At 63.2% G+C, this 55,760-nt stretch carries 55 protein-coding genes (1 of these 55 running past the window's edge); 23 read left to right on the top strand and 32 right to left on the bottom strand.

The features are described 5' to 3' along the window. The 3 genes from AC2FMM_RS15345 to AC2FMM_RS15335 all read right to left on the bottom strand — a co-directional run. Nucleotides 1–293: the 5' end (the start) of an MFS transporter gene (locus tag AC2FMM_RS15345; protein WP_496797023.1), read on the bottom strand. 1,234 nt of this gene lie to the left of the window's left edge; 293 of the gene's 1,527 nt are visible here — the first part of the coding sequence; its start codon is at nt 291–293; its stop codon lies beyond the left edge, outside the window. 104 nt (nt 294–397) lie between these two features. Next, nucleotides 398–751 carry a hypothetical protein gene (locus tag AC2FMM_RS15340; RefSeq protein ID WP_496797022.1) on the bottom strand — a complete coding sequence of 118 codons (354 nt, stop codon included), beginning with the start codon at nt 749–751 and terminating at the stop codon, nt 398–400. Nucleotides 752–762: 11 nt separating this feature from the next. Continuing rightward, nucleotides 763–1,524 (bottom strand): DUF6478 family protein, encoded by a 762-nt coding sequence (locus AC2FMM_RS15335; protein ID WP_496797029.1) that lies wholly within the window; start codon nt 1,522–1,524, stop codon nt 763–765. A 222-nt stretch (nt 1,525–1,746) separates the two neighbouring features. Between AC2FMM_RS15335 and AC2FMM_RS15330 the strand changes: the two genes are divergently transcribed. Genes AC2FMM_RS15330 through AC2FMM_RS15315 form a run of 4 tightly spaced genes read left to right on the top strand, consistent with a single transcriptional unit; the run spans nt 1,747 to nt 8,000 of the window. Further along, nucleotides 1,747–4,827 carry a cyclic nucleotide-binding domain-containing protein gene (locus AC2FMM_RS15330; protein ID WP_496742552.1) on the top strand — a complete coding sequence of 1,027 codons (3,081 nt, stop codon included), beginning with the start codon at nt 1,747–1,749 and terminating at the stop codon, nt 4,825–4,827. Continuing rightward, nucleotides 4,824–5,726: a CPBP family intramembrane glutamic endopeptidase gene (locus AC2FMM_RS15325; RefSeq protein WP_496797021.1), complete on the top strand. Its 903-nt coding sequence runs from the start codon at nt 4,824–4,826 to the stop codon at nt 5,724–5,726. The genes AC2FMM_RS15330 and AC2FMM_RS15325 overlap by 4 nt, the downstream gene beginning before the upstream one ends. Nucleotides 5,727–5,784: 58 nt before the next feature. Further along, nucleotides 5,785–6,729, top strand: a complete 945-nt coding sequence (accD, locus tag AC2FMM_RS15320; RefSeq protein WP_496711961.1) for an acetyl-CoA carboxylase, carboxyltransferase subunit beta — start codon at nt 5,785–5,787, stop codon at nt 6,727–6,729. Continuing rightward, nucleotides 6,726–8,000, top strand: a complete 1,275-nt coding sequence (locus AC2FMM_RS15315) for a bifunctional folylpolyglutamate synthase/dihydrofolate synthase (RefSeq protein WP_496797020.1) — start codon at nt 6,726–6,728, stop codon at nt 7,998–8,000. The genes accD and AC2FMM_RS15315 overlap by 4 nt, the downstream gene beginning before the upstream one ends. 64 nt (nt 8,001–8,064) lie before the next feature. Here AC2FMM_RS15315 and zapE read toward each other — a convergent pair whose 3' ends face one another. Next, nucleotides 8,065–9,123 carry a cell division protein ZapE gene (gene zapE, locus AC2FMM_RS15310; protein WP_496797019.1) on the bottom strand — a complete coding sequence of 353 codons (1,059 nt, stop codon included), beginning with the start codon at nt 9,121–9,123 and terminating at the stop codon, nt 8,065–8,067. A 145-nt stretch (nt 9,124–9,268) separates the two neighbouring features. On the opposite strand from zapE, the gene AC2FMM_RS15305 reads away from it, so the two are divergent. Further along, nucleotides 9,269–10,510 (top strand): MFS transporter, encoded by a 1,242-nt coding sequence (locus tag AC2FMM_RS15305; protein WP_496797018.1) that lies wholly within the window; start codon nt 9,269–9,271, stop codon nt 10,508–10,510. A gap of 2 nt (nt 10,511–10,512) precedes the next feature. Here AC2FMM_RS15305 and AC2FMM_RS15300 read toward each other — a convergent pair whose 3' ends face one another. From AC2FMM_RS15300 to mbfA, 6 genes are all read right to left on the bottom strand, one after another. Then, complete coding sequence (locus AC2FMM_RS15300) at nt 10,513–11,133, bottom strand: HAD family hydrolase (protein ID WP_496797017.1); 621 nt, start codon at nt 11,131–11,133, stop codon at nt 10,513–10,515. Nucleotides 11,134–11,206: 73 nt separating this feature from the next. Beyond that, nucleotides 11,207–11,662, bottom strand: coding sequence for a YaiI/YqxD family protein (locus AC2FMM_RS15295; RefSeq protein ID WP_496797016.1), 456 nt, complete (start codon nt 11,660–11,662; stop codon nt 11,207–11,209). Continuing rightward, nucleotides 11,659–13,128: a Si-specific NAD(P)(+) transhydrogenase gene (sthA, locus tag AC2FMM_RS15290; RefSeq protein ID WP_496684038.1), complete on the bottom strand. Its 1,470-nt coding sequence runs from the start codon at nt 13,126–13,128 to the stop codon at nt 11,659–11,661. The genes AC2FMM_RS15295 and sthA overlap by 4 nt, the downstream gene beginning before the upstream one ends. A 3-nt stretch (nt 13,129–13,131) precedes the next feature. Continuing rightward, complete coding sequence (gene fghA / locus AC2FMM_RS15285; RefSeq protein ID WP_496797015.1) at nt 13,132–13,965, bottom strand: S-formylglutathione hydrolase; 834 nt, start codon at nt 13,963–13,965, stop codon at nt 13,132–13,134. A gap of 97 nt (nt 13,966–14,062) precedes the next feature. Continuing rightward, the gene (locus AC2FMM_RS15280) at nt 14,063–14,992 is read right to left on the bottom strand and encodes an AEC family transporter (RefSeq protein ID WP_496797014.1); all 930 of its coding nucleotides are present in this window, start codon (nt 14,990–14,992) and stop codon (nt 14,063–14,065) included. Between the two features lie 43 nt (nt 14,993–15,035). Continuing rightward, nucleotides 15,036–16,010: an iron exporter MbfA gene (gene mbfA, locus AC2FMM_RS15275; RefSeq protein ID WP_496711967.1), complete on the bottom strand. Its 975-nt coding sequence runs from the start codon at nt 16,008–16,010 to the stop codon at nt 15,036–15,038. A gap of 127 nt (nt 16,011–16,137) precedes the next feature. Between mbfA and AC2FMM_RS15270 the strand changes: the two genes are divergently transcribed. Continuing rightward, complete coding sequence (locus AC2FMM_RS15270; protein WP_490362398.1) at nt 16,138–16,755, top strand: TetR/AcrR family transcriptional regulator C-terminal domain-containing protein; 618 nt, start codon at nt 16,138–16,140, stop codon at nt 16,753–16,755. Nucleotides 16,756–16,764: 9 nt separating this feature from the next. Here AC2FMM_RS15270 and AC2FMM_RS15265 read toward each other — a convergent pair whose 3' ends face one another. The 12 genes from AC2FMM_RS15265 to AC2FMM_RS15210 all read right to left on the bottom strand — a co-directional run bounded on the left by AC2FMM_RS15265 (nt 16,765) and on the right by AC2FMM_RS15210 (nt 26,592). Further along, nucleotides 16,765–17,604 (bottom strand): EamA family transporter, encoded by an 840-nt coding sequence (locus tag AC2FMM_RS15265; protein ID WP_496684220.1) that lies wholly within the window; start codon nt 17,602–17,604, stop codon nt 16,765–16,767. A 175-nt stretch (nt 17,605–17,779) separates the two neighbouring features. Beyond that, nucleotides 17,780–18,415 (bottom strand): urease accessory protein UreG, encoded by a 636-nt coding sequence (gene ureG, locus AC2FMM_RS15260; protein ID WP_496684218.1) that lies wholly within the window; start codon nt 18,413–18,415, stop codon nt 17,780–17,782. Continuing rightward, entirely contained in the window at nt 18,412–19,065 is a 654-nt protein-coding gene (locus AC2FMM_RS15255; RefSeq protein ID WP_496797013.1) for an urease accessory protein UreF, read from the bottom strand. The genes ureG and AC2FMM_RS15255 overlap by 4 nt, the downstream gene beginning before the upstream one ends. Continuing rightward, complete coding sequence (locus AC2FMM_RS15250) at nt 19,049–19,495, bottom strand: urease accessory protein UreE (RefSeq protein ID WP_496684212.1); 447 nt, start codon at nt 19,493–19,495, stop codon at nt 19,049–19,051. Before AC2FMM_RS15250 ends, AC2FMM_RS15255 begins: the two co-directional genes overlap by 17 nt. A gap of 15 nt (nt 19,496–19,510) precedes the next feature. Then, nucleotides 19,511–21,220 (bottom strand): urease subunit alpha, encoded by a 1,710-nt coding sequence (ureC, locus tag AC2FMM_RS15245; protein WP_496711971.1) that lies wholly within the window; start codon nt 21,218–21,220, stop codon nt 19,511–19,513. After that, entirely contained in the window at nt 21,220–21,525 is a 306-nt protein-coding gene (locus tag AC2FMM_RS15240; RefSeq protein WP_170341542.1) for an urease subunit beta, read from the bottom strand. The genes ureC and AC2FMM_RS15240 overlap by 1 nt, the downstream gene beginning before the upstream one ends. Further along, nucleotides 21,522–21,680: a hypothetical protein gene (locus AC2FMM_RS15235; protein WP_496685513.1), complete on the bottom strand. Its 159-nt coding sequence runs from the start codon at nt 21,678–21,680 to the stop codon at nt 21,522–21,524. The genes AC2FMM_RS15240 and AC2FMM_RS15235 overlap by 4 nt, the downstream gene beginning before the upstream one ends. A gap of 11 nt (nt 21,681–21,691) precedes the next feature. Next, the gene (locus AC2FMM_RS15230) at nt 21,692–21,994 is read right to left on the bottom strand and encodes an urease subunit gamma (RefSeq protein ID WP_496684206.1); all 303 of its coding nucleotides are present in this window, start codon (nt 21,992–21,994) and stop codon (nt 21,692–21,694) included. 1 nt (nt 21,995) lies between these two features. After that, nucleotides 21,996–22,763 (bottom strand): urease accessory protein UreD, encoded by a 768-nt coding sequence (locus tag AC2FMM_RS15225; RefSeq protein WP_496797012.1) that lies wholly within the window; start codon nt 22,761–22,763, stop codon nt 21,996–21,998. Between the two features lie 311 nt (nt 22,764–23,074). Further along, nucleotides 23,075–25,054: a bifunctional 2',3'-cyclic-nucleotide 2'-phosphodiesterase/3'-nucleotidase gene (locus AC2FMM_RS15220; RefSeq protein ID WP_496797011.1), complete on the bottom strand. Its 1,980-nt coding sequence runs from the start codon at nt 25,052–25,054 to the stop codon at nt 23,075–23,077. Between the two features lie 223 nt (nt 25,055–25,277). Continuing rightward, nucleotides 25,278–25,997 (bottom strand): glutathione S-transferase family protein, encoded by a 720-nt coding sequence (locus AC2FMM_RS15215; protein WP_496711975.1) that lies wholly within the window; start codon nt 25,995–25,997, stop codon nt 25,278–25,280. Then, complete coding sequence (locus AC2FMM_RS15210; RefSeq protein ID WP_496742542.1) at nt 25,984–26,592, bottom strand: NAD(P)H-dependent oxidoreductase; 609 nt, start codon at nt 26,590–26,592, stop codon at nt 25,984–25,986. The genes AC2FMM_RS15215 and AC2FMM_RS15210 overlap by 14 nt, the downstream gene beginning before the upstream one ends. Before the next feature lie 125 nt (nt 26,593–26,717). Between AC2FMM_RS15210 and AC2FMM_RS15205 the strand changes: the two genes are divergently transcribed. Further along, a complete protein-coding gene (locus AC2FMM_RS15205) occupies nt 26,718–27,083 on the top strand; it encodes a winged helix-turn-helix transcriptional regulator (RefSeq protein ID WP_496685524.1) in 366 nt (121 codons plus the stop codon). Nucleotides 27,084–27,089: 6 nt separating this feature from the next. Here AC2FMM_RS15205 and AC2FMM_RS15200 read toward each other — a convergent pair whose 3' ends face one another. Continuing rightward, nucleotides 27,090–27,920 carry an IclR family transcriptional regulator gene (locus tag AC2FMM_RS15200; protein ID WP_496685526.1) on the bottom strand — a complete coding sequence of 277 codons (831 nt, stop codon included), beginning with the start codon at nt 27,918–27,920 and terminating at the stop codon, nt 27,090–27,092. A 245-nt stretch (nt 27,921–28,165) separates the two neighbouring features. On the opposite strand from AC2FMM_RS15200, the gene AC2FMM_RS15195 reads away from it, so the two are divergent. From AC2FMM_RS15195 to AC2FMM_RS15170, 6 genes are all read left to right on the top strand, one after another. Beyond that, nucleotides 28,166–29,260, top strand: coding sequence for a TRAP transporter substrate-binding protein (locus AC2FMM_RS15195; protein WP_496797010.1), 1,095 nt, complete (start codon nt 28,166–28,168; stop codon nt 29,258–29,260). 82 nt (nt 29,261–29,342) lie between these two features. Continuing rightward, entirely contained in the window at nt 29,343–29,951 is a 609-nt protein-coding gene (locus AC2FMM_RS15190; protein ID WP_496685530.1) for a TRAP transporter small permease subunit, read from the top strand. Continuing rightward, nucleotides 29,944–31,308, top strand: a complete 1,365-nt coding sequence (locus tag AC2FMM_RS15185) for a TRAP transporter large permease (protein ID WP_496684519.1) — start codon at nt 29,944–29,946, stop codon at nt 31,306–31,308. The genes AC2FMM_RS15190 and AC2FMM_RS15185 overlap by 8 nt, the downstream gene beginning before the upstream one ends. Continuing rightward, on the top strand, nt 31,305–32,660 hold the full coding sequence (locus AC2FMM_RS15180) for an amidase (protein ID WP_496742539.1): 1,356 nt from the start codon (nt 31,305–31,307) through the stop codon (nt 32,658–32,660). The genes AC2FMM_RS15185 and AC2FMM_RS15180 overlap by 4 nt, the downstream gene beginning before the upstream one ends. A gap of 4 nt (nt 32,661–32,664) precedes the next feature. Next, on the top strand, nt 32,665–32,859 hold the full coding sequence (locus AC2FMM_RS15175; protein WP_496685534.1) for a hypothetical protein: 195 nt from the start codon (nt 32,665–32,667) through the stop codon (nt 32,857–32,859). A gap of 4 nt (nt 32,860–32,863) precedes the next feature. Next, nucleotides 32,864–33,826: a 2-hydroxyacid dehydrogenase gene (locus AC2FMM_RS15170; RefSeq protein WP_496797009.1), complete on the top strand. Its 963-nt coding sequence runs from the start codon at nt 32,864–32,866 to the stop codon at nt 33,824–33,826. A gap of 83 nt (nt 33,827–33,909) precedes the next feature. Here the strand turns inward: AC2FMM_RS15170 and AC2FMM_RS15165 are convergent, their stop codons facing one another. Beyond that, complete coding sequence (locus AC2FMM_RS15165; RefSeq protein ID WP_496797008.1) at nt 33,910–34,914, bottom strand: LacI family DNA-binding transcriptional regulator; 1,005 nt, start codon at nt 34,912–34,914, stop codon at nt 33,910–33,912. Between the two features lie 246 nt (nt 34,915–35,160). Between AC2FMM_RS15165 and AC2FMM_RS15160 the strand changes: the two genes are divergently transcribed. From AC2FMM_RS15160 to AC2FMM_RS15135, 6 genes are all read left to right on the top strand, one after another. Then, nucleotides 35,161–36,429 carry an ABC transporter substrate-binding protein gene (locus AC2FMM_RS15160; protein ID WP_496797007.1) on the top strand — a complete coding sequence of 423 codons (1,269 nt, stop codon included), beginning with the start codon at nt 35,161–35,163 and terminating at the stop codon, nt 36,427–36,429. Between the two features lie 101 nt (nt 36,430–36,530). Then, nucleotides 36,531–37,376, top strand: coding sequence for a carbohydrate ABC transporter permease (locus AC2FMM_RS15155; protein ID WP_496797006.1), 846 nt, complete (start codon nt 36,531–36,533; stop codon nt 37,374–37,376). Then, the gene (locus AC2FMM_RS15150) at nt 37,373–38,212 is read left to right on the top strand and encodes a carbohydrate ABC transporter permease (protein ID WP_093963322.1); all 840 of its coding nucleotides are present in this window, start codon (nt 37,373–37,375) and stop codon (nt 38,210–38,212) included. Before AC2FMM_RS15155 ends, AC2FMM_RS15150 begins: the two co-directional genes overlap by 4 nt. A gap of 21 nt (nt 38,213–38,233) precedes the next feature. Beyond that, nucleotides 38,234–39,274 (top strand): ABC transporter ATP-binding protein, encoded by a 1,041-nt coding sequence (locus AC2FMM_RS15145; protein WP_496797005.1) that lies wholly within the window; start codon nt 38,234–38,236, stop codon nt 39,272–39,274. A 10-nt stretch (nt 39,275–39,284) separates the two neighbouring features. Further along, nucleotides 39,285–40,562 (top strand): amylo-alpha-1,6-glucosidase, encoded by a 1,278-nt coding sequence (locus AC2FMM_RS15140; protein WP_496797004.1) that lies wholly within the window; start codon nt 39,285–39,287, stop codon nt 40,560–40,562. A 44-nt stretch (nt 40,563–40,606) separates the two neighbouring features. Further along, nucleotides 40,607–41,029 carry a GNAT family N-acetyltransferase gene (locus AC2FMM_RS15135; RefSeq protein ID WP_496797003.1) on the top strand — a complete coding sequence of 141 codons (423 nt, stop codon included), beginning with the start codon at nt 40,607–40,609 and terminating at the stop codon, nt 41,027–41,029. Nucleotides 41,030–41,046: 17 nt separating this feature from the next. Here the strand turns inward: AC2FMM_RS15135 and AC2FMM_RS15130 are convergent, their stop codons facing one another. The 4 genes from AC2FMM_RS15130 to AC2FMM_RS15115 are packed head-to-tail and all read right to left on the bottom strand — an operon-like array spanning nt 41,047 to nt 45,207. After that, nucleotides 41,047–42,030 (bottom strand): glycosyltransferase family 4 protein, encoded by a 984-nt coding sequence (locus AC2FMM_RS15130; protein WP_496797002.1) that lies wholly within the window; start codon nt 42,028–42,030, stop codon nt 41,047–41,049. A gap of 14 nt (nt 42,031–42,044) precedes the next feature. Beyond that, nucleotides 42,045–43,031: a glycosyltransferase family 2 protein gene (locus tag AC2FMM_RS15125; RefSeq protein WP_480727647.1), complete on the bottom strand. Its 987-nt coding sequence runs from the start codon at nt 43,029–43,031 to the stop codon at nt 42,045–42,047. A gap of 20 nt (nt 43,032–43,051) precedes the next feature. After that, on the bottom strand, nt 43,052–43,972 hold the full coding sequence (locus AC2FMM_RS15120) for a glycosyltransferase family 2 protein (RefSeq protein WP_496797001.1): 921 nt from the start codon (nt 43,970–43,972) through the stop codon (nt 43,052–43,054). After that, a complete protein-coding gene (locus AC2FMM_RS15115) occupies nt 43,969–45,207 on the bottom strand; it encodes an oligosaccharide flippase family protein (protein WP_496797000.1) in 1,239 nt (412 codons plus the stop codon). The genes AC2FMM_RS15120 and AC2FMM_RS15115 overlap by 4 nt, the downstream gene beginning before the upstream one ends. A gap of 195 nt (nt 45,208–45,402) precedes the next feature. On the opposite strand from AC2FMM_RS15115, the gene AC2FMM_RS15110 reads away from it, so the two are divergent. Beyond that, a complete protein-coding gene (locus tag AC2FMM_RS15110) occupies nt 45,403–46,632 on the top strand; it encodes a polysaccharide biosynthesis/export family protein (protein ID WP_496685556.1) in 1,230 nt (409 codons plus the stop codon). On the opposite strand, the gene AC2FMM_RS15105 is transcribed toward AC2FMM_RS15110, so the two are convergent. The 4 genes from AC2FMM_RS15105 to AC2FMM_RS15090 form a co-directional block, all read right to left on the bottom strand. Continuing rightward, nucleotides 46,622–49,075, bottom strand: coding sequence for a hybrid sensor histidine kinase/response regulator (locus AC2FMM_RS15105; RefSeq protein ID WP_496796999.1), 2,454 nt, complete (start codon nt 49,073–49,075; stop codon nt 46,622–46,624). The two genes, AC2FMM_RS15110 and AC2FMM_RS15105, sit on opposite strands and share 11 nt — an antisense overlap. A gap of 166 nt (nt 49,076–49,241) precedes the next feature. Beyond that, nucleotides 49,242–49,742: a putative pterin-binding protein gene (locus AC2FMM_RS15100; protein WP_496796998.1), complete on the bottom strand. Its 501-nt coding sequence runs from the start codon at nt 49,740–49,742 to the stop codon at nt 49,242–49,244. A 100-nt stretch (nt 49,743–49,842) separates the two neighbouring features. Next, complete coding sequence (locus AC2FMM_RS15095; protein ID WP_496796997.1) at nt 49,843–50,730, bottom strand: UTP--glucose-1-phosphate uridylyltransferase; 888 nt, start codon at nt 50,728–50,730, stop codon at nt 49,843–49,845. A gap of 21 nt (nt 50,731–50,751) precedes the next feature. Then, entirely contained in the window at nt 50,752–52,125 is a 1,374-nt protein-coding gene (locus tag AC2FMM_RS15090; protein ID WP_496796996.1) for a WecB/TagA/CpsF family glycosyltransferase, read from the bottom strand. 253 nt (nt 52,126–52,378) lie between these two features. Here AC2FMM_RS15090 and AC2FMM_RS15085 point away from each other — a divergent pair, with 253 nt between their 5' ends. The 3 genes from AC2FMM_RS15085 to AC2FMM_RS15075 form a co-directional block, all read left to right on the top strand. Next, a complete protein-coding gene (locus AC2FMM_RS15085) occupies nt 52,379–52,993 on the top strand; it encodes a response regulator transcription factor (protein ID WP_496742524.1) in 615 nt (204 codons plus the stop codon). Between the two features lie 115 nt (nt 52,994–53,108). Next, complete coding sequence (locus AC2FMM_RS15080; protein ID WP_496796995.1) at nt 53,109–54,590, top strand: GumC family protein; 1,482 nt, start codon at nt 53,109–53,111, stop codon at nt 54,588–54,590. After that, nucleotides 54,587–55,760, top strand: a 1,174-nt coding sequence (locus tag AC2FMM_RS15075; protein ID WP_496796994.1) for an O-antigen ligase domain-containing protein, incomplete at its 3' end; no start/stop codon positions are given. The genes AC2FMM_RS15080 and AC2FMM_RS15075, both read left to right, overlap by 4 nt.

The raw sequence follows: 55,760 nt of genomic DNA, 5'->3' as shown, positions 1-55,760 counted from the left end.
AGAAAATCCAGGTTCGGTGCGACGAGGCACAGAATCGACGAAAACAGAAACACCGACAGACCGATCAGCATGACCTTGCGGTGGCCGTACAGGTCTCCCAGCCGCCCGCCCGCGACCATGGTCATGGCAAAGAACAGGGCATAGATGTTCAGAACCCATTGGGTGCTGGTGATGTCGGCGTCGAAGGAATTCTCGATCGCGGGCACCAGCATCAGAGCACCGGTGAAGTCGATCCCGATGCCGAAGGCGGTCACCATCAACGCGATGACCTTGATGATGCTGTCGCGTTCCATGACGCATCCCGGCCGTTTCGAATGCCCCATCAAGCCACAGATCCCGTCAAATTGACAGGTCGCAGTTGGAGTCGGCCCGTGCGGCCCGGCGGATCGGGGTGGCGCTACCCCTGGTTCATTCTGCGCACGACGCGTTTCAGCATGTCCAGCTCGGCCCGCAGCAGTTCAAGCTCGGTCCGGATGTCGCCCGAGGCCGGCGCCCCAGATATCACCGAAAAGTCGCCCAGTTTCGACTGGCGCTCGCAATCCCAGATGGTGACGCAATGCACCCCGTCCGACAGCAGGGCCGGCGGTACGGGAACCCGTAGCATCCAGCCCGCGTCGTTCGGAGTGATCTCGACGCCCGGCAGCGCCTCGCCCAGATACCGGGCCTCGACCCGGGGTTCCGATGCGGCGGTCAGTTGCCCCTCCCAGAGGGCGTTTTCGAACCGGATCGGTACAAGCTTTGCATGGGTCATGTCGGTGTCCTTCAGAGATCTGCGCGATGATAGCGGCACAGGGTCAGGTCGCGAATGACCACCTGGTTCATGGCCGGCCCGTCAAGGATCAGATCCAACCAGATTTTCTGGACCCGACGTTCGTTCAGTTCCAGGTGGGCCAGGTCGAAATCCACCGTCGAAACCTCGGACCCGGGCGGCAGTTCCCGAAGGACCTGTTCGGTGTTTGGGCCGTGCTGGATATTCAGACGCGCGAACATCTGCGCCTGCCGCTCCTGTTCCGACTGGACGCTGGCGCGGAACATGTGCTGGCGGCTGAGGGCAGTCCGGGCTTCGGACGGCAATTCGACGGACACTGATAGGAACGAACCGCGGAAATCGAACACATCCAGAGCCAGACCGAACGGGGCCAGATCGCGATCGTCGCTGTTGCGCACCTGCTGCATGCCGATCTCGGCCTGCGGGCAATCGTGGAAGATGGTCGTCTGTTCATCCAGCCGCTCCTGCCGCGCGACCGGACAGACGCCCCGTCCGGGCATCGGCCCGCGCCACAAGTCGGGTCGCCACGACCAGTCTGTGCCCAGCGGTTTGGGGAATTGTCGTGAACCGATCCGGGGCCGCATCAGGCGGCTGTCAGCCTCATGAATCAGGCGATTGAGCTCGAACCGCAGCAGGCGCGCCTGATCGCGCTGCAGGCGCAGTTGCGGCAGGCTGGCCGTGCCGGCGGTCGCGGCCGCCCGGCGCCATCGGTCCAGCACCTTTCGGTTGAAATAGCGTGTCAGAAGCTTGCGCATGAGCTCTTGCATCGAGAAACGCCACCTCTTTAGTCGATTTGCCGGGGCAGGATAAACCCGCCTTCGTGCGGGGTGCGGCAAAATTCGCGGTGACGCGGGGTGGGCGGAACAATTTTTCGGGTGTTCTTGAAATGGCTCCGGCCAAAGCTTACCGTCAGGCACCCGGCCGCAGTGGAACCTTTGCAACGGGCCGCAGTCCAAAACTTCAAGACAAGGCCGGGCATGGAACCCACCCTCTTTGCATTTATTTGGAAGCATTCGAAGAAACAGCAGTTCATCCTTCTGTTTCTGACCGTGATTTCCTTCCCATTCCTTTACGCCTCACTCGAGCTGCCCAAGCGGATCATCAACGACGCAATTGGTGCCACGGGCAACACGGTGACGTTTTTCGGCGTGACGGTGACGCAAGTTCAGTACCTTATGATCCTGTGCCTTGCGTTTCTGGGAACGGTGATCGCCGGCGGCATCATGAAGATGCGGATCAACACGATGAAGGGCATCGTGGCCGAACGCATGTTGCGCCGCCTAAGGTTCACCCTGATCCGGCGGATGCTGAAGTTTCCGAAACCCTATTTCTCTTCGACCAGCCAGGGCGAGCTGGTGTCGATGATCACCGCCGAGGCCGAGCCGCTGGGCGGGCTGATGGGCGATGCCATCGCCCAGCCGGTCTTCCAGTTCGGCCAGATGATGACCATCGTGACCTTCCTGTTCATGCAGAGCGTGTGGTTCGGGCTGGCCGCGATTGCGCTCATTCCGTTGCAGGCCTGGCTGATCCCGCGCCTGCAGCGCCAGATCAACTTGTTGAACAAGGAGCGCATCCAGGAAATCCGGCACCTGAGCACCGAGATCGGCGAGACCGCAGCCGGTATCAGCGATCTGCGGGTGAATGGCGGCTGGCGGTATCGGCTGGCCCAGTTCAGCCATCGGCTGGGAACCCTGTTCGAGATTCGCGTGAAGATCTACAACAAGAAGTTCTTCATGAAATTCCTCAACAACTTGATCACCCAGATCACACCCTTCCTGTTCTATTCGATCGGCGGGTATCTGGCGATCACCGGCAAGGTCACGGTGGGGGCGCTGGTTGCGGCACTGGGCGCCTACAAGGACCTCAGCGGCCCCTGGCGCGATCTTCTGACCTATTACAACCAGGTTCAGGACATGTCGCTGCGCTGGCAGGTCGTGACCGAACGCTTCAACCCCGACAACATGATCCCCGAGGAGCTGTTCGAAGGTGAACCCGACGCCATCCCGCATCTGCATGGCGACATCGAACTGAAGAACGTCACCGTGCGGGACGAGGACGGAAAGATCGTTCTGGAAGATATCGATCTGACCATTCCCAGCAAGGCGCGTGTGGCGATCAAGGCCTCGCACGAATCTGAGCGGCGCGCCCTGGCCGAGCTGCTCACGCGTGAGGTCTTGCCCGCCCAGGGCGAGGTCACCCTGTCGGGACACAAGCTGGACGAGCTGCACCAGGCCGTGATCGCCGCCCGGATCGGATACGCGCATTCGCGGCCCTACCTGTTCAGCGGGACCTTGGGCGACAACCTGCTGATGCCCCTGCGCACGCATCCCCAGTACGAAACCGAGGATGGCAAAGTGCCATCGCGCTTCGCGATCGAAGCGGCCCGGTCGGGCAATCTGCCCGATTCACTGTCCGATGACTGGGTTGATCCCAGCCTGGCGGGTCTGGACAGCGTTGAAGACATCCGGGATTGGTGGTTCCAATTGGTCGAGGCGATGGGGATCGACGAATTCATGCTGCGCCGCACGCTGCGGTCGCAGTTCGACCCCCGGCAGCATCCGGCCCTAGCCGACGAAATTGTCCGGCTGCGGCCCAAGGTCGCCGAACGGCTTAGGGAAAAGGGGCTGGACAAATATATCTTTCGGTTCGACCCAGACCAGTTCAACCCGGCGGTTCCGCTGGGGGGAAACCTGTTGTTTGCGTCGCCTCTGAATGACATTTCCGCAGACCTACTGGCCGGGGATGCCCGGTTTCTGGAAATGCTTCGGGCGCATGAGCTGGATCGCGATGCGCTGAGCATCGCCAGCGCCGTTCTGGACACGCTGAACCAGACCTTCGGCCGCGAAGGCGCCGATCATCCTCTGTTCCTGCGCCTGGGGCTGTCCAAGGACCTGTATCACCGGCTGCTCGACATCGAGGAGCGCCGCCGCAGCCAGGGCGAAGACAGCCTGTCGGAGGGCGAGAAGGCCTTGCTGTTGACGGTGCCGTTCATGTTGACGGCCGAACAGATCGGGCCGAGCTTTCCCGAGGAATACAAGGACAAGATCCTGAAGATCCGCAAGACCCACGCCGACAGCCTGCACCAGTCGTTCGACGGGCTGTTCGTCAAGGTCGGGCCGGATGTCTACGTCCCGCGCCTGACGGTGATGGAAAATGCCATCTACGGCCGCGTGTCGCTGACCGCGGGTAGTCACGACCGGGACATCGAGGACGTGGTCGCCGAGGTGTTGAACGAGGCCGGGCTACGACGGCGGCTGGCGGCCATCATCTATGATCTGTCCACCGGTCTGGGCGGGGCCAACTTGCCGACGGTGTTCCAGGAAAGGGCGGCCTTTTCCCGCGCCGCGATCAAGCGGCCGGATATTCTGATCCTGGATAAGGTGCTGGCCAGTCACGATTCCGAAAGCCGGCATCAGACCCGCATGAAACTGCGGCAGTTGTTGCCCGATTCGATCATGATCTTTATGGAGGATCATTTTTCCCACCCCGAGGCCTATGACCTGTATCTCGAGATCAAGGACGGGCGCATTGACGGGGTTTCTCGGGCGGCCCTGCCGGTCGAGGAAGGCGCTTCGGATGACTTCACCCGCAAGCTGAAGGTGATTGCCGCCACCGAACTGTTCTCACGACTGGATGGCCGCAACCAGCGGCTCTTGGCCTTTTCGGCAAAATGGTACGACGCGGCGGCCGGGCAGGTCATCTTCTCGCGCGGGCAGACGCCCGATGCGGCCTATCTGTGCGTGTCCGGCCAGGCCAGCCTGGAATGGTCGATGCCCGACGGCGAAAAGCGCCGCATCTCGACCGTCGAGCCCGGACGCCTGATCGGAGATCTGTCGATCATTACCGGCGCGCCCCGGCAACTGGATCTTGTCGCCCTGACCGATTGTTCGTTCCTGCGCATCGGCGCCGAGGAACTGAGGGCCGTCATCGAAAGCGATCCCACGGTTGCGGTCAGCCTGCTGGAAACGGTTGCGGGCTATCTGACCTCGGTATCCGAACGGTTCCTGGCGGCGAATATCGAGCTTCCCCCCGAGGTCGAAACCGGGGCTGGCGGATGACCGAGCCCGGCGAAGTGACACGCGCCTATGCGGCACACGAGGCGCTGGTCGCCCCGGTGCGCGCTCATGCGGCCTTGTGGCGGCTGTTCGGCGGGGTGGCCCTGGTCGTCGCGACCGTCGTCGCGTTGAACCTGGTGCTGTTCGCCGCCGTGGTCGGCCTGGCCCCGCCAGACCAGGTGTCCGGGTTCCAAAGCGGCGCGTCGCCGATGGCGGTGTTGATCCTGCTGTTCAGTTTCGGCTTTGTCACGCTGGCCGTGGCGCTTGCCGTCCGCCAGTTCCAGAATCGCAGCCTGTGGTCCGTCATCGGGCCCCGGCGCAAGGCGGTGGCGCAGTTCTGGCGCGTTCTGGGCGCGCTGCTCGTCCTGGGGGTCGTGCTGTTGCTGCTGCCACCCTATGGCATGGGCGTTTCGTTCGAACCCAACCTGCCGGTCGGTCTGTGGCTGGGTCTGCTGCCGCTGTCTCTGGCCGCAGTCCTGATCCAGACCAGCGCCGAGGAGATTCTGTTCCGCGGCTACCTGCAACAGTCATTGGCGGCACGGTTTCGTTCACCCGTGATCTGGATTGGCGTTCCCGCGGTTCTGTTCGCGGCCGGCCACTATGCGCCCAATACCGCCGGCGAAAACGCGGCGCTGGTTGCGGTCTGGGCCTGCGTGTTCGGTGTGCTCAGCGCCGATCTGACCGCCCGCGCCGGAACCTTGGGGCCGGCCATCGCCCTGCATTTCGCCAACAATGTCACGGCATTGCTGATCGTGTCCCTGCCCGACAGCCTTGGGGGGCTGGCGTTGTTTCACCTGCCGTTCGACATGTCCGATACCGGGTTTCTCCGGCAATGGCTGTTTGTCGACTTCGGCGTGATGATCGTCGGGTGGCTGACGGCTCGACTTGCGCTCAGGCGCTGATTGCATTTCCTTCCGTAGCGTCTTATTTGACTGCAACCCGCATCAGCAAGGTTCCGACATGAACTGGATCACGAACTACGTCCGCCCCCGGATCAACTCGATTTTCTCCCGCCGTGAGGTGCCCGAGAATCTCTGGCACAAATGCGACGAGTGCGGAACGATGCTGTTCCACCGCGAACTGGCGGACAACCAGAATGTCTGTACCCAGTGTGGACACCATATGCTGATCACCCCGCGCGAACGGTTCAAGCATCTGTTCGACGGTGGCATTTTCTCCGAGGTCGCGGTGCCCGCGCCCAAGGATGACCCGCTGCAGTTCCGCGATCAGAAGAAATACCCCGACCGCATGAAGGCGGCGCAGAAAAAGACCGGCGAGAAAGAAGCGATGCTGGTCGCCACCGGCGAGATCGGCCGCACCCCCATCGTGGCCGCGGCGCAGGATTTCTCGTTCATGGGCGGGTCGATGGGAATGTATGTCGGCAACGCCATCATCGCTGCCGCGCAAGAGGCGGTAAAGCTCAAGCGCCCGCTGATCCTGTTTTCCGCCGCCGGCGGCGCCCGGATGCAGGAGGGCATCCTCAGCCTGATGCAGATGCCGCGCACCACGGTTGCGGTAGAGATGCTGAAAGAAGCCGACCTGCCCTACATCGTGGTTCTGACCCATCCCACCACCGGCGGCGTGACGGCCTCCTACGCGATGCTGGGTGACGTGCATATTGCTGAGCCGAACGCGTTGATCTGTTTCGCCGGCCCCCGCGTGATCGAGCAGACGATCCGCGAGAAATTGCCCGAAGGCTTCCAGCGCGCCGAATACCTGCTGGATCACGGCATGCTGGACCGCGTCACCAAACGGACCGAGCTGCGGGACGAGCTGATCACGATCACCCGGATGCTGATGGGGCTTCCCCCGGCGGTCAAAGGCGATCTGCCCGCCCCGAAAGAGGGCGCAACCGAACAGCCCGATGCGCAGGCCAAGCCTGCCGAAAACAAGCCCAAGAAATGACCGCGCCCACATCCGACGTCATCCTCGACCGGATGATGGCGCTGCACCCCAAGATCATCGACCTGACCCTGGACCGCGTCTGGCGTCTGCTCGAAGCCTTGGGCAACCCGCAGGACAGGCTGCCCCCGGTGATCCACATCGCCGGCACCAACGGCAAGGGCTCGACCCAGGCGATGATCCGCGCCGGGCTGGAAGGGGCCGGGCTGACGGCCCATGCCTATACCTCGCCGCACTTGGCGCGCTTTCACGAGCGCATCCGCTTGGCGGGCGAGCTGATCTCGGAGCCCGACCTGACCGCCGTTCTGGATGAGTGCTACACCGCGAATGGCGGCGAGAACATCACCTATTTCGAGATCACCACCTGCGCAGCCCTGATGGCGTTTTCCCGCGTACCCGCCGACTACACGCTGCTCGAAGTCGGGCTTGGCGGACGGCTCGACGCCACCAACGTGATCGAAAAACCCGCCGTCACGGTAATCACCCCAGTCTCGATCGACCACGAACAGTTCCTGGGCAACACGCTGGCCAAGATCGCCGCCGAAAAGGCCGGCATCATCAAACGTGGCGTGCACTGCATCGTCGGCCCGCAGCCGGACGAAGCGATGGAGGTCATCGAGGCCACCGCCGCCCGCCTCGGCGCACCGCTTCTGGCTTACGGACAGCACTGGCACGCTCACGAGGAACGTGGCCGCCTGATCTATCAGGACGAAACCGGCCTGCGCGACCTGCCGCTGCCGAACCTGCTGGGCGCCCACCAGATCCAGAACGCCGGCGCCGCACTGGCGGTCCTGCGCCACCTCGACCTGGGCGACGAGGCCTACGAGGCAGCGGTCACCCGGGCCGAATGGCCGGCCCGGATGCAGCGCCTGAAGACCGGCCCGCTGGTCGAACAGGCGCCCCGGGCCGAACTCTGGCTAGACGGCGGCCATAACGCCGCCGCCGGGCAAGCGCTGGCGGATGTCCTGGCCAAACTGCCGCCGCGCCCGACGCACCTGATCTGCGGCATGCTCAACACCAAGGACGTAACCGGCTACCTCGCGCCTCTGGCCGAAAGGGCAAGCTCCCTGACGGCCGTGTCCATCCCTGGTGAAGCCAACACGCTCCCTGCCGCGGAAACCGCCGCCGCCGCGACTGCCGTGAACCTGCCCGCCACCACCACCGACAGCGTGGCCGAGGCGCTGGCCGCGATCACCGCCCGCGATCCACAGGCCCGGGTCTTGATCTGCGGCTCGCTCTATCTCGCGGGGAACATCCTGCGCGAAAACGGCTAAGGCTTCATCTGGCTGAAAATATCCCGGGGGAGTCGCGGCCCTGCCGCGACGGGGGCAGCGCCCCCTATTTCCCCCAATCCTTGTCTTGCATTTCCCGCAGACGCGAAGCCGTGCGCTCGAACTCGAACGTTCCCTCGCCCTCGACGTATAGCATCTCGGGCTCCGCCGCCGCGGAACAGACCAACCGCACTTTCGCCTCGTACAGCGCGTCGATCAAGGTCACGAACCGCTTGGCTTCGTTGAAATTGTTGCGCGACAGGCGTGGGATGTCCTCAAGCACCAGCACCTTGACCGCCTCGGCGACTGCCAGGTAATCCCCCGGCCCCAGCATCCGACCGCACAGATCATAGAACGAGGCGCGTGCCACACCATTGCGAAACGCGGGCAACACCACCTCGCGCCCCTTGACGTGCAGGGTCAATGGTTCGGCCGGTCCACCTGACAGGTCGGCCCATACGGCCCGGATCTTCTCCCGCGCCTCGGGTCCGATGGGTGTGAAATAGACCGGCGAGCCTTCGAGCCGGTTTTGCCGGTAATCCGTGGGCGACGTCAGCTCCCACACTTCGAGCTGCTGCTTGATGTGGTGTATGAAAGGCAGGAACAGCTGCCGGTTCAGGCCATCCTTGTACAGATCGTCGGGATGACGGTTCGAGGTGGTCACAACGACGACGCCCCCCGCATGTAGCAGGTCGAACAGCCGCCCGACGATCATCGCGTCGGTGATGTCGGTGATCTGCATCTCGTCAAAGGCCAGCAGACGCACGGATTTCACGACTGAGGCCGCCACCGGCGCCAGCGCATCCTGCACGCCGGTTTCGCGCGCCTGGTGCATGCCGGCGTGGATTTCCTGCATGAAGGCATGGAAATGGACGCGCCGGGCCGGAACATCGCCCAGCGTTTCGACGAACATGTCCATCAACATGGACTTGCCGCGCCCCACCCCGCCCCACAGGTACAAGCCCTTGGGCGCCGGCAGTGCCTTGCGGAACAGCCCGCGTTTCACCGGCGCGGCCAGTGCTGCCCGGATACGCTCGAACTGAGGCAGAACGGCCTCTTGCGCGTCGTCGCGGTTCAGGGTGCCATCGGCAACGCGGGCCTCGTACAACGAGATCATGTCGGTCATGGCCCGAGCCATAGCGCCCGCCCGCGCCGTTGAAAAGAAGGCATCATCCGGCACGCATCAATTTTGGTTAATCGTGACCGCAAAACTCCTGAATTGACGAGCGAGCCCAAGCGGATACTGTCGGCGGGCTGAACCCGGAGGCCCCATGACCCCAACCGCCCGTCTGCTAAACCCGGTGCTGATCGTCGGATGCGTGATCATCACGGTCAGCTTTGCCGTGCGCGCTTCGTTCGGCGTGTTCCAGATTCCGATCGCCGAGGAGTTCGGCTGGCTGCGCACCGATTTCTCGCTGGCCATCGCGATCCAGAACCTGGCCTGGGGCATCGGCCAGCCGATTTTTGCCGCCATCGCAGAGAAGATGGGCGATCGGCGGGCGATCATTCTTGGTGCGCTGACCTATGCGGCGGGGATGGTCCTGTCGGCCTGGTCCGTCACGCCCTTCGGGCATCAACTCTATGCCTGGCTGGTGGGCTTCGGTATCGCGGGCACAGGCTTTGGCGTCGTGCTGGCGGTGGTCGGGCGGGCCTCGACGGACCAGAACCGCTCGATGTCGCTGGCGATCGTGACCGCGGCGGGCAGCTTCGGGCAGGTGATCGGCGCGCCCACGGCTGAATGGATGCTGACCTTCCTGCCCTGGCAGCAGGTGTTCATCATCTTTGCCATTACCATTCTGGCCCTTGTGCTGACGCTGCCTTTCATGCGCGCGCCCGCGCAGGTCAGCAAGGCCGAATTGGAAGAAAGCATGGGCCAGATCCTGGGCCGTGCCTTCCGCGACCCGTCCTATGCGCTGATATTCCTGGGTTTTTTCAGCTGCGGGTATCAGCTGGCCTTCATCACCGCGCATTTCCCGGCCTTTGTGACCGAGATGTGCGGCCCGATCCAGCCCGGTGGCGTGCTGCATTCGATGGGTATCACCACCACCTCGGCGCTGGGGGCGGTGGCGATCTCGCTGGTCGGGTTGGCCAATATCGGGGGCACCCTGTTGGCCGGGTGGGCGGGTAACCACTTCCCCAAGAAATACCTGCTGGCTGCGATCTATTCGGCGCGTACCGTCGCGGCCGCTGCTTTCATCCTGCTGCCGATCACGCCCATGTCGGTGATCGTGTTCTCGATCGTGATGGGCTCGCTTTGGCTGGCGACGGTGCCGCTGACATCGGGGCTGGTGGCGCATCTTTACGGCCTGCGTTACATGGGCACGCTTTACGGCGTGGTGTTCCTCAGCCATCAGATCGGAGGCTTCCTGGGCGTGTGGCTGGGCGGACGGATGTATGACATCTACGGCGATTATACTGTCGTCTGGTGGATCGGGGTGGCCGTCGGCGCCTTCAGCGCGATCGTGCACCTGCCGATACGCGAGAACCGCCCCGCGCAGCCCGTGGCCGCCTAGGATCAGGCGGCCTCGTCCGGGGTCAGCAGACCTTCGGCCACCAGCCTTTCGGCCCAGCCCTGCGGGCCGTTGAAATGGTGGGTCTGCCAACCACGGCCACGGGCGGTTTCGATGTTGTCGATCCGGTCGTCCGTGAACAGCAGCGTCTCGGGCGGCAGGCCGCAATCCTGTTCGACCATCTGGTAGATCGGGACATGCGGTTTCACCATCTTCATCCGCCCCGAGACATAGTGCCGGTCGAACTCGTTCAGGAACGGATAGACGGTGGTGGCATAGTCGAAATTCTGCACCCCGAAATTGGTCAGCGCAAAGACCGGCACGCCTTTGGCCCGCAGCGCGCGCTGCAGCCGGACCGAATGCGGGATCTCGGGCGCGGCCAGTTCGATCCAGTTGTCGTGCCACATGCGGATCTCGTCGCGCCATTCGGGGTATTTCTCGGCCCAGGCATAGATCGTTTCTGTGAAATGATGCCCCTGATCGACCAGGTCGTTCATCCCGTGCAGGTCGACGGCCGAGAACATCTCGCGGCGCCGGTCCTCGCCGATCACGCGGTCATAATACCGCTCGGGCTGCCATTCGATCAGAACGTTGCCGATGTCAAAAACGACCGCTTCTACGGGCATGAAATTTCCTGTTTGCTTGTGTTGCGCTTTCGGCCGACTGAACCAACCCGCCGGGCGGGATGCAAGGCCAAACTCAGCCGCGCAGGGCGACGCGCATCTCGCGCTCGAGCGCGTCCAGAAACCGCGACCGGTCGGCCTTGGAAAACGGTTTGCCACCGCCCCCGGCGCCCAGCGGATTGGCGGCGCGCAGATCCGCCATCAGATCGCGCATCGCCAGTTGCTGGCCGATATTGGCGGCGGTGAAGGCTTCGCCATTGGGGCGCAGCACCCGCGCGCCGGCCTCGACGCATCTGGCGGCCAACGGGATGTCCGAGGTGATGACGATGTCGCCCGCGCCGCACCGCTCGGCGATCCACTTGTCGGCCTCGTCCGCGCCTTGCGCCACGGTGACGATCTGAACCATCGGGTTGGCCGACGGGCGCAGCCCGCCATTCGCGACCACGACCATCGGCACCTTGTGCCGCGTGGCGACGCGCTCGGCCTCGGCCTTCACCGGGCAGGCGTCGCCATCGACATACAGGGTCGTCACGCCTGCTTGGCCTTTTTGGGCGCCAACTTTGCTGGTTCGGGCGTGTCCGATTTGCGGACCTTGAACTCGTCCGGGATCGGCATCCGGTTGAAGGCGTCGAGCCCGGCGATCTTGTAGGCCTCGGCCAGGGTCGGATAGTTGAAGGTGTTCTGCACGAAATAGTCCACCGTGCCCTTCAGGTTCAGCACCGCTTGGGCGATGTGGATCAGCTCGGTCGCGCCCTCGCCGACGATCTGCACGCCCAGCACCCGGCGGGTTTTCAGCGAGAACAGCATCTTCAGCATCCCGTGCTCGAGCCCCATGATATGCCCGCGCGAGGTTTCGCGGAATCGGGCCACGCCCACCTCATAGGGAATGCCGCGTTCCTGCAGCTCTTCCTCGGACATGCCGCAGGTCGAGATTTCGGGCACCGAGTAGATGCCATAGGGGAACCACGGGCTTTCGGGCAGGGTGGGGGTGTCCAGCGCGTGGCAGGCGGCCACGCGGCCCTGCTGCATCGAGGTCGAGGCCAGCGAGGGATGGCCGATCACGTCACCGGTGGCATAGATATGCGGTACCGAGGTCTGATAGGTCTTACGGTCGACCGAAATGCGGTTGCGGTGGTCGGTCTCGATTCCAACCGCTTCGAGGTTCAGCGCTGAGGTGTTGCCCATGCGGCCCGCCGCAAACAGCAGCATCTCGGCCCGGACATGGCGGCCATTGGCCATGGTGACCTCGACATGCTTGCCGGCGTCCTCGATCTTCTCCACGGCCGAGCCCAGGCGCAGGTCCACCCCGTTTTCGCGGATCTGGTGGGTGAATTCTTGGATGAGGGTCTTGTCGATGAAATCCAGGAAAGTCTCGCGCGGTTCGATCAACGTCACCCGCACGTCGAGCGCCGAGAACATCGTGGCATATTCCACCCCGATCACGCCTGCGCCGATCACGCAGAGCGAGCGCGGGATCTCGGCCATTTCCAGGAACTCGTCGCCATCAACGATGGTCTTGCCGTTGAAGGGCACGTAATCGGGGCGATAGGTCTTGGTGCCGGTGGCGATCAGGAATTTCGCGGCCGTCAGGCGGGTGGTGTCGCCCGCATCGGCGGTGACCTCGATCTCGTGCGGGCCGACAAAACGGGCCACGCCGTCCATGGTTTCAACGTGGTTGCGGTTGAACTGGTGTTCCAGCACGTCAACCTCGTAGTCCAACGTCATGTGCAGCCGGGCCTTGAGGTCCTCGGCGCGGATCTGGTCCTTGACCCGGTACGAACGGCCGTAAAAGCTGCGCTCGCGCCAGCCAGACAGGTTCAGTACCGTTTCGCGGAGTGTCTTCGACGGGATCGTGCCCGTGTGAACCGACACGCCGCCCAAACGGTCACGACGGTCAACCACCAGAACCTTGCGTTTCAGCTTGCCCGCCTGAATCGCCGCCGCGCGGCCCGATGGGCCCGAGCCGATGATGATCAGATCATAGTCGTATTCGCTCATCCCTTAGTCTCCGTACAGGGCTTCGGCGTGGAAGGTGACGTGGTCCTCCATGAAGGTGGACACGAAAAAGTAGGAATGATCATAGCCCGGCTGCAGCCGGACCGTCGCCTGTTGACGGCGTTCGGCGATGGCTTGGGCCAGGGCCTCGGGGCGCAGCAGGTCGATGAACTGGTCGTGGGTGCCGGTGTCGATCAGGATTGGGCCGTCAAAGCCCTTTTCCTTCATCATCAGCGTCGCGTCATGTTTGGCCCAGGCGGCCGGGTCGTCGCCCAGATAGGCGCTCAACTGCTTGCGGCCCCAATCGCTGGCCGTGGGGTTCGAGATCGGCGCGAAGACCGAGACCGACCGAAACCGGCCCGGCAGGTTCATCGCTAGCGTCAGCGCGCCGTGGCCGCCCATGGAATGTCCGGTGATGGCCTGGCGGTCGCCGTCTATGGCGAAGTTTTCGACCAGCAGCGTGGGCAACTCTTCGGCCACATAGTCCCACATGTTGAAATGCGGGGCCCAGGGGGTCTGGGTGGCGTTCACATAGAACCCGGCACCCTGGCCCAGATCGTAATCCTCGTGGTCGGCGACCCCCTCGCCGCGCGGCGAGGTGTCGGGGAAGACCAGTGCGATGCCCTGTTCTGCGGCCCAGCCCTGCGCGCCCGCCTTGACCATCGCGTTTTCATGGGTGCAGGTCAGTCCCGACAGATACCACAAGACTGGAACCGGGCCGTCCTTGGCCTCGGCCGGTAGGAACAGGCCAAAAGTCATGTCGCACTGGCACGCCGCTGAAGCGTGGCGGTACACACCCTGCACGCCACCGAAACAGGCGTTTACGGAAAGGGTTTCCATCTGGCATCATCCTTACGTTGGCTTTGCGCCATGGCTAACGGGCAAGGGACGCCGCGTAAAGTGCAGCGGGCCGGGAACGCGGCTTTTTTGTCCTGCTTCAGGGGGTCCCGACCCAGGCGATCACCAAGGGAATGGTCAAAATGCTGACCAGGGTCGACAAGAAGATTGCCGCCGAGGCCCGGTGCGGCGCCACCCCGTAGTGCGCTGCCAGCATGTAGACGTTCCCGGCCACGGGCAGGGCGGCAGCGGAAATGGCCACGGCGGCGGCAAAAGGATCGGTCGGCAGCAGCCACAGCAGCACCACGGCCACACAGGCCGGATGCACGGCCAGTTTGCAAAAGCTGAGCCATAACGCGATCTGAACCCGCTCGGCCGATTTGGTGGCCAGCGAGGCGCCGATGGCGAACAGCGCGCCCGGCGTGGCGGCGCCGCCCAGAATGGTCAGAAAATCGTTCAATGGGGCTGGCACCGGCATCTGCAGAGCCGACCAGATCAACCCGGCCGAGATCGAGACGATCATGGGGTTCTTCAGCAAACCGAGCCCGATCAATCGCAATGTCCCGACGCTCAGCCGACCATCCCGCCCGCCATTGATCAGGATCACGATCAGCGAGGAAAACACCACCAGATCGACCGTCAGAACCAGCATGACCGGCCCGATGGCGGCCTCGGAGAACAGCATGGCCAGCATCGGCAGACCCAGAAAGCCCACATTGCCGATGGCCGCGCATTGCGCTTCGACCGCCGCGATGGGGATGTCGAGCCCGCGCAGCCAGGCCACCAGCGTCGCCAGCGCGTAAACGCCCGCCGTGCCTATCAGATAGCCCAGCATCAGCCGCGCATTGAAGATCTCGGCAAAGGGCAGCGTGGCGGCAAAGCGGAACAGCATCGCCGACAGCGCGAAGTAGAACACGAACTTGGTCAGATAGGCCGTGGCGTCCTCGGTGAAGAACCGGCTTCGCCCGGCCCAGTATCCCAGGCCGATGATCGCAAAGAAGGGCAGGGTGCGCAGAAAGATATCGACCATGGGCGAAGTGGTAACATGATTTGACCGCTTCGCAAGTCGCGTGTCACCCGCTGCCGATCAATATCCCCGCCGCCAGTACCATCGCCCCGCCTAGAACCACTTGGAAGGCCGCACGGAAGAACGGCGTTTCCATGTACCGGTTCTGAATCCATGCGATGGCCCACAATTCGACGAACACGATGAAGAAGGCGATGATCGTCGCGGTCCAGAAGTCCGGAATCAGATAGGGCAGGGCATGGCCCAGCCCGCCCAGCGTGGTCATCACCCCCGAGGCCAGCCCGCGCTTGACCGGCGAGCCACGGCCCGACAACTCGCCATCGTCCGAGGCGGCCTCGGTGAAGCCCATCGAGATGCCCGCCCCGACCGAGGCGGCAAGACCCACCAGAAAGGTCGTCCACGGATCATGGGTGGCAAAGGCGGTGGCAAAGATTGGCGCCAGGGTCGACACCGATCCGTCCATCAGCCCCGCCAGCCCCGGCTGCACCCAGGTCAGAATGAATTGCCGATGCGCGATGGCCTTCTCGGCCTCTTTCTCGTCATGGCCCAGATGGGCCTGTTCCAATTCGTTTGCCGTGGCCTGATGCCCGGCCTCGGCCGCCGCCAGATCGCCCAGCAACTGACGGGTCGCGGCGTCGGTCGTGCGCGCGGCGGCGGCCAGATAGAACCGCTCGGCGTCGCGCTCCATCATCTCGGCCTCTTCGCGGATGCGCTCTATACCGAGGTTCTCGACCAGCCATATGGGGCGGCGGGCATAGAACCCGGCGACGTGTTCGCGGCGGATCAGGGGAATGACCGGGCCGAATCGCTTTTCATGCAACGCGATCAGGCGACGGCGGTGCTCGTCCTCTTCGGCGGCCATGCCGTCGAAGATCTTCGCCGTCGCCGGATAGTCCTGGCGCAGCATTTCCGCATAGGACCGATAGATTCGCGCGTCGTCCTCTTCGGACGAAATCGCAAGCGCGAGGATTTCCTGCTCGGTCAGATCCTTGAAGTGTTTGCGTTGGGTGAAAAACCGCATCTCTGCCCCATTTTTAGAATGGTTCTAATATATCCGGTGCGATCGGGCATTCAACCCTTGTCGAAAACCGTTGAAACTGAACTGTACGGTTTATAGATTTGCAGCACCACCCAGCCAAGGAGACACCATGACCCAAGCCGCCACCATCGTGCGTACCGGACGGAAATTCGACCAGGTTCTGAAAGGCGCCCGTGAGGTTTTCATGGCGGACGGGTTCGAAGGCGCCAGCGTCGATGACATCGCACGCGCGGCGGGCGTATCGAAGGCCACGCTCTACAGCTATTTCCCCGACAAGCGGCTTCTGTTTTCCGAGGTGGCGCAGACCGAGTGCTGCCGTATGGCTGAAAACGTGTTGGCCATGATCGATGAGACCAAGCCCGTGCGCGAGGCGTTGATGATCACGGCAACCCATCTGACCCGGTTTCTGGTGTCGGATTTCGCGCAGCAGGTGTTCCGCATCTGCGTGGCCGAGCGCGACCGGTTTCCCGAACTGGGCAAGGCGTTCTACGAGGCAGGCCCCGCCAACGGCCAGCGCCAGATGGCCGAATACCTGGAAAAAGCCGTGGCCAAGGGCGAACTGGCGATTGATGACGTGCATTTTGCCGCCGAACAATTCGCCGAACTGTGCAAGGTGCGCCTGTGGACGCTGGCGGCCTTGGGGATCCAGACCCGGTTCTCGGACGAGGAAATCGACGAAGTGGCCAGGAACGCGGTCGAGATGTTCATGGCGCGGTACGGCACCTGACGGATCGGCTCAACCCGACAGCCCAACCAGCGCCACACCGCCCGCCATCAGAACTGCGGCTCCCAGCCTGCGCACCCAATAGCCTTCGTGCAGGAAGACGAAGCCGATCAGGGCCGCAAAAATCACCGAGGTTTCCCGCAACGCCGAGACCGCCCCCAGCGGTGCGAAATTCTTGGCATAGAGCACCAGCCCATAGGCCAGCATCGATACGAAACCGCCCAGGATGCCGATCGCCCAGGTGCGCACCGGAAGCTGTGCCAGAACCTGGCGCCGTCGAAGGCCCACAAATCCGGCGATGAACAGATGTAAAAACGCTCCCCAAGCCCAGTAGCTGAGCGTGTTTCCAGACAGCCGCACCCCGATGCCATCCACAACCGAATAGACCGAGATGCAAAGTCCGGTACCCACCGCAAACCCCAGCGCTGCGCCGCCGACCCCTTGCCGGAGCGAGCTCCAACTGCTGAGCTGGATGCCGACCGCGATCAGGCCGATGCCGATCCAGGCTTGCAGGGGCAGAACCTCATCCAGCAAAAGATAGGCCCACAGCGCCACCAACGCAGGAACGATGCCCCGCGCGATCGGGTAGACGACGCTGAGGTCCCCATGCTGATAGGCTTTGCCCAGCATGTAGTAATAGCCGAAATGCACCACCGTGGACAAAAGGATGTAGACAAAGCTTTCGCCGCCCGGAAAGGGCAGGATAAGGATCATGACGCTGGCCGGGATCACATGCCCGAAGGCCACAAGGCCCAGCGTCGTCGTCCGGTCGCCCGCAGTTTTGACGATGGCGTTCCAGACGGCGTGCAGGATGGCAGCCGACAGAATGATCGCGATGACGAATGGGCTCACCGGCGGTCCTCAGGTGATGGGGCGGCCCCAAGCAGGATCGGCCCGGCTGCAACTTTCTCCCACCGGGCTGTCAGCGGGGCCGCGCCGGTGGTCGATTCCGGTTACATCGGATTGGCCTTCGCGCGCAAGGTTCCTAAGTCTGGAACAGCAAGAGTCCAAAGGCGCGTTGCTGGTCTTAAGCCGTTGCACGCCGTCCGGCGTCGATGCCGGCGATCTTGTCCAACAGGTCGATGATTTCACTCGTTCCGCTACCGCTCCGCAGGTTGGTGAATACGAATGGCCGATCACCGCGCATCCGGGCCGCATCGCGCTGCATCACCGACAGATCCGCTCCGACATGCGGGGCAAGGTCGATCTTGTTGATGATCAGGATGTCCGACCGGGTGATCGCGGGGCCACCCTTGCGGGGGATCTCTTCGCCCGCGGCCACATCGATCACATACATCGTCACATCGGCCAGTTCCGGGCTGAAGGTGGCCGACAGGTTGTCACCGCCGGATTCGATCAGGACGATCTCGACCTCGGGGTGACGGCGCACCATCTCGGCCACCGCGGCCAGATTGATCGAGGCATCCTCGCGGATCGCCGTATGCGGGCAGCCTCCGGTTTCCACCCCGATCACCCGGTCCTGCGGCAGGATCTGCATGCGCATCAGCGCCTCGGCGTCTTCTTGCGTGTAGATGTCATTGGTGATCACCCCGATCGAGTGGGTGTCGCGCAGCGCGCGGGCGAGGGCGGCGGTCAGGCTGGTCTTGCCCGCACCGACCGGGCCGCCGATGCCCACCCGCAGAGGGCCGTTCATGCTGCTCATGTGCGGAATATCCTTGGTTGTTGAGTTTCATGTTGCATGGCCGCGATCTCGGCCAGAAAGGCGGTGCCGGACAGGGCGGACAGATCGGCCTCCACCGCCGCGTGCGCCTGATGTGCGCACAAGGGCGCCATGTCTCGGACTACCCCTTGCGCAGCGGTCTGGCCGAGGGGCATCAGCCGCTGCGCGGCCGAAACAAGATTGCTGATGAACGCATGCAAAAACAGCCGCGCGGTCGGTTCCACCGGCAAACCGGCGTGGCGCGAGGCGCAGCCGACGGCGACGGGATAGGTCAGATCCGTCAGTTCGATGTCCCAGACCGCTGCCGTCACACCGCAGAAGGCAGCGCCCTGTTGCGCGGTCTCGAACCTGCGCTCGAAGGGGCCGGCGAAGGCGCGGGCCATATCGTCAAGTTCGGCCACGGCAAGCTCGGATTTGGCGCGCCAAGCGGCGGTCAGAAACAGGGCATCCGACCATCCCGCACCGTGTTCCAGCACGTCGTGCAGCCAGTCCCGCAGGCTGGCCGCATCGCGCACCGCGCCTGATTGGACCAGTCGTTCCAGACCATGCGAATAGGCAAAAGCCCCCACCGGATAGGCGGGCGACAGCCATTGCGTCAGCGTCAGCAGATCAAGGTCAGTGGCTGTGGCCATGCGTCCGCCCGTGCCCATATGCGCCGCCTTCGGGGCTGAAGGGCGCGCGGATGTCTTGAACCGTCGCGCCAAGTTTCAGCAGCATGTCGCGGATCACGTGGTCGCGGCGGATCACCAGGCGGTCGGGCTCGATCTGGCAAGGGGTGTGGCGGTTGCCGATATGCCAGGCAAGCCGAGTCAGATCGGGGCCGGTGACGGCGAACAGGTCCTCTTCGGCGGCAACCACCTCGATCAGGCGGCCATCGGCCAGTTCGAACGCGTCCCCCCCGTCCAGCGAGGTCGTCTGCGACAGATCCACCAGGAACTCCTCGTTCTGGGTGGTGCGTAGCATCCGGCGGCGCAGAAAGCGGTCTTCGTAGTTCAGGGTCACGGTGCCATGGGTTTCGTCCCACTGACCGTTGCGGCGGATTTTCTGTGATGTGGCAAGCATCGAGGGCATCCCTTTTCAGAACAGGAAATAGCGTTGCGCCATGGGCAGGGTTTCGGCGGGTTGGCAAGTCAGCAATTCACCGTCGGCGCGTACCTCGTAGGTTTCGGGGTTCACGTCGATTTCGGGCAAGGCATCGTTCAGTCGCAGATCGCGCTTGCCGATCGCCCGGGTGTTGCGCACGGCGACGGTCTGCTTGGCCAGGCCCAGACGCGCGGCGATGCCGTCCTCTTGCGCGGCTTCCGACACGAAGGTCACCGCGCCCTGCTCGACCGAGCGGCCATAAGCCCCCCACATCGGCCGGGAATAGACCGGCTGAGGCGTGGGGATCGAGGCGTTCGGATCGCCCATCTGCGCACAGGCGATGGTGCCGCCCAGCAAAACCATCTCGGGCTTCACGCCGAAAAAGGCGGGGTTCCACAGCACCAGATCGGCGCGTTTGCCCTCCTCGATGCTGCCGATATGGGTACCCAGCCCGTGCGCGATGGCCGGGTTGATCGTGTATTTCGCGATATAGCGGCGCACGCGGAAATTGTCGTTTTCGCCCGTTTCTTCAGGCAGGCGCCCGCGTTGTTTCTTCATCTTGTCGGCGGTCTGCCATGTGCGGATCAGCACCTCACCCACGCGGCCCATCGCCTGACTGTCGGACGCGATGATGCTGAAGGCGCCCATGTCGTGCAGAATGTCCTCGGCCGCGATGGTCTCGCGCCGGATGCGGCTCTCGGCAAAGGCCACGTCCTCGGGGATGGATTTGTCGAGGTGATGGCAGACCATCAGCATGTCCAAATGCTCTTCGACCGTGTTCACCGTAAAGGGCCGGGTCGGGTTGGTCGAGGAGGGCAGCACATGCGTTTCGCCGCAGATCTTGATGATGTCGGGGGCGTGGCCACCGCCCGCGCCCTCGGTGTGGAAGGCGTGGATCGTGCGGCCTTTCATGGCGGCCACGGTGTTTTCGACGAATCCGCTTTCGTTCAGCGTATCGGTGTGGATCATCACCTGCACGTCCATCTCGTCGGCCACCGACAGGCAGCAATCGATGGCCGCAGGGGTGGTGCCCCAGTCCTCGTGCAGCTTCAGGGCGCAGGCCCCGGCCAGGACCTGTTCGCGCAGAGCAGCCGGCTGCGAGGCGTTGCCCTTGCCCGCAAAGGCCAGGTTCATCGGAAAGGCGTCGGCCGCCTGCAGCATGCGCCCGATATGCCAAGGGCCGGGCGTGCAGGTAGTGGCTAGCGTGCCATGCGCCGGGCCGGTGCCGCCGCCCAGCATGGTGGTCAGGCCGGAATGCAGCGCATCCTCGATCTGTTGCGGGCAGATGAAATGGATGTGGCTGTCGAACCCGCCGGCGGTCAGGATGCGGCCCTCGCCGGCGATGGCCTCGGTGCCGGGGCCGACGATGATATCGACGCCGGGCTGCGTGTCGGGGTTGCCCGCCTTCCCGATCCGGGCGATGCGTCCGTCCTTCAGGCCCACATCCGCCTTGTAGATGCCCGTCCAGTCAACGATCAGCGCATTGGTGATCACGGTGTCCACCGCCCCTTCGGCGCGGGTTGCCTGAGACTGGCCCATGCCATCGCGGATCACCTTGCCGCCGCCGAACTTTACCTCTTCGCCATATGTGGTCAGGTCGCGCTCGACCTCGATGATCAGGTCGGTATCCGCCAGCCGCACCTTGTCGCCCTTGGTGGGGCCGTACATGGCAGCATAGTCGGAACGTTTGATCTGGGCTGGCATCAGAGGTCTCCCATGACTGCGCCGTTGAACCCGAACACGCGCCGCGCGCCGCCGATCGGGATCAGCTGCACTTCGCGCCGCTGGCCAGGTTCGAAACGCACGGCGGTTCCGGCGGCGATGTCCAGCCGCATGCCGTGGGCGGCGGCCCGGTCGAAGTCCAGCGCCGGATTGGTTTCGGCGAAATGATAGTGCGAGCCCACCTGCACGGGCCGGTCACCGGTATTGGCCACCATCAGTGTGATCGCCGTCGCGCCCGCGTTCAGCTCGATTTCGCCGGGGGCAGTGATGACCTCACCGGGGATCATTTGCGCGCCTTCAGCCAGAATGCGACGCCGCCGATCGCCAGCAGCAGGACCAGCACCAGCCAAGTGCCCGAGTCATGCGGGTGCAGGTGCGGCCCGTCATGCGCCAGCGCGGGTGCGGCCATCAGGGCGAAGGGCAGGAAACCCAGGTATTTCATCGTCATCTCCTTCAGCGGATGGGGTTGTGCACGGTGACCAGCTTGGTGCCGTCGGGAAACGTCGCCTCGACCTGCACCTCGTGGATCATCTCGGGGATGCCGTCCATGCACTGGTCGCGGGTGACGACCTGCGCGCCGGCCTCCATCATGTCGGCGACCGAGCGGCCGTCGCGGGCGCCCTCGACCACGGCATCGGTGATCAGCGCGATGGCCTCGGGGTAGTTCAGACGCACGCCCCGGGCCAGGCGCTTGCGCGCCACCTCGGCGGCCATGGCGATCAGCAGTTTGTCTTTTTCACGCGGCGAGAGTTGCATGTCAGATCATCCAGGGTCTTGGTAGGGAATTGCGGGTCAGCCGGTTCAGGATCGGCACAAGGGTCTGGCGCAGCGCGAAACCGTCGGGCGCCAGCAGGCGCATCAACAGCATGTCATCACCCACAAGGCTGACGCCGCCGGTGTCAGGCAAGGTCGCGCGGATCGGGTCCAGATGCGCAGCGGCATCCGGGCGGATCAGTATCAGGCTGCTGAGTGCGCCGGCGCCGTCGCCAACGCCCGGCCGGGCCATTTCCGCCGCCAGATCACCGGTCAAACGCAGCGCGTCCAGATGGGCCAAACGGCCCGCGCGCCAGATTTCGATGCGGTCTTGGAAGTGGGCCGATGTGACCTGCTCGCCCATCGCCGCGCGGCCGAAGATCAGGGATTCCACCAGCAGTATGCTGGCATCGGGGGCCAGATCGACACGCAGGCGGCGGTCGATCGCGCAACCATCGAACAGGATGGTTTCCTGCGGCAGCCAGTTCAACTGGCCGCCCGTAGCCACGGTCAGATGTGTCCGAATCTGGCCCGGAGCTGCTCCGGACGCGCGATAAGCGCGCTCGGCCGCCTGCGTGGTTATGGTCAGACGCGAATCTGCCCCTGCGGTGGCAGACAGGTCAAATCTGTCTCCGCCGGTGACGCCGCCGGCGGTATTGACCAGCACGGCCTGCATGTCAGCGCCATCGCGCCGTGGAAACAGCAACTTCAGCGACCCTTGCTGGCGCAGGTCCTGCAACTCGGTCCGGCCAGCGCGCCCAACCACGGACACCACGCCCCGCCCGACGGCACGGGGAGGCGCGGCGATCGCTTGCGCGGGCGTTATTGCGGACAAAGAAGTAATTGGAAGCTCCGGGCGAGAGGACTGTCGGATGCGAAAGCACCACAGCCATTTCCTCGAGTCAGCGCAGCCCGGCAGAGGCAATTGGGTCAGAACACTCGTTAGCCCATTTACCAGGCACTATTTCCTCCATCGCCTGAAAAATAAGCTTAGAGCCAACGCGCTTGATAATCCGGCCATCAGCCCCAAGCCAAAAGAAAAGGGCGACCAGGTTGGCCGCCCGATCCGGTGTCTGTCGCCGGTCAGAGCGTGATGCGGAAGGCCGCGAAACCGTCGGCCCCGTCGCCTGCGTCTTCCAGCGCCAACCCTTTGACGTCGCTGATGTAATCACGCGCCTTGGGGCCGGTTTCAAACAGAACTGTGGTGTCGCCCAGCGGTGCGAAGGACCAGTTGCCGTCGGCCTTGGGGTCGATCGTGCCTTGCTCGACGATATAGCGCACGATCACGTCGCGGTTGGTGTCGGGGGCCTCGAACACGATAGTGTCGCCCATCGCGCCCGGGAACGATCCGCCGCCCGAAGCGCGGTAGTTGTTGGTGGCAATGATGAACTCCATGTCGTCGGTCACCGGAGCACCGTTGAACTGCAAGTTCACGACGCGCGCTGCGTCGGGGTTGACCTCTTCGCCCTTTGGGCCAAAGCGCGAGGGCTGAGACAGGTCGATCTGATAGGTCACACCGTCGATCACGTCGAAATTGTAGGACGGGAATTCGGGGTTCAGCAGCAGCGCATCCTTGGCACCCGGCTCGATCTGGTTGAACATCCCGGCCGAACGCTCCAGCCAGCCGCGCAATTGCGCGCCGTTCACGCGAACCGCGCGCACGGTGTTGGGATAGAGATACAGATCGGCCACGTTCTTGATCGCCACATCGCCCACCGGGACGTCGGTATAGTATTCGGGGCCACCCCGGCCACCGGCCTTGAAAGGTGCCGCGGCCGACAGGATCGGCAGGCCCTCATGCTCGGTGCCTTTCAGCATCTCTTCGATATACCATTTTTGCGCGATCGACACGATCTGGACCGAGGGGTCGTCGGCCACCAGCGCGAAATAGCTGTGCAGCGGGGCCGAGGTCTTGCCCACCGCGCGGCGCACATAGGCCAGCGTTTCCTCGTGATCCTGCGCGACCGAGGCCAGCACCTTGGGGTCGTCCTCGACCAGCGCGGTGATCGAGCGGTCTTCGTTGCGCTTCGAAATCGGCCGGGCCTCGGAGGTGGTGGTGACCACGCGCCATTCGTTGCCGTCGCGTTCCAGCAGCAGGTCAAGCACGCCCAGATGCGACCCCCAGAACCCGCCCATGACGGCCGGCTTGCCCATCAGCGTGCCCTTGTCCACGTCAACGCCGGCACGGTCGGCGAAGGTGGGCGAGGGGAAGACCAGGTGGTTGTGCCCGGTCACCAGCGCATCGATGCCATCGACCCCGGCCAGCGGGACCGAGGCGTTCTCCATCCCGTCCGCGTGATCGGCCGCGCCGATGCCCGAATGCGACAGGGCCAGGATCAGATCGCAGCCCTGCTCTTTCATCTCGGGCACAAAGGCTTTGGCTGTCTCGACGATGTCGCGGGCCTGCACGTTGCCTTCCAGGTGGCGGCGGTCCCAGTTCATGACCTGCGGCGGGGTGAAGCCGATGACGCCGATGCGGATCGGCTGCTTGCTGCCATCGCCCAGCTCGATCTCGCGGTCGAGGATGACATAGGGCTGCACCAGCGTCTTGTCTGCGCGCGGATTTGCACCCTGTTCCTTGGCGATATTTGCCAGCACGATCGGGAACTGCGCCCCGGCCAGCGATTTTTCCAGAAAGCTCAGGCCATAGTTGAACTCGTGGTTGCCCAGCGTCGCGGCATCATAACCCAACGTGTTGAACGCGTTGATGATCGGGTGGGTGTCGCCATCGTTCATGCCACGCTCGTAGGCGATGTAGTCGCCCATCGGGTTGCCCTGAAGAAAGTCGCCATTGTCGACCAGCATCGAGTTTGTGGCCTCGGCCCGGATCTGGTTGATGATCGAGGCCGCGCGCGACAGACCTACCGTATCGCGCGGCTTGTCGGCGTAGTAGTCATAGGGAAAGACGTGAACGTGAATGTCGGTCGTTTCCATGATCCGCAGATGCGCCTGATTGCTTGCGGCGGCGGCGGAAAACGGGTGCAGGGAAACCATGGCGACGCCGGCCGTGGTGGTGGCCAGGAATTGACGCCGCGACATCGCGAATTTGCTGGATAGGGTCATGAAGCACCTCTCGAAATAAATTGGTCGACGCATCATCTGAACGTTAATGACGACAATGATGTGACAGCGCGATCCGCGGGGATCACCCGGCGCGCCGATGGTTCAGACTGACCGCTTTTGACACCCGAGTAAAGCGTCCACGCGGCCATCGAGCTGCGCTCGGGCGGTGCGGCGCCTAACGCGCCGTGGTGCGGGCCCAGGCTGGGGCGTCCGGGCCGCGGCCTCAGTCTTTTTTCACGTCGCCAGCAAACCGCGCGGCGTTTTCCCGCGCAAAGGCACTGGCATCAGCCGAGGCATCCCAGAACTGAGGATTGGCCTTGGGAATGGTCAGCGCCTTCTGAACTGCGGGCCGGGCGTCGATGCGGTCGAACCATGCGTTCAGATGCGGAAGGTCATCGACCTGAACCCTTGCCCAGACATAGGCCCGCGCCCAGGGGTACAGCATCATGTCCGCGATCGTATATTGCCCCGCCGCGATCCAGTCGCGCCCATTCAGGCGATCATTCATCACCTCCATCAGGCGGCGGCTTTCGTCCACGTAGCGGCGGATCGAGAACGGTTCGGTATGGCCGTTGGGGGCGGCAATATGCTGGAAATACATCGCCTGGCCCATCATCGGACCCACATGTCCGACCTGGAACAGCATCCATTGCATCACCTCGGACTGCTGCACGGGGTCAGAGGGCAGGAATCGACCGTATTTCTGCGCGAGGTGCCACAGGATTGCGCCGCTTTCGAAAATCGCCCGTCCTTCTTCTCGGTCCTCGATCACCGGAATCTTGCCGTTGGGGTTCAGCGACAAGAACGCCGGCGTCTTTTGTTCCTGTTTGGAAAAGTCGATGGGGGTTAGGTCGTAGGGCACGCCTGCCTCTTCCAAGAAGATCACCGGTTTGTAGCCATTCATCGTGGCCGCGGTGTACAGGTGAATGTCAGGCCGCGACATGCGCAATCTCCTCGAAATGCTCTTTCAGATGCGCGTCGAACCTCTGGAAATCCTGTTCGATCCGGGGGTTCTTCATCACGTCGAAGGCCGCGAAGGTGGGCAAAGGCTGCATCGCCAGAAACTTGGCGTTCAGGTGCATGGGCCACAGCAGGTCGTCGACGCTGGCCCCGGCAAAGAACGGCTCGGCCGGTTTGTCGAACGCCTCACGCGGGGCGTTGAAGGTGACCGACAGCATGTATTTCGTTCCGTGCAGCAGGCCACCGGTGCCGTAGTTGGCTTTGGGCGCCTCGGCGGTCCGGCCGTCGCCGGCCAGCAACCGGCCGTCCATGCCCGCGGTGTAGACCTCGTCGATGTATTTCTTGAACACCCACGGTACACCCATCCAGTTCACCGGAAACTGCATGATGACCACATCCGCCCAGACATGCGCGTCGATCTCGGTGTTGATGTCGTACCCTTCGGCAACCGTGGTCATACGCACCTCGTGGCCCATACCGGCCAGTGCGTCCTGCGCCCGTTGCACCAGCGACGCATTCAGGCGGCCAGGTGCGAACTCGTAAGGCTGCGTACCGTTCACGATCAGGATCTTGCTCATGTTCATATCCTTGGTTTTGAAACTGCTTGCCCCTTGACTTTGGCCGGGGTGAAACCGAACTTGAGAACAGTAGTAAGGAATTGCAACCAGTTTACTTTTTGTAACCTACTGGATTGGAGAAGGCGATGCGTGCCCGTATCGAACAAGACGACCAAGGAAAGCGGCAAGCGGTGGATGCGTGCCGCGAACCATGCCCCATCGAACGCGGCATGCGGATCATCGGCGGCAAGTGGACCGGGTCAATCCTATGGCACCTCAAAGACGAGCCGGTGCGTTTCAATGACCTTTCGCGGATGATCGGTGGGGCCAGCAAAAAGATGATCGCCGAACGCCTGCGGCAATTGGAGCAACAAGGGCTGGTTCACCGCCAAGTGCTCGAAACCTCGCCGGTTTCGGTGCAATATTCCGTTACGGATTTGGGGCGCACTGCACTCGGTTTTCTAGACGAGCTGCGGAAATGGACCGAAACATTACCAGGCGGTGAAACCTGACTGGCGCTATGCCTCGGGGGATTGTTGCAAACCGTTGGAGATCTGGGCCGCGGCGCGCGTGACGCGAGCAGCCATCGCCTCAAGCTGGGCGTCCGAAAAACGGGTTGTGGGCCCGGAAATGGACAGGCCGGCAATCACGCGCCCCAAAACATCGAAAATGGGTGCCGCAATACAACGCATACCCAGAAAGCGCTCTTCATCGTCAATCGCCCAGCCTTGTGCCCTGCATCTTTGCAGTTCGTGCTTCAATTGCGCGACATCGGTGATTGATTTCGGTGTCTGGGCCTCGAGTTTCGACTTGCGCAGTAGGGTCTCAAGACGACCGGGGTCCATGTGTGCCATTATTATTTTGCCAACACCTGATGTGTGAAACTTGGTGGTGGTACCGTTCTTTATCGAGGCGCGGATCGGGTTGTCCGATTCGACTTGAACCAGGTACAGCAACGCTCCTCCGTTCTCGATGGCCAGATTGGCGGTTTCGCCTGTCTCCGCCGCGAGGGTGCGCATGACGGGCGGTGCGATTTCAAGAAGGTTCGAGCCGGGCTCAAACGCGTTGCCGATCCGGTATGCCTGTGGCCCGATGCGCCACATTCCGTCTGTCCCGTCCTGGGACACCAAACCCCGATTTTGGAGTGTTGCCAAAGCCCTGTGCACAGTTGGCGCCGGAATTCCGGTCTCGGTCGAAATCGCCGAAAGCGACGCCCGGCGCATGTCCGCCAAACACGAAAAGATACGCAGTCCGCGGTCCAGCGCCATCACCGGTGAGACATCGTTCGTTTCCATCGGAGATTTCCTGCGCGGACGTCCTCGGCGCGCGGCGGGCGTTTGTTCGGTCATGGAAATCCAAGCATCAATTCGTCAAATTCGTGTCCCTTTAACTTAGCGGCCAGAGCACATTAAAAAAATGAAAAATATAATAGTGTTCAAAAACATAATGTTATGCGATTTTTTCTGCCTTTTTTTCAGGTATTTCCAAAATCTTTTGAAAAAATGGGATTCTGGCTTATCGTTGAGGCATCCGCAGGAGGGCGGATCGGAGCCAGCACCGCGCAAACGGTCAGTGCCCAACCAAGGGAGGAAACATGACAAAATCTTTGAACCGCAGAAATTTTCTGCGCGGGTCGGCCGTTTTGGGCGCAGGTGCGCTTGCGGCACCCGCCGTGCACGCGCAGGAGGGAACCACACTCAAGATGCAGGCGGCCTGGGGCGGCGGCATCTTTCTTGAAAATGCTCAATCCTATGTGAACCGTGTCAACGAGATGACGGGAGGCCGCCTGACCATCGAACTGCTGCCCGTGAACTCGGTCGTGAAGACCAGCCAGATGCAGGACGCGGTTCACCGCGGTGTTCTGGATGCGGCCCATTACGTGCCGGCCTATTGGTATTCGAAATCCAAAACGGCCTCTCTGTTTGGGACTGGCCCCTGTTTTGGCTGGTCCAGCCAAGAAGTTCTGGGTTGGGTCTATTACGGCGGCGGTCAGGAACTGTTCGACGAATTGATGGCCAACTTGGGTCTGAACGTCGTGTCGTTCTTCAACTCGCCCATGCCGGCGCAGCCGCTGGGGTGGTTCAAAGAGCAGATCACCAGCGCCGACCAGATGAACGGTCTGAAATACCGGACCGTCGGATTGGCGGCGGATGTTCTGTTGGAAATGGGCATGTCTGTGGTGCAGCTGCCGGGTGGCGAGATTCAGCCTGCGATGAAGTCGGGCCTGATCGACGCGGCCGAGTTCAACAACCCGACATCAGACCGCGACTTCGGCATGCAGGACGTATCGAAACATTACCATCTGGCCTCGTTCCACCAGAGCCAGGAATTCTTCGAGGTCACGTTCAACAAGGACAAGTACAACGCCCTGTCGCCCGAGCTTCAGGCAATTCTGAAATACGCCTCCGAGGCCGAGAACTCGAACTTCTATTGGCACAACACCAAGCGCTACTCGGAAGATCTGGTAAAGCTGGCCGAAGAGCAGGGCGTGAACGTCTATCGTACGCCCGACAGCGTCATGCAGGCGCAGCTGGATGCGTGGGACGTGGTGGTCGAGCGGATTTCAGGCGAGGACCCGTTCTTTGCCAAGGTCATCGAAAGCCAGAAGGCCTATGCCAAGACGGTCATGAACTATCTGAACCTGAACCAGCCCGACTACAAGCTGGCCTACAAGCACTACTTCAGCTGACCAACGACGTCAGTAGCACCAAAGGAGGTCGCGCCCCGCGCGCGGCATCCTAATACGGGGTAGAACAGGCGAGGGACGGACCTTGATCAAGACAATCCACGCCATCGAAGGGCTGAGCCAATGGGTCGGCAAGGCCTTCGGGTGGTGCATTCTGATATTGACGCTTTCTGTATCTTACGAAGTCTTCGTGCGCTATGTGCTCAACAGCCCGACCGTATGGGCGTTCGACATGATGGTACAGATGTATGGCGCGCTGTTTCTGATGGCAGGCGCCTATGCGTTGGCCCAGGACGCGCATGTCCGGGGCGACGTCCTTTACAGACTGTTTTCCGTCCGCTGGCAGGCGCGGGTCGATTTCGTTCTGTACATCCTGTTCTTTTTCCCGGGTATGTTTGCCCTGTTCTGGTACGGCTGGGAAATCGCAGCCGACAGCTGGCGCTACAAGGAAGTGAGCTGGAACAGCCCCGCGCGGATTCAGATCTATTTCTTCAAAACCCTGATCCCGCTTGCGGGCTTTTTGCTGATGGTCCAGGGCCTCGCCGAGATGGGCCGGTGTTGGTTGGCCATGCGCGATGGCGAATGGCTGCCGCGTCTGGATGATGTCCGTGAAACCGAAGACATGCTGATGGACGAAACCATCGACCGTCTGAATGCGACCCGTACCGAGAAAGGAGGGCGCAGCGATGACTGATCCTCAAGTCGCCATCCTCATGCTCAGCCTGTTCATCGTACTGGTACTGCTGGGCTTTCCGATCGCGTTCACGCTTTTGGCGATGGGCGTGGGTTTTGGGTACTATGCATACTACCAATCCGCCCCCGAAACCATTTCGGACATCTTCAACAACAACATATTCTACTTGCTGAACCAGAACACCTATTCGGTGATGGAAAATGACACGCTGGTCGCCATCCCTTTGTTTCTGTTCATGGGATACGTGGTTGAACGGGCCAATATCGTCGACCGATTGTTCTTCTCGCTGTATATGGCGGCTCGAAACCTGCCGGGGTCGCTGGCAATCGCTGCCCTGATGACTTGCGCGGTGTTTTCGACCGCGTCGGGGATCGTGGGGGCAGTGGTCACGCTGATGGGTCTTTTGGCCTATCCGGCGATGGCCAATGCCGGATACCAGCGCAGCTTTGCGGCCGGCGTCATTTGTGCCGGCGGAACGCTCGGAATTCTGATCCCGCCATCGATCATGTTGATCGTCTATGCGGCAATCGCAGAGTTGTCACCACTGCGCCTCTATGCCGCCGCCGTATTTCCTGGCCTGATGCTGGCAGGATTGTACATCGTATACGTGATGGTGCGGGTATGGCTGAACCCGTCGCTGGCCCCAAAGCCGGCCGAGGGGGACATCCCGCCCAAACGTCAGATCTATATGGATCTCTTGGTTTCCTTCGTGCCGCTGACCGTGCTGATCTTGCTGGTCCTCGGCTCGATCCTGGGCGGGCTTGCAACTCCGGCCGAGGCGGCTGCGATGGGTGCGCTCGGCGGGTTGGTTTTGGCCATGATCTATCGGTCCCTGACCTGGGATAAAGTCAAGCAAAGCGTCTTTCTGACCGCCAAGGCGACGGCGATGGTCTGTTGGCTGTTCGTCGGATCGTGGACTTTCGCGTCCGTGTTTTCCTATCTGGGGGGGCATGACGTCATCGAACACTGGGTCGTTGGCATGAACCTGCAGCCTTGGCAGTTCCTGGTTCTGGCGCAGTTGATCATCTTTCTGCTCGGCTGGCCGCTGGAGTGGTCCGAGATTCTGATCATCTTCGTGCCGATTTTCCTGCCGATGCTCGAGACCTTTGGGGTGAACCCGTATTTCTTTGCGATGCTCGTTGCCCTGAACCTTCAAACCTCTTTCTTGACCCCGCCAATGGCGATGTCAGCCTATTACCTGAAGGGGGTTCTGAAGTCGCAGATCGAACTGATGGAGATCTTCCGCGGGCTGATGCCCTATCTGGCGATCGTGATCCTGTGCATGGTGCTGATGTACCAGTTTCCGGGCATTGCGTTGTGGTTCCCGGACTATCTGTTCGGTGTGTGGGTGCCATGACGAAACACGACCTGACCCTGCTTTCGGCGGTTCACGCCGCCGATGCCATCCGAGCAGGCCGGATCACGTCACAGGCATTGGTCGAGGCCTGCCTTGAAAGGATCGAACAGACTGAGCCGGCGATCCGCGCCTGGGCTTATCTGGATGCGGGATCGGCGCTGGATCAGGCGCGGGAATTGGACCGCATTCGCAAAGCCGGGCGACCGACTGGAAAACTGCATGGCGTTCCGGTTGGCCTGAAGGATATCGTGGACACCCGCGACATGCCGACCCAACGGGGCAGCGCGGTGTTCGCCGGTCGCCAACCTGATGCCGACGCACGGTTGGTCGAACGTCTGCGTGACTCCGGTGCGGTGATCTTGGGCAAAACAAAAACCACTGAATTTGCCTTCATGCACCCGACCGACACGACCAACCCGTTTGATCCCACCCGTTCACCGGGCGGTTCATCCAGCGGTTCGGCCGCCGCCGTGGCTGCGCGGCATGTGCCGCTGGCGATTGGAACGCAGACAGGTGGATCGGTGATTCGTCCCGCCTCGTTCTGCGGGGTCTTCGGCATCAAGCCCACCCGTGGCACGATCTCGCGTAGCGGTGTGTTCCGCACCTCGGTCTCGCTCGATCAGATCGGCGGCTTTGCCAACTCGCTCGAAGATGCGGCGCTGTTGATCGACGCGGTGTCCGGCTATGACCAGACCGACCCCGCCAGCTTTGCCCGACCGCGCGGTGAGATGCTGGCCGGCGCGAGGGCCGAAGCCCCGGTCGAGCCCGATTTTGTGTGGCTGGACTTTCCCTTCAACGACCGTCTTGACGAAGATGCGGCCGAAGGCCTGAACGCCGTCGTCGACGCCCTCGACGGGCGCGTCGAACGCATTTCGGCCTCGGCACAGCTGGCTGATCTGGTAAACGTTCATAAAGTGATCTACGACCATGAGATCAGCCAGAACATGGCCGAGATTGCCGCAAGCGATCCCGACAGGATCAGCGCCGAGATGCACGAGGCCATCATCCGGGGCCAGAAGATCAGTGCGGCGCAATACGAAGATGCCTTGGGCATCATGGCCTCGGCTCAGGAGTTTTTCGCAAACTTCTTCAACGATTACGATGCGGTCATCGCACCGGCGGCAACGGGGCAGGCGCCCCTGCTCAGCGCCGGCCATACCGGCGATTCCGTGTTTTGCCTGACGTGGACGCTGGCCGGCCTGCCCTGTCTGAGCCTTCCCTTGCTGGTTGGTGAAAATGACCTCCCGGTCGGGGTCCAGTTGGTTGGGGCCGCCGAAGAGGATGACAGGCTTCTGCGCACAGCCGCTTGGTTGCAGCGCCAACTCGCCGCCGGGCCAGAAACAGGAGTATGAAATCATGTCGCGCTTGACGAACATAATCATGGCCGTGATCGGAACCGGGTTGATGATGGCCTTTGTTCTGGGCCTTGCCCACAGCATCTCGACCGGGTTTGCCGGGTTTTGGGGCGGGTTTCCGTTTCTGGTGATCGCGATCTTCGTGATCGCGCTGGCGCTGTACAACTTCTGGGAAGATGCCATCAAGAAGGACTGACGCCATGAGCGACAAACCCGTCCTGTGGCTTCCGCGCCGTGTGTCTGATGCAACGATCGCTCGGGCGCGACGCGACTATGAGGTGGTGCTGAACGAAGCGGACACACCCGGCACAGCCGACGATATCATCAGGATGAGTGCGCAGGTCGATGCGATGATGCCCTGCCATTCCGAGCATTTCACTGCCGAGGTCGTAGCCCAGTTGGATCCGCGGCTGAAGATCATCGCCAACCACTCGGTGGGTGTCGATCATTGCGATCTGGCGGCGCTTGCCGCCCGTGGAGTCGTGGTGACCAATACCCCGGACGTTCTCTCGGACGCCACGGCCGAGCTGGCGATGCTGTTGATGCTTGGGGCTGCCCGCCGTGCGGTCGAGGGGGACCGGTTGGTGCGCAGCGGCGGATGGAACAACTGGAGCCCGTCGTTCATGGTGGGCAAACAGGTGACCGGGGCCCGCCTGGGGATCATCGGTATGGGGCGCGTTGGGCGGGCTTTTGCAGCCAAGGCCCGCGGATTCGACATGCAAATCCACTATTTCAACCGCACGCGCTTGTCACCGGACCTGGAGCAGGGCGCAATCTATCATGCCAGTCTCGACAGCTTGCTACCTGTTGCGGATTTCCTGTCCTTGCATTGCCCCGCGACGCCGGACACCACGAACCTGATGAACGCCGAGCGGATTGCCGCTTTGCCGGATGGCGCCGTGCTTGTGAATTCGGCGCGCGGCGCGCTGGTGGATGAGGATGCCCTGCTGAACGCGATCAAAAGCGGCAAGCTGGCGGCGGCCGGACTTGATTGCTTTGCAACCGAACCGGGCGGAAACCCGGGTTTTGCGACGTACGAAAACATCTTCATGCTCCCGCATATCGGAAGCGCCACGACCACGACGCGCGATGCGATGGGGTTTCGTGCTCTCGACAATCTGGACGCTTTCTTTGCCGGCAAAACCCCTCGGGATCTGGTGTAAGGCGACCTGAAGGCTGCGGATGTCTCGATCATTGCCGCAGTTCAAAGCCGGGAAGTGTTCGCGTTCGGATCGGTCTGACGCTTCTAGGCGACCGGCCCGGTGGTTTCGCGGGCGATGAAGCGGGCCGAGACCTCGGAAACGGTGGCAGGCATGTCCGGATCATTGATCCGGTCCAGCAAGGTTCGTGCCAGTCTGCGGCCCAGCTTTTTGGGCGAAACCGCCATGGTGCTGAGGGCCGGGATCGCGACCGAGGCGTCCTCGGTATCGTCAAATCCGATGATCGACACGTCGCGCCCGGGCTCCAGGCCGGCGCGCATCAACCCGTAACAGGCACCCAGGGCGACCATGTCGCCGTTGCAGACGATGGCGGTCACCTCGGGATGGGCGTCGCGCAGCTTCAGCATCTGCTCCATCCCCGCGCGCTTGGTATCGGGCGAGGGCCAGATGACAGGCGCGGCCAGCGATCTGGCCTGAACGGCGCGTCGATACCCGGCGATCCGGTCCTTGCGGACCGGGTTCATGCCGGTGCCGCCGAAAAACGCGATGTGCCTGTGGCCCAGGTCGGCCAGATTATGCGTGGCCGTTTCGGTCGCCTCGGCATTGCGGATGCCGACATGGTCGAAATCGGGGCTGATGTGACGCAGAAAGGTCACGGTGGGAACCCGATGGGTGCGCAGCAGGTCTAGCGTCTGCGCGCTGGTTTCCAGCGCAGGTACCCACAGCAGGCCGCCGCGCCCGTTGCGGATGAAATCCCGCAATTGCCTGCTCTGACGGTCCGCATCGTCGCGTGTATCAAGAATCGAGACCAGATACCCCTCGGCCTCCAGCAGCTCGACCGCACCGCTGACGACTTCGGCGTTGAACGGGTTTGCGAACTGGTTCAGAACAAACCCGATTTCCCGGTTCTCGCCCGACCGCATCGACGCCGCGCGCGAGTCCGTGACATAGTGCAAGGCCTCTGCCGCCTGCAGCACCTTTTTCCGGGTCTGCTCGGAAATCCGCCCGGTTCCGCGCATCACCTGACTGACCGTCGGAATCGAAACTCCGGCGGCTTTGGCGACACTGGCGAGGGTGGGTTTGGCGGGCATTTCTCGGACTTCTGGTATATCGTTGCATCATCAAAATGCCCAACCCACATGGGTATTGCAACGTGCAATTCCTGCGAACTTCAAAACATCGGGCCAACCGATTGGCAAAAATTCGTTGACGTAAGATATATCGTTATACCATGCTGACCGCATCGCTTGGGGTGAGTCGCTGCTCGACACGCACAGCAAACCGACCCCACCAGGCAGAACGGGCGAAAGGCCCAATCGAAACTCTGGGAGGAGTCCATGTCAATTCAATCCAAGCTGGTCGGTGCCGCATCCGGCCTTGTTCTGGCCCTGGCCACAAACGTGGCGCAAGCCGAGGTTCTGTTCTGGTCGACGCAGGCCAAGCCGGTCGAAGAGGCGCAGGCCATGCGCGAACAGGTTCTTTCAGGCTTCGAGGGTGGCGTGGACTACCAGCCCAATGACGGCGGCCCCTGGCTGACGCGTCTGCAGGCCGAATTGCAGGCCGGCTCGGGTACCATCGGCGTGCTGGGCGCGCTGCATGGTGATTTCTCGGCGATGAACCCCGATGATCTGGTCGACCTGGATGATCTGGGTATCGCTTCGGCCTCGGACACGTTCAACGAACTGGCCAAGCTGGGTACTAACAGCCTGCAATACATCCCCTGGATGCAGGCCAGCTATATCATGGCGGCCAACAAGGAGGCGCTGCAGTACCTGCCCGAAGGTGCCGACATCAATGCGCTGACCTATGACCAGTTGATCGAATGGGCCGCCAACGCGCATGAGGCTGCGGGCGAGCCGAAATTCGGCTTTCCGGCCGGACCCAAGGGCCTGAAGCACCGCTTCTTCCAGGGTTATCTGTACCCGTCCTATACGAACGGCGTGGTGCGGACCTTTGCCAGCGATGAAGCCGTAACCGCGTGGGAAAAATTCCGCGAGCTGTGGGCACATACCAACCCGGCCTCGACCAATTTCTCGTTCATGCAGGAACAGCTGCTTTCGGGCGATGCCTGGATCGTGTTCGACCACACCTCGCGTCTGGCGCAGGCCTTCAACGAGCGGCCTGATGACTTCGTGGCCTTCCCGGCCCCGGCGGGCCCGACCGGGCGCGGCTTCATGCCGGTTCTGGCTGGTGTTGCGATCCCCAAAACCGCACCGGACATGGAAGCGTCCAAAGCTCTGGTCGCCTACATGATGAAGCCGGAAACCCAGATCGCCACACTGCGTGCGACGAACTTTTTTCCGGTCGTCGCGGTTGACCTGCCCGCGGACCTGCCGCCGGCCGTCAAGGCCGCAGGCGACGCGGTCGCCAAGATGAGCGGCTCGGCCGATGCCAACCCCGGTCTGCTGCCCGCGGGACTGGGCGACAAGGGCGGTGACTTCAACCGTGTCTATACCGATGCGTTCGAGCGGATCGTGCTGGCCGGTCAGGACATCCGCACCGTGCTGGACGATCAGAAAGGCGCGCTGGAGGCGATCATGCAGGAAACCGGCGCGCCCTGCTGGGCTCCGGATGCGCCTTCGGACGGTCCATGCCCCGTCGAATAAGGGTCTGACCTGATCCCGACACCGGGCTTGACGCGGGCCCGGTGTCCCCCGAACTCTCTGCCCGAAACCACCGGAACTTCCGCAAGGAAAGGAGCGATCAGATGAACGCTCGTGTGTTGCCCTATGTGCTGATTCTGCCCGTGACGGCGTTTCTGTGTCTGTTCTTCCTGTATCCTTTCGTTCTGGTCGCCAAACAGGCCTTCAGCACCGGGGACGGATTCACGCTGGACAATTTCCGGCAGGTGGTCGGGTACTGGAAATTCCCGATCTCGTTGCAGAACACGCTGCTGCTGGCGGCGGCGGTTGTTCCAGTGCAACTGGCGGTGGCGTTGCTGATGGCCACCATGGTCAACAAGATGCAGCGCGGGCGCGATCTGGTGCTGTATGTGTGGACCATCCCGCTGGGTATCTCGGATCTGGCAGCGGGCATCATCTGGCTGGCAATCTTCGAACAGTCGGGTTTTTTGAACTCCATGCTTGCTGGGCTGGGCGTGGTGGACCGGCCGGTGAATTTCCTCAGCTATCAGCACCCCGGCGTGGTGTTCCTGGCCATCGCCCTGGCCGAGATCTGGCGCGCCACCGCGATCATGCTGGTGATCCTGGTGGCCGGGATCGGTCTGATCCCCAAGGAATATTACGAGGCGGCCGAGGTCTTTGGCGCCTCACCCTGGAAACGCTTCACCCGCATCACCCTGCCGCTGCTGCGCCCGTCGTTGCAGACGGCACTGGTGCTGCGCGTGATCCTGGCCTTCGAGGTGTTCGCCGTGGTGCTGGCCCTGGGGGGAACCCTGTTCCCCGTCCTCATGAGCGAAACCTACGCCTATCAGTTCGACCTGCTTGACAGCGGCGCGGCGGCGGCGATGGCGCTGATCATCCTCGCCATCTCGATCGGGTTCACCCTGATCATCCTGCGCGCCCTGCGTGTCCCGAAAGGAGCCACGATATGACGACCGTCACGACCGATGTCGCCGCGCCCGATACGCGCCGGGCCGGACGCTATGTCTACATCGCCGCGGTGGTGCTGCTGTGCGCCTGGGTGCTGGTGCCGCTATATTTCCTGCTGATCAACACGCTGTCTTCGCCGGAAACGGTGAACAGCTTTCCCAAGCCCTTCATCCCCGAATTCGACCTGGGGAGCCTGGGGTTCTTTGCGGGCTTCGCGGGCATCCTGACCGCACTCAAGAACTCGATCCTGGTGGCAGGGCTGACGATGATCATGTCGATCCTGATCGGCGCGCCGGCGGGCTATGCCCTGTCACGGTTCGACTTTCGCGGGAAAGAGGCGTTCCGCCTGCTGATCCTGCTGACCCGCGCCTTTCCGCTGCCGCTGCTGGCACTGCCCTTGGCGGTGATGTTCATCCAGACCGGGCTGGATGACACGGTATTCGGCCTGTCCCTTGTGCACACCACGCTGGCGCTCCCATTTGCGGTGCTGATCACCTTTTCGCTGTTTTCCGGCATCCCGCTGGAACTGGAAGAGGCCGCTTGGACGCTGGGTTGCACCCGGCTGACCGCCTTCACCAAGGTGGTGCTGCCGCTGATCCTGCCGGGGATCACGGCCTCGGCCATCTTCGCCTTCGTGATCTCTTGGAACGAGGTGTTTGCCGCCGCCGTCCTGACGATCGAGAACCGGACCCTGACGGCCTTTTTGCTGCAGAACCTCGACACCTCCCCGCTGCATCTGAAATTCGCGGGTGGTTTCATATTGGTCGTGCCGGCACTGATCTTCATCTTCGCCGTGCGCAAATACCTGTTCGCCATGTGGGGCATCGCCAACCGCTGACAGCCCCAAGGAGTTGGAATAATGGCAGAAATTCAAATAATAAATGTCGCGAAACGCTTTGGCAGCTATCAGGCGCTGCACGACATCAACCTGACCATCAAAGACCAGGAATTCATGGTTCTGCTGGGGGCCTCGGGCTGCGGCAAGACGACTTTGCTACGGATTATCGCCGGGCTGGAAACCGCGACCGAGGGCGAGGTTAGGATCGGCGGGCGCCGGGTGGATCACCTGCCGCCCAAGGATCGGGGCATCGCCATGGTATTCCAGAACTATGCCGTATTCCCGCATCTGACCGTTTTCGAAAACATCGGGTTCGGCCTGCGGATGCAGAAACTGCCCAATGACGAGGTCAAGCGCCGGGTCGAGCGCACGGCGGGTCTGATGCATATCGACCAGCTGCTGGGGCGCTATTCCGGCGAGCTGTCCGGCGGTCAGCGCCAGCGCGTCGCCGTGGCCCGCGCCCTGGCGATGGAGCCCGACGTGATCCTGATGGACGAGCCCCTGTCGAACCTGGACGCGCTGCTGCGGATGGAGATGCGGGCCGAGCTCAAAGGCGTTCTGGCCGAAAGCAACACCACCGCCATCTATGTCACCCACGACCAGGTCGAAGCCATGAGCATGGCCGACCGGATCAGCGTGATGCATCAGGGCAAGATCGTTCAGGCGGCCTCGCCGATCGAAGTCTACCGCAACCCGGCGGCCGAGTTCGTGGCCGGGTTCATCGGCAATCCGCCGATGAACTTCTTGCCCGCCACTCCGACCGGAGACGGTAAATGGACAGTCGCGGGCCAGATCCTCGACGGGCCGTCCCGGACCACGCCGCTGCATTTCGCCATCCGCCCCGAGGATCTGCGCCCGGCCGACACGGGCCTGGCCGCCACGGTCAAGGTGGTCGAACCGTTGGGCGCGCACCTTCTGGTCACCTGCAGCGTGGATGGCGCCTTGTTCCGCGCGGTTCTGGACAGCGATCTGAAAGTCCGCCGCGGCGACACCCTGACCCTGGCCCCGCAGCCAGACCGGGTGCGCTGGTTCGACCCCGAAACAACCCTGGCCGTAGCCTGAGGAGCGCGAAATGAAACAGGATCTGATCGAACAGGCCCGCACCGTTCTGACCCGTAATGACCGGGGCGACTACACGGTGCCCACCCACGGCCTCTATCCGTTCCAGTGGAACTGGGACAGCGCGCTCAGCGCCCTTGGGTTCTCGCATTTCGACGAAGCCCGCGCCTGGCGCGAGATCGAGACCTTGTTCCGGCATCAGTGGGATGACGGCATGGTGCCGCACATCATCTTTCACGAGATGAATGACGGCTATTTCCCGGGGCCGGACGTCTGGGCCACGGGCCACGCGGTTCCCACCTCGGGCATCACGCAACCGGCGGTGGCTGGGTTCGCCGTGCGGCGGATCCATGCGCGGGCGAAGAACCGGGCGCTGGCCGATGCGCAGGCCCGCGCCCTGCTGCCCAAGATTCATGCCTGGCACCAATGGTTCTACACGAACCGCGACCCGCAGGGCACCGGACTGGTCGCCATCATCCACCCGTGGGAATCGGGGCGCGACAATTCGGTCGATTGGGACGCGGCGCTGGCCCGGGTCCCGACCGAGGGCGTGGCCCCGTTCCAGCGTCGCGACGTAGCCCATGCCAACCCGGCGCACAGGCCGACTGATGAAGAATACCGCCGCTATATCTGGCTGGTACAACATTTCCGCGACCTTGGCTGGGATAATTCCAAGCTGCATGACGCCTCGCCGTTCCGGGTTGTCGATCCGGGTTTCAACGCGATCCTGATCCGCTCGTGCCTGGACTTGGCGGCGCTGGCCGACGACCTGGGCGAGGCCGAGATCGCAAGCGCTTCGCGCGCCTATGCGCAAGCGGGCATCGCGGCGATGGACGCCCTGTGGAGTGAGACCCGTGGGCAATATCTGTGCTTTGACCGGGTCACCGGGGAGCTGATTGACAGCCCTTCGATCGGCGGCTTGTTGGCGGCGTTCTGCTCCGTCCCCGAGCACCGCGCGCAGGCCATCGCCCAGCGGTTGGACGCCATCGGTGCCGCAGTCCCGTTTCTGGTGCCCAGCCACGACCCGGCGGCCCCGGAGTTCGACGGTCTGAGGTACTGGCGAGGCCCGGTCTGGCTGATCGTGAACTACATGATCGCCGATGGGCTCAAACGCGCGGGCCAGACCCGGATCGTGCAGCGGATCGTCGACGACAGCCTGCGCCTGATCGAGCAAAGCGGCTTTGCCGAGTATTACGACCCGGTCACCGCCGAACCCTGCGGCGGCAGCAGCTTTACCTGGACAGCCGCGATGGTGATCGAGATCTTGAACGCGGAAACTTCCCCGGCATGAGCGGTGCCGCACCGATCCCCACTCAACGGGCATGGGCCTGACCGATGGCGGGCCCGTCCATTGTTTTCGCCCCCGGGCAGGAGGACTGGGTCGAGCAAGCCCTTCTTGCGGAACTGCGGGCCACCGCGCCGCAAGGGGTCAATGACAGCATCACGCTGATTGCGCAGGACGGCGCCGGCCGGGTGGGCGGCCTGCATGGCGCAACCTCCTATGGGTGGCTGCTGATTAAGACCTTATGGATCGACCCGGCCCATCGACGCCGCGGTTTGGGCCGGCAGTTGCTGGACCACGCCTTTGCCGAGGCGCGCCGGCGCGGGTGTCATTCTGCGTGGCTGGACACATCCAACACGGCCGCCGCGCGGTTCTATGAGGCTTTGGGCTTCGAGCCCTTTGGTCACCTGGCCAACACGCCCACGCAAAGCCCGCCCGGACATTGCCGCTGGTTCTTGTGGCGCCCCTTGCCGTAGCCATCACCACGCCACCCTCAGAACCGTTTGGCCGGGTCGAACACCTGCTGCCACCGCTGTGCATAGCGGGATCTATCAGCCTTGGGCGCAAGGGCAGGAACCACCGGCGGCGTACCCGCCAGAACCGCCTCGATCGATTTGCGCCACGCCTTGGGATCGGACCCGCACGGGATCACGCCGCTTGCCCCGATCCGGTCGCGCAGACCGTCGACCATGCTGACGATGACCGGACGCCGCGCCGCGCGCGCCTCATCCGCCACCAACCCATAGGCCTCCCACCGCGAGGGCATCGCCACCACGTCCACGGTCCGATAGGCTTCGGCTGGGTCGTCGGCGTGGCCACGAAACTCAATCCGCTGGTCGCCTGCGGCCAAGGCCACAAGGCGGTCGCGCTGGCTGCCCTCACCAAAGATCACAAGCCGCGCATCGGGGTTGGGGCACATACGAAACCCTTCGATCAGAAGATCGAAGCCTTTCTGCGGCTCGAGCCGTCCGATCGCACCGATGACCCGGGCCACCTCGACCGGCCCGGCTGCGCGGGCAACAGCGCTTAGGTCAACCTGGGGCGAAATCACACTCAGCTTGGATGCGGGGGTCAACCGCCGTTCAGCCATCCAACCGGCCTGCGCCTTGCTGACGGCGATGACCTGATCGAACAACGAATAGGTCACGCGCAGCATCGCAAAGAACCGCCGCTTGTGCGGCACGTTCAAGGCGGTGAAAGACCGGGTATAGCTGTGCTCGACATGCACCAGCCGCGTGGTGGGATGCATCGCCCGCAAGGCCGAGAAGGCCGGCAGGCAGCGCCAGCCGGGGGCGATGTGGCACACGATGACATTGGCGTCGAAACTGCCCCAGCTGAAGGCGGTCCGCTTGACCGGGCGAACCTCTTGGTGGACTTCGCCGGCCAGTTCGGGCAGCTGCGCAAGATGGTCGAGCATACGCATGACTCCGCCGGCCGTGGTGTCATCAACAAGGTGAAGAACGGTGATCTTGGACATTTGAAAACCTCGGTTCAGATGGAAGTCTGGCGGCGCATGAGGCGACCGGCTTGAACAACAGGCGCTGGCCCGACCGCGCGCAGGGCTGCGGCTGCGATGATGGTGGTCAACGTTTTGGCGGGTTCTTCGATCAGGGGTCGGGCGCTGGTTGAAACCGACCGCTGCGCAAGCTCCCAAGCCTTGTGCGGATCCAGATTGCTGACTGCGCGGCGCGCAAGATAGCGCAGCTGATAGGCGCGCGCCGCCGCCTCGTGCCGGGCAAAGAATTCGGGGTTCAGCGGACGCAGCTTGTCGACCATCCGCTCCCACGCCTGCAACTGCCGGTCCAAAGCCGCCGACAGGCCGGTCGCGTGGATCCGGTAGCGGGTCAGCAACCCTGGTACGCCTGCGATTTGCCAATCCGTCGTCAGCATCAGCCGCAGCCAGCATTCGATGTCCTCGGATTGGCGGAAGGTTTCGTCGAAGACCCAGTCGCGCTTGGACTCGAACGCCGGACGGTAGGCCAGATCGAGCAAGGCGGATTTGCGCATCACCGCTGCCGATCCATTGCCGATCGGGTTGCGTTTCAGGACATGTGCCGCCGTTACGTCCCGCAGGCGCGGCGACTGGCGGACGCGCATCAGCCGACCACCCTCGTCAATCATGGCACTGCCGGAATAGCTGATCGCAAGGTCGGGTTCGGCCTGCAGGTGGCGCACATGGGTGGCCAGCTTTTCGGGCAGCCACAAGTCGTCGGCGTCGCAGAAGCCAACGAACTCTCCCCGCGCGGCCGCGATGCCGGTATTGCGCGCCCCGGCCAAGCCACGGTTTTCCTGCCGGATCACCCGCACTTTTGGGTCGGTCGCATGGGCGCGGGCAATGGCCCGGGTTTCGTCTTGCGAGCCGTCATCCACGATGATGATCTCGAAATCGTCATGGGTCTGCGACAGAAGCGAGGCCAGAGTCTCGGCGAGGGTCGCGGCGGTGTTGTAGGCGGGAACAATAATGGATGCCTGGGGCATTTTGGGTCTCCTGGTTGGGATCAGCGGGCAAACAGCGCCTGACGGATCGGGCGGGGCAGGGCGGGGGCCAGTGCCGCGCCAAGTGCAGTGGGCACACCGCGCCGAATGGGGTTGAGAAAGCTGCGCGCACTCAGCGCCAGACCGGCGCGGGCATAGGCGCGGGCCATCGACGGTTCTGCCCCCAGACGCAGCGCGCGGCGGGCCAGATACCGCATGTAAATCGCCTCAGATGCAGGCGATGGTGAAACGCCATAGCGGGCCGCCGTTGCAACCGCCCTTGCGCGCCCGGCCCGCATCGCCTCGAGGTCCGAAGACAGACCGCTGCCGCTGGTCCGGTACCAGACCTGCAGGCGATCGACGCCGATGATCACGTGGCCGTCGCCTGCCAAGCGGATCAGCAGCTCGAGATCCTCGTTGTGGACCGCAGCCGGGTTCAGTCCGCCGACAGCAGCGAACACCTGGCGGCGCACTGCAAGGTTCGACATCGTGCACACCGCATTTTCCGCCAGCAGGTCTGGAATGGTCAGGGGATCGGTGGGAACCGTTGAGCGCGTCGGACAATCGCCGGGGGTTTCGGAAAAGAACCCGATCTGGCCAAAGGCCGCATCAATGCTGGTATCTGCAAACAACCGGTCCAATTGGGCCAGCTTGTCGGTGACCCACAGGTCATCCGCGTCGCAGAACGCGAGGATGTCGCCGGTGGCCACTGCCGCACCATGGTTGCGCGCAGAGCTGGGGCCGCGATTGGGGTTGGCCTCAACCCGCATCCGGGCGTCGCGCGCGCAAAATTGCCGGACAACTTCGGTCGTCTGGCGCGAGGGCTTGTCGCCCACGCAGATGAGTTCGAAATCCGCAAAGCTCTGCCCCAGCAGGCTATTCAGGGTGGCGGCAATGGTTGCCGCATCATTGTGGAAGGGAACGATGATGGAAAACCGGGTCATTGGGCGCGCGCCTCCTGAGTGATTGCAGAACCCCGCGGCAGCAGCGTCCAGGAAGCGGCCAGCATGATGGCGCTGCAGGTGCAGACGTACCCGACGGCGACGGGCATCAGGCCGAGCGGCGCCATCAGGGCCGTGTTGGCGATCAGACCCACGGCCAGAACCGTGCTGACCCGTAATTCGGCGACGGGGCGGTTTTCCGACCGCAGCCACCCGGCGACCGCCGACCAGATCACCGTCGGCAGGGCCGCAAGGCACAGAACCGATACCACCGGGGCGATTTCGGCCCAGCCCTGTCCCAGCAGCAGCGGCACATAGACCGGGGCCAGTGCCGCCTGCAGCAAAACCAGCGGCGTCAGGATCAGCAGCGACAGGCCCAGCCCGTGGCGCAGCGCCCCGTGCTTGTCCTCGGCCGCGCACAGATGCGGGAACAGAACGACCGAGAAGGCTTGCGTGAACGAAGTGGCCAGCCCAAGGCCCGCATTGAAGGCCATGAAATAAATGCCAAGCGCCTCAGCGCCCATCATTGCGCCCACCACCAGCTTGTCTGCCTGCAGGCGCAGAACCTTGACCAGTTCGACGCCCAGAACGGCCCAGCCGTAGACCGCGAAAGGTTTCAAGGCTGCAAACCCGGCCCGACGATCAGGCGACCACCGACGCAGGCGGCGCATCAGCACCAGCCAGACAGGTGCAGTCAGCAGGCGCGGCAGAACCAATGCCAGAGGCGAGGCCCAGACTACCGCAAGCAGCGCCGTCAGGGCATTGGCCCCCACGACTTGCCCGCCGGCGATCGCGGCGGTCTGCTGCAGCTTGCCCTCGCGCATTGCCAGTGCGGCCTGAACCAAGCCCGCCGGCATGAACAGGTATTCCCCGGCCAGCACCGCCAACAGCATCGCCAGCATCGTGTGGCCCATGGCGAACAGCGCCGCCGCGACAGCCAGTTGCAGCAGGCACAGCCCCGCGCACCAGACCCAGAAGATGCGGTGCGCCGTGTTGCACCGCTGCGCCAGCTCCTCGGGCGGGGCCTGAATGATACGCTGGTTCACCCCAGTCTCGGTCAGCGCCTTGAGGATGTCGCCCGCCGCCAGAGCCGCTGCGGCCAGACCGATCGCTTCGGGGCTCAGGGTACGGGCAACGGCCACCACGACGACCAGCCGCGACGCCTTGGCCGCCACTTCGGAGGCGGTATAAGCCAACAGGTGCCGCAGAAAACCGGAATGTGCAAAGCTGTGCGTCATGACGCCGTGATCCCGAAAAACAGTTGTTGGTTCCGTTTTACGGGTGGCCAAGGTCTGTGTCCCGGACGCGGTCGGACGGGGCAGAGGACCGTTCGGAGAGGGACCTATCCGAATGGGACAAGCCGTCATCCCGATGCCGGACTGACGCAGGCCGCGCGGCGGGGTTTATCTTCTGTGACAGATCAGGAGATGAAAATGACCATGAGTTTCAAGACTTTCCTTATTACGGCGGTCAGCGCCTCGACCCTGCTGGGGTGCAGCAGCATGCAGACCCCCCGCAACATCGAAGCCGTATCACGCGGCGAAAGCTATCAGGCGCAATACCGCGAACCCGGACGTCGGCGGGGCGACACGCCATTGTTGCAAGCCGCCGCGATGAACGGCCAGACCTGCATGCCGCAGGCCGGCGACCAGGGCGCACGTGCCTATGCGAAATGGTCTCAACCAGCGCTCAGCCCCTTGTTGGGCGAGAAACTCTCGCGCAACGACATGGTCCAGATCACCATCGAAGGGGATGATCTGCTGAGCGACGCATATGTCGTTTCGCGTGACGGAGACCTCAAGCTGCCCTACCTGCCACCCGTGCGCGCCCAGGGCCGCACCACCGAGCAGGTCGAACAAGAGGTGGCCCGCGTTCTGGTTGCGGCCCAGTTCTATGACGCCGAACCCCGCGTAACCGTGAGGGTCAGCGATTTTGCCTCGGTGACCGTGGGTGTGCGCGGCGCGGTGTTCGAGCCGCACTCGGTCGAGATCGGCGGTGTTCCGGGCGATTCCCTCGACCGTCGGCGCCAGGGCGCGCTGGGGGCCTCGACCGAAGGGCGCAACCTGTCGGTGGCGCTGCGGGCCGCGGGCGGGGTGCGGCCGGATGCCGATCTTTCGGCGGTCGAGCTGCACCGTCAGGGGCGCATCTATCGCATGGATCTGCGCGGCGTGTTCGAAGGATCGGACCCGACCGACATCATGCTGCTGACCGGCGACCAGATCGTGGTCAACAGTCGCGGGTGCTTCCAGGACGCGCTGATGCGCCCCAGCCCGATCAGCCCGCCCGGCGTGACGCTTTACATGTCGAACCTGACCCAACCGGCCGCGGGCAACGCCCAGTCCGCCATCGGGCGCGACGTGCGCGAGGTGCCGTATGGCACCCGGTTCCTGCAAGCCGTGGTCGACAGCAACTGCGTCGGCGGGTCGAAGACGACAAACGCTAACCGCAGCGCAGTGCTGTTCACGCGCAACCCCGTGACCGGATCCTCGGTCGTGATCGAGCGCAATATAGAAAAGCTGCTGCGTCGCGGAGACCGCGACGACTACGATCCCTATGTTCTGCCGGGTGATGCCGTTGCCTGTTACGACAGCAAGGTCACCGGAGTTACCGAAATCGCCCGGTCGCTGGGCATCGTCGGGGCCGCGGTTCTGCTCAGCCCTTGACCGCACCGGGGGCGGGCAGCGCAGCTTTTGCCCGCTCCCATACTGTGGGCAGACCGCACAACAGGTCAGTGACTTGCTGACGGTCTGCGGATTTTGCGGCCATCTCGACTGCAATCAGCGCATCACGGAACCCAATCGCACCAAAGGTCGCCGCGCTTCCCGCCAGCCTGTGACACTCCTGCGCGACCTGGTGCAGATCGGCTTCACCGGCCTCCAACTGGGCAAGTTGCGCGACGATGGCATCCCCTTCGGACAGGTATTTGGCAAGCAGCTTATCAAACACGTCGGCGCCAAGGCTGGCGCGCAGATCGCCGATGTGATCCGCTTCGTCCTCGGGCTGGATCAAAGCGTCGGGTTCGGTGACCGCCCTCAGGGCCTTGCGCAAGGCATCCAGGGCAATCGGCTTGCCGACAAAGGCCGTCATCCCGGCGGAGCTAAACTCGTCGACCGCATAAGGCAGCACGTTGGCCGAAACGGCAATGATCGGTATGTCCGCCGAAGGCCCTCCCCCGCTGCGGATGTGGCGCGTCGCAGTCGGGCCGTCCATGACCGGCATGCTGATATCCATCAGGATCACGTCGAATCGATGCGCTGCCGCCGCGTCCACGCCCAGTTGACCGTTCTGGGCAACCGTCACCCGGTGGCCGTCCAGTTTCAGCATGTTGCAGATCACCTCGCGGTTGATCTCGTTGTCCTCGACCACCAGCACGTCCAACGGCTGGGCGTGCTGAACCTCTGGCTGGTCGCTGTCAACGTTGGCGTCCAATTCCGCGTCCTGCAGCGGCAGGCAAACCCAGAACACGCTGCCCTCGCCGGGCGTGCTTTCGACGCCGATCTCTCCGCCCATGGCCTGAGCAAACCGACGTGCGATGCCCAGTCCCAGACCGCTGCCCCCGGTGGCTCGACCGATGGTTGGATCACTGGTGTGGAAATCATCAAAGATCACGTCGACCTCATCCGAGCCAATACCGTTGCCCGTGTCGATGATGCGGAATTCAAAGATGTTGACCCCCGCAGAGGGGCCAGGCTCGGTCACTTCGACCTCGATCGAAATCCGGCCGTTTTCGGTGAACTTGACGGCATTGCCGACAAGGTTCAGAAGAATCTGCCGCAACCTTTGGGCATCGGCGGCGACGCAGGGGCGCGCCTCGCCCACCCATTGCCAAGAGATAGAGTTCCCCCGCGATGCGGCGTTGCCGCTTTGACCGTCCACAATCTCTTGCAGGATGTCGTTCAGGTCGGTGGGCTGCAACGCGACCGACAGTTTCCCGGCCTCGAACCGGGCGATGTCCAGAACGGAGTCGACGTGGCTCAGGAGGATCTGGCCCGAGATTTCCATGTTCTCGACGAACCGCGCCTGTTCGCGGGTGGTGCGGGTGTTCTTCAACAGCGTGAGGTTGCCCAGCAGCCCGTTCAGCGGCGTGCGGATTTCGTGGCTCATCACGGTCAGGAAATCGGCCTTGGCCTTTTCACCGGCCAGGGCTTGGTCGCGGGCATGGATCAGTTCCTGCTGCGCCGCCACCCGCTGCGAGATGTCACGGACAAAGCCAATGATGATTTCCTGATCACCCGCCCGGGCCGATTGCAGCGCCAGTTCGACCTGGAACTGCTCGCCATCCGCGCGCATCGCCTCCAACTGGACCCGCCCCTTACCGACGACATGCCGTTCTCCACCAGCCTGCATACGTTCCATGCCGGCACGATGAGCCGCGCGCAGATGCGGCGGCACGATCAGGTCACCAATCGCGCGACCCCGTGCCTGATCTGCCGTATAGCCGAATATTGCCTCGGCAGCTGGGTTGAACTCGATCACGTCGCCCTTGGAATCGACCACGATCACCGCGTCCAACGAGGTGGAGAGGATCGTGTTCATCCGTTCATTCGCCTGCCGCAGCGCCCTGCCGCGGCGCGTAGCGCGCTGGTTGACCACCAGAAGATAGGCGCTGACGGCACCCAAGGTCAGAAGCAAGGCTCCCGACAGAATCGCCAATCGCAGAAGATTTGCGGCGGTCTGGGTGCGCTGCTGGTCCGACTCGGTGGCAAAATACGAGATGCCCGAAACGGCCAACGTGCGGACATGCGGACCGATCTCAAGGGCGGCGCGTTTCAGATCGTCCAGTTGTTCGGCCAGCTCCGCATCCGGCCCGTCGATCAACGGGATTGCGGCGTTCAGGTGCTGGGTCACCCGCTCCAACGGCAAGCGGAACCGGTCATCCTGGCGCAACGGTTGAAACACACGGGATTGTGCCAGCGTATCGACACGGCTGTAGAACAGGTCGAACCGCCGGCGCACCAGATCCAATGTGCCATGTTCCGCGTCCTGGGCCGCCGACGCAGTTTCCAGAGCGTTCAGGTAGGACAGATAGTCAACCTCGACCTGCGACAGCGTCCATTGGACATTGTCCGAAGGCGCCGCCCGCCGGTCGTTGAAATCTGTAAACACCTGCGCTGACAGCCACGCTACCGCGACCAGACCTAACAAAACGCCAAAGCCGATGAGCCCGAAGACCCATCGGCGTCGCAAAATGTGCGTGCCGGTACCGCTCAACCCGAGCCCCATCGATAGTTCACTGCGCTTTACTCATTACTGCACTCGGTCCGGTTGCAAGCTATTTAACGACCTCGAGGCGATCGAGTTGCCAAATGCTGCGCGAATAGGTCACCTCGGTCTGGTATTTCGGGTCGCTGTCATAGGGGTAGACGATCCACAGCGGGCCCTTCTCCCGGCGCGACATCTCGGCGCCGTCCATCTCATAAGCCACGATCGGGTCGCTGTCGGTGACTGAGTCTATCGGGATTTCAACCGCATAGTCGTTGATCGCCGTGGCGCGGATCATGCGGCCATCTGCACCGACAGCCTCCAGCAGGACCGACAACGGCACGCCGACAAAGGAGTTCTCACCTTCGGTCCAGATCGTCGAGGTCGCAAAAGTCCGCGCGGGCAAGGCTTTCAACATGTCCATGTCGAACCGCGCTCCGTCCTCGGCTCCGGGCCGAGTCAGGTTGCCGGTGATCGTCAGAACCACCTCTCCGGTGGGTTCGGCCAGATCCTTAGCCTGTGCCTGGCCCAAGGTCAGAACCATTGCCAGAGCTGCAAGTAAAATCCGCATGTCATTCTCCTAGTGTCCATCTGCACAAGATCAGAAAGCGTGGCAGGGCAACAGACGGGCATCGGGATAAGCACCTATCCGAACGGATAGGTGCCCTTCGCTACGCGGCCGGGCGCAGGTGGCCCATGCGCTGCGCCATGATCCGCTCAAACTCTTCGCGCAGCTCTGACCGCTGCAGGGCAAAGACCGCGGTGGCCTCAAGATACCCGGCGACCGAGCCGCAGTCGAAGCGTTCACCCGAGAAGGCATAGCCCGAGCAGCCAGCGGTTTCGATATCCGCAGCGATGGCGTCGGTCAGCTGAATTTCATTTCCCGCACCCGGTGCCTGGCCGGCCAGACGACCAAAGATCGACGGCTGCAGGATATACCGCCCGACGATGCCGAAATTCGACGGCGCCTGCTCGGGGTTGGGCTTTTCAACCAAGCCGCGCAGGCTCTGCACACGCCCGGCCTGCAGAGCGATATCGACCACCCCGTAGGACCCGATCCTGTCGGACGGCACGGATTGGGTCGCAACCATGTGGCCGTTTTGGTCACAATAGCTTTGGACCATCTGTGCCAAGGCTGGGCGTCGGGCGCTGATGACGTCATCGGGCAGGATCACGGCAAACGGCTCGTTGCCCACACATTCGCGCGCCAGCGACACAGCATGGCCCAATCCACGGGGCGCGTCCTGCCGGACAAAGCAGTATTTGCCATCCACCAGCTCGGCGCAGCGCAGGTTGTTCAACAACTCGGTTTTACCACCATCCTTCAACTTGCGTTCAAGCGCCGTATTCCGCCCAAAATAGGCCTCCAGCGCGGTTTTTTCGGGCGACGTAATGAAGATGAACTCTTCAATCCCGGCCGCGCGCGCCTCGTCGACGGCATATTGGATCAGCGGGCGGTCGATCAGCGGCAGCATTTCCTTGGCCACGGTCTTGGTCGCGGGCAGAAACCTTGTGCCCAGTCCGGCGACGGGAAAGACGGCTTTGCGAATCTTGGTCATATCAATTCTCCTTGGGTTTTCTCAGTAGGCGCCGCGGCCGGACACGACGGCCCGCACGGTCATGGCAATCAGCATCAGATCCAGAAGGGCCGAGCGGGACCGCACATAGGCCGTGTCCAGGTCAATCATCCGGTCGAAGTCGATGGCGGCCCGGCCCGACACCTGCCACAGGCCGGTGATCCCGGGGCGGACGGCCAGGCGTTCAAGCGCGCGCGGCGGGTATTTGGCGACCTCCTCAGGCAGGGCAGGGCGCGGTCCGACGATCGACATGTCGCCCTTGAGGACGTTGAGGATCTGCGGCAGCTCATCCAGCGAGAAGCGGCGCAGAAGCTTGCCCACCCGTGTCACACGCGGATCTTGACGTGCCTTGAAGCACACGCCTGCGCGGTCGGACTGCGCCAGCAGGCTGGCCCGTTGTGCTTCGGCGTCGGTGGTCATCGAGCGGAACTTGTAGACGGTGAAGGGAACCCCGTTCCTGCCCACTCGCGTCTGCCGGAACAGGACCGGGCCGCGGCTGTCCAACCGGACAAGCGCGGCAATTGCCAGCATTGGAAGGGCCAGAACCGTCATGGCCGCCAGCGCAACGGTCAGGTCAAGACTACGGCTGGGCGTCAGCCCGCCGAGAGCCTGGGCGACGCACCGTCCCAGAAATTCGAAATTTCCGATCAGATAGCGGCGGGCCATGCGGCGCGGCTCCATCGCCAGCCGCCACGCCCATTCCATCCGGGCCCGCCGCACGATCCCGGGGGCCCGCCGGACGTTGCCCGCCAGAAAGTCGAACAACGCGCCGACACCCAGCACCAGGTTTGGGTTCAGCCGTGCGCGGTGCCGCGTAATCCACAGTTCTTGCAGCGGAACGCCCATCGCCACCAGCAGGATATCTGCGCCGGACTGGTTGATCTCGTCCAAGGCTACGTCCGCCCGTTCGATGCCCCCAAACCCGTCGCGGGAACCGGCAATCCTAAGGCCGGGCGCCATGTCTTGCAGGCGCGCTGCTGCGGCCTGTGCGGTGCCGGGCGTTCCGCCCAGCAGATAGACCGACTGGCCCAGCTTGGCCGCGCGCAGGACCAGGCGCGGGACAAAGTCGGTTCCGTTCAGGTTCTCGGCCAGGCGTTCGCCCTGCATCGAGGCAGCAAGCTCGACCCCGATCCCGTCGGGCAGGACGAGGTCGGCTTGCGTCAGGGCTGCTCGATATTGGTCATCCTTTGCCCGGACATTCGCGCAATGCGCATTCAGGAAAAAAACGGTTCGGCGGTGACCGTCCAAAAGCGTGTTGATGACCGGCCCTGATTCTGCATTCACCACCGGCTGCCCAAGGATTTCGGTGATCGGCAGCGCGGTGCCGGGCGTGGTGTGTGCGCCGTCGAAAAGGGCGTTTGCGGCTTGGAAGTGCATGGAACTCTCCGAACATGAATTGAACTCTTGCCCTAAACCTGTCCGCGGTGTCGGCACCGGTACAGACGAGCATCAGGAGAGTTGGCGGAGAAATCGGCTGATCGGCACGGCCCGGATGCGGCACCGCCCGGAAATCCGGCCAGTTGCTCCTATCCGATCGGGTATCTGCCTGTCCGTTCGGTAGGCTTCACCGCCGATCATCAATGCTTTATTAACCTTTTCAGGTCTGGATGGAGGCACATGGAGTTCATTGATGAAAGTTCTTATCGCCGACGATCACGATCTGGTTCTGGACACGCTTGTCGCCTTCATTGAGGCCACGGGCGGGATCGAACCCACCACCGCGCCGGATTTTGCGACCGCAAAGGCCAAGATCGAATCCGAGGGTCCGTTTGATCTGGTTCTGCTGGATCTGAATATGCCGGGCATGAACGGGCTGAGTGGGCTGGAAACCTGCATTGGCATGGATCGGGCGCGGCATGTGGCGCTGTTCACCGGCGATGCCTCGCGCGGTCTGGCCGAACGTGCGCTCGAACTGGGGGCCGCCGGGTTCGTGCCCAAGACCCTTCCGGCCAAGTCGCTGGTAAACGCCATCCGTTTCATGGCCATGGGTGAGCAATATCTGCCCGTCGGTTTCATGAGCGCCGAGCAGCCGAACGACACCCATCCGATGGCCAAAAAACTGACCGAGCGCGAGCGCCAGGTCCTCAAGGGTCTGACCGAGGGCAAGTCGAACAAGGAGATCGCCCGCGATCTGGACCTGTCCGAGCCGACGATCAAGCTGCATGTGAAAACGCTGTACCGCAAAGTGGGTGTCAGCAACCGGACCCAGGCCGCAATGGCCGCGCGCGAGGCGGGCCTGTTCTGACCCACGCCCATCCTTTCGGATAGTGGGCCTGTCCCAACCCGCCCCAGTCTAACCCATTGCGCAGCGGACAGCCCATGCCGTCCCGGTCTATCACTTCTTTGAGAGAGGATGTGATATGCCGAACCAGATTTCCGACAACCATCAGCCCCTTGCGCCCAACCGTTCCTGGGACTGGGCGCGTATAAGCCGCAGCGACATCCGGTCTCTGGGTTGGCGGCGCGTCCTCAAGGGTGGGCGGTTGACCGATGCCGGACGATTGCCGCGATATGTTGCGCTTTTTCTTCTGGGGTCCAGCTGCATCTGGGCCCCGATCAGCGGGTATCTGGCAACCGCGCCGGTCAAATACGCATCCCACGCCTCGTTGATCCTGCCGGGATCGGGCGCGTCGGCCTCGGTCAATCTGGCAAATATCGGGCAGGCCTCGTCCTACGCCAATTCAGCCTTTGCCAACGGGTCGATCAGCCCCACCGAAACCTACAAGCGCCTGCTGTCTGCGGATCGCATCCTGGATGCGGCGGCGCGCGCCGTCGGCGCGGAACGCGATGCGTTCGGCAAGCCGCGCATCCGCCTGGTGGACCAGACCAGCCTGATCCATATCGAAATGGAGGCCGCCAGCCCGGGGGACGCGCAACGCCACGGCGATGCCCTTGTCGCTGCGTTCTTTGCCGAGATCGACGCCTTGCGCGCGGACGAAATCGCCACGCGCGAAGCCAGCAACAGCGGCGCAATCGAAGACTATCAGCGCTCGGTTCGTGAAACCCGCGCTGCGATCGAGCAGTTGCAGCGGCAGAGTGGGCTGCTCTCTGCCGCCCAATACCGTGAGCAGGTGGCCGCCACTGACCGTGCGCGCCAAACGCTGCGGGCCGAGGAAAGCACGCTGGCCCGCCAGGCCGAGCGCGTCGCGGCGCTTGAAGTGGCGCTGGATCTGCCTCCGGATGCCGCTGCGGTGACGCTAAAGCTGTACGCCGACGCGCAATACATATCGCTGCTCAAGGATGTCTCGGCCGGCGCGGCCAAGCTGGCGCAGGCCGATGCCAATTACGGGCCGCGCCATCCGGTCTATCGCGCAGCGCGGGAGGAATATGAAGGCGCACGAAAGGTTGCCGTCCAACGCGCGGCCGAGGTGACCGGCCTGTCGGTCGAGCAGCTTTCGGGTCTGGACCGCGCCCCCGAGGGAGAGCGCGCGCAGTTGCTCAGCGAGCTTGTCCGCGAAAACGCCCTGCGCGCGGGGCAGGAGAAGCATGTAAAAACCCTCGCCGCACAGGTCGCGGCCGAAACTTCGCGCCTGTCCGCGCTGGCGCCGGTGGCCGCCGAACTTGAAGACCGTCAAAGGGATTTTGCCGTGGCCGAAGCCGTTTTTGCCTCGGCCATCGCCCGGTCGGAATCGAAAAAGACCGATGTCTATGCCTCGTACCCGCTGATCCAGGTGCTGGAAAATCCGTCGCTGCCGGACCGGCCGTCTTCACCCAACAAGAAGCTGTCGATCGCGGCCGGGATTGCCGCCACGTTGATGCTTCTGATCGGGCTGACGCTGGCATGGGTCCGTAACCCGCTGATCTCGCGGCTGTTGAAAGACACAGGCGAGAACAAGGCATGACCCAGGCCGAGCCGCAGAACCCGGCCGAGCGGCTTGTCTGGTGCGCGCTGGTCTGGACATGGCCGTTCTATGCCATCGGCGCGCTCTATGTCGTGGGGCCGGTGCTGGGATGGTCCTTGGCGGGGTTGGCGGCGCTGGCCCTGTATCTGGGGCCGGCGATCCGTCCGGATCTGCGGGCCACCGGGCCGGTTCCGGCGCTGGCTTGGCTATGGATGGCCGGCATGCTGTTGATGCTGTGTGCACTGTGGGCCGGCCATCTGGATTGGGGGCTGGGGCTGAGCAAGACTATCAAATCCTCGATCGGCTGGGCCAAGGGCTGGGCGCTTATTCCATTGTTCATCCTGGCCGGGGCCGTGCTGCCGATCCGGCGCGAGGTTCTGGTGCGGGGCCAGTGCAAGCTGGGGCTGTGGACCCTGTGCCTTGCGCCCCCGCTGTTGGCGGCACCTTATCTGGGCCTGCCCAGCCAGATCTTCACCTCACCGCTGAAGGCGGTCGGTGGGCCGGGGCCCGAGTATTTCTCAGTCTATCTCTACACGATCGACCCGGCCAGTTGGACGCCCAGGTGGCAGTTCTTCGCGCCCTGGTCGCCATTTGCCGCCCTGCTGGGGGTATGCATGGTCCTGTTCGCACTCGAAGAACGGCACCGGGGATGGATGGCCGTCGGGCTGAGCGCGGGTATTCTCATGATCTTTGCGTCGAAATCCCGCATGGGGCTGGTCGGGCTGGTGGCCTGCACACTGGGGCCGCGCCTTTTGCCGCTGGTGGCGCGCAGCGTGGGATGGTTTCTGGTGTCGGCCGTAGCGACGGCGTCCGCGGCGTGGGGGGCCGCCGCGATCGATCTCGGCAATCAGGCGCTGCAGAATTTCAAATCGGCGCGCGCCGACAGCACCCGCGTGCGCGAAACCCTGCAACGCATCGCCTATGAACGCTGGCAGTCCGACGCGGTGCTGTTTGGTCACGGAACGGTTCAGCCCGGTGCGCATTTGGTCGAATACATGCCCATCGGAAGCCACCACACCTGGTACGGCCTTCTGTTCGTTAAAGGCATCACCGGTTTCGTGGCGTTTCTTGTCCCCTTCGCCGTGCATTTCGGCGCGGTGATCACCGACGCGGTCCGGTCGGCGCGCGGGCGGCTGCCGCTGGGCCTGCTGATGACCCTGCTTCTGCTGA

Source organism: Ruegeria sp. BHSC043, from assembly GCF_059612985.1.
The sequence above is the reverse complement of the archived record's forward strand: the minus strand, read 5'-3'. Positions and strand labels throughout refer to the sequence as shown.

What these genes read in the sequence shown, in the direction of transcription:
- AC2FMM_RS15340 (WP_496797022.1), bottom strand. Translation starts at nt 751, where the DNA reads ATGACCCATGCAAAGCTTGTACCGATCCGGTTCGAAAACGCCCTCTGG.
- AC2FMM_RS15335 (WP_496797029.1), bottom strand. Translation starts at nt 1,524, where the DNA reads ATGCGCAAGCTTCTGACACGCTATTTCAACCGAAAGGTGCTGGACCGA.
- AC2FMM_RS15330 (WP_496742552.1), top strand. Translation starts at nt 1,747, where the DNA reads ATGGAACCCACCCTCTTTGCATTTATTTGGAAGCATTCGAAGAAACAG.
- AC2FMM_RS15325 (WP_496797021.1), top strand. Translation starts at nt 4,824, where the DNA reads ATGACCGAGCCCGGCGAAGTGACACGCGCCTATGCGGCACACGAGGCG.
- accD (WP_496711961.1), top strand. Translation starts at nt 5,785, where the DNA reads ATGAACTGGATCACGAACTACGTCCGCCCCCGGATCAACTCGATTTTC.
- AC2FMM_RS15315 (WP_496797020.1), top strand. Translation starts at nt 6,726, where the DNA reads ATGACCGCGCCCACATCCGACGTCATCCTCGACCGGATGATGGCGCTG.
- zapE (WP_496797019.1), bottom strand. Translation starts at nt 9,123, where the DNA reads ATGACCGACATGATCTCGTTGTACGAGGCCCGCGTTGCCGATGGCACC.
- AC2FMM_RS15305 (WP_496797018.1), top strand. Translation starts at nt 9,269, where the DNA reads ATGACCCCAACCGCCCGTCTGCTAAACCCGGTGCTGATCGTCGGATGC.
- AC2FMM_RS15300 (WP_496797017.1), bottom strand. Translation starts at nt 11,133, where the DNA reads ATGCCCGTAGAAGCGGTCGTTTTTGACATCGGCAACGTTCTGATCGAA.
- sthA (WP_496684038.1), bottom strand. Translation starts at nt 13,128, where the DNA reads ATGAGCGAATACGACTATGATCTGATCATCATCGGCTCGGGCCCATCG.
- fghA (WP_496797015.1), bottom strand. Translation starts at nt 13,965, where the DNA reads ATGGAAACCCTTTCCGTAAACGCCTGTTTCGGTGGCGTGCAGGGTGTG.
- AC2FMM_RS15280 (WP_496797014.1), bottom strand. Translation starts at nt 14,992, where the DNA reads ATGGTCGATATCTTTCTGCGCACCCTGCCCTTCTTTGCGATCATCGGC.
- mbfA (WP_496711967.1), bottom strand. Translation starts at nt 16,010, where the DNA reads ATGCGGTTTTTCACCCAACGCAAACACTTCAAGGATCTGACCGAGCAG.
- AC2FMM_RS15270 (WP_490362398.1), top strand. Translation starts at nt 16,138, where the DNA reads ATGACCCAAGCCGCCACCATCGTGCGTACCGGACGGAAATTCGACCAG.
- ureG (WP_496684218.1), bottom strand. Translation starts at nt 18,415, where the DNA reads ATGAGCAGCATGAACGGCCCTCTGCGGGTGGGCATCGGCGGCCCGGTC.
- AC2FMM_RS15255 (WP_496797013.1), bottom strand. Translation starts at nt 19,065, where the DNA reads ATGGCCACAGCCACTGACCTTGATCTGCTGACGCTGACGCAATGGCTG.
- AC2FMM_RS15250 (WP_496684212.1), bottom strand. Translation starts at nt 19,495, where the DNA reads ATGCTTGCCACATCACAGAAAATCCGCCGCAACGGTCAGTGGGACGAA.
- ureC (WP_496711971.1), bottom strand. Translation starts at nt 21,220, where the DNA reads ATGCCAGCCCAGATCAAACGTTCCGACTATGCTGCCATGTACGGCCCC.
- AC2FMM_RS15240 (WP_170341542.1), bottom strand. Translation starts at nt 21,525, where the DNA reads ATGATCCCCGGTGAGGTCATCACTGCCCCCGGCGAAATCGAGCTGAAC.
- AC2FMM_RS15235 (WP_496685513.1), bottom strand. Translation starts at nt 21,680, where the DNA reads ATGAAATACCTGGGTTTCCTGCCCTTCGCCCTGATGGCCGCACCCGCG.
- AC2FMM_RS15230 (WP_496684206.1), bottom strand. Translation starts at nt 21,994, where the DNA reads ATGCAACTCTCGCCGCGTGAAAAAGACAAACTGCTGATCGCCATGGCC.
- AC2FMM_RS15220 (WP_496797011.1), bottom strand. Translation starts at nt 25,054, where the DNA reads ATGACCCTATCCAGCAAATTCGCGATGTCGCGGCGTCAATTCCTGGCC.
- AC2FMM_RS15215 (WP_496711975.1), bottom strand. Translation starts at nt 25,997, where the DNA reads ATGTCGCGGCCTGACATTCACCTGTACACCGCGGCCACGATGAATGGC.
- AC2FMM_RS15210 (WP_496742542.1), bottom strand. Translation starts at nt 26,592, where the DNA reads ATGAGCAAGATCCTGATCGTGAACGGTACGCAGCCTTACGAGTTCGCA.
- AC2FMM_RS15205 (WP_496685524.1), top strand. Translation starts at nt 26,718, where the DNA reads ATGCGTGCCCGTATCGAACAAGACGACCAAGGAAAGCGGCAAGCGGTG.
- AC2FMM_RS15200 (WP_496685526.1), bottom strand. Translation starts at nt 27,920, where the DNA reads ATGACCGAACAAACGCCCGCCGCGCGCCGAGGACGTCCGCGCAGGAAA.
- AC2FMM_RS15195 (WP_496797010.1), top strand. Translation starts at nt 28,166, where the DNA reads ATGACAAAATCTTTGAACCGCAGAAATTTTCTGCGCGGGTCGGCCGTT.
- AC2FMM_RS15185 (WP_496684519.1), top strand. Translation starts at nt 29,944, where the DNA reads ATGACTGATCCTCAAGTCGCCATCCTCATGCTCAGCCTGTTCATCGTA.
- AC2FMM_RS15180 (WP_496742539.1), top strand. Translation starts at nt 31,305, where the DNA reads ATGACGAAACACGACCTGACCCTGCTTTCGGCGGTTCACGCCGCCGAT.
- AC2FMM_RS15175 (WP_496685534.1), top strand. Translation starts at nt 32,665, where the DNA reads ATGTCGCGCTTGACGAACATAATCATGGCCGTGATCGGAACCGGGTTG.
- AC2FMM_RS15170 (WP_496797009.1), top strand. Translation starts at nt 32,864, where the DNA reads ATGAGCGACAAACCCGTCCTGTGGCTTCCGCGCCGTGTGTCTGATGCA.
- AC2FMM_RS15165 (WP_496797008.1), bottom strand. Translation starts at nt 34,914, where the DNA reads ATGCCCGCCAAACCCACCCTCGCCAGTGTCGCCAAAGCCGCCGGAGTT.
- AC2FMM_RS15160 (WP_496797007.1), top strand. Translation starts at nt 35,161, where the DNA reads ATGTCAATTCAATCCAAGCTGGTCGGTGCCGCATCCGGCCTTGTTCTG.
- AC2FMM_RS15155 (WP_496797006.1), top strand. Translation starts at nt 36,531, where the DNA reads ATGAACGCTCGTGTGTTGCCCTATGTGCTGATTCTGCCCGTGACGGCG.
- AC2FMM_RS15150 (WP_093963322.1), top strand. Translation starts at nt 37,373, where the DNA reads ATGACGACCGTCACGACCGATGTCGCCGCGCCCGATACGCGCCGGGCC.
- AC2FMM_RS15145 (WP_496797005.1), top strand. Translation starts at nt 38,234, where the DNA reads ATGGCAGAAATTCAAATAATAAATGTCGCGAAACGCTTTGGCAGCTAT.
- AC2FMM_RS15140 (WP_496797004.1), top strand. Translation starts at nt 39,285, where the DNA reads ATGAAACAGGATCTGATCGAACAGGCCCGCACCGTTCTGACCCGTAAT.
- AC2FMM_RS15135 (WP_496797003.1), top strand. Translation starts at nt 40,607, where the DNA reads ATGGCGGGCCCGTCCATTGTTTTCGCCCCCGGGCAGGAGGACTGGGTC.
- AC2FMM_RS15130 (WP_496797002.1), bottom strand. Translation starts at nt 42,030, where the DNA reads ATGTCCAAGATCACCGTTCTTCACCTTGTTGATGACACCACGGCCGGC.
- AC2FMM_RS15125 (WP_480727647.1), bottom strand. Translation starts at nt 43,031, where the DNA reads ATGCCCCAGGCATCCATTATTGTTCCCGCCTACAACACCGCCGCGACC.
- AC2FMM_RS15120 (WP_496797001.1), bottom strand. Translation starts at nt 43,972, where the DNA reads ATGACCCGGTTTTCCATCATCGTTCCCTTCCACAATGATGCGGCAACC.
- AC2FMM_RS15115 (WP_496797000.1), bottom strand. Translation starts at nt 45,207, where the DNA reads ATGACGCACAGCTTTGCACATTCCGGTTTTCTGCGGCACCTGTTGGCT.
- AC2FMM_RS15110 (WP_496685556.1), top strand. Translation starts at nt 45,403, where the DNA reads ATGACCATGAGTTTCAAGACTTTCCTTATTACGGCGGTCAGCGCCTCG.
- AC2FMM_RS15100 (WP_496796998.1), bottom strand. Translation starts at nt 49,742, where the DNA reads ATGCGGATTTTACTTGCAGCTCTGGCAATGGTTCTGACCTTGGGCCAG.
- AC2FMM_RS15095 (WP_496796997.1), bottom strand. Translation starts at nt 50,730, where the DNA reads ATGACCAAGATTCGCAAAGCCGTCTTTCCCGTCGCCGGACTGGGCACA.
- AC2FMM_RS15090 (WP_496796996.1), bottom strand. Translation starts at nt 52,125, where the DNA reads ATGCACTTCCAAGCCGCAAACGCCCTTTTCGACGGCGCACACACCACG.
- AC2FMM_RS15085 (WP_496742524.1), top strand. Translation starts at nt 52,379, where the DNA reads ATGAAAGTTCTTATCGCCGACGATCACGATCTGGTTCTGGACACGCTT.
- AC2FMM_RS15080 (WP_496796995.1), top strand. Translation starts at nt 53,109, where the DNA reads ATGCCGAACCAGATTTCCGACAACCATCAGCCCCTTGCGCCCAACCGT.